At 60.4% G+C, this 57,671-nt stretch carries 55 protein-coding genes and 2 tRNA genes (2 of these 57 cut by a window edge); 11 read left to right on the top strand and 46 right to left on the bottom strand.

The genetic code is table 11. The features are described from left to right. The 21 genes from DW732_RS03355 to rpsP form a co-directional block, all read right to left on the bottom strand. A protein-coding gene (locus tag DW732_RS03355; protein ID WP_117803152.1) for an isoprenyl transferase crosses the window boundary here: on the bottom strand, window positions 1-729 show its 5' portion. Its footprint begins 66 nt before the window's first position; the window shows 729 of its 795 coding nt (coding positions 1-729); it begins with the start codon at window positions 727-729; its stop codon lies off the left edge, out of view. Between the two features lies 1 nt (window position 730). Then, window positions 731-1,267, bottom strand: coding sequence for a ribosome recycling factor (gene frr, locus DW732_RS03350; protein ID WP_006236112.1), 537 nt, complete (start codon window positions 1,265-1,267; stop codon window positions 731-733). Between the two features lie 2 nt (window positions 1,268-1,269). Further along, entirely contained in the window at window positions 1,270-1,992 is a 723-nt protein-coding gene (pyrH, locus tag DW732_RS03345) for a UMP kinase (protein WP_117742728.1), read from the bottom strand. Between the two features lie 117 nt (window positions 1,993-2,109). Continuing rightward, a complete protein-coding gene (gene tsf, locus DW732_RS03340) occupies window positions 2,110-2,979 on the bottom strand; it encodes a translation elongation factor Ts (protein ID WP_022094736.1) in 870 nt (289 codons plus the stop codon). Between the two features lie 45 nt (window positions 2,980-3,024). Continuing rightward, window positions 3,025-3,753 (bottom strand): 30S ribosomal protein S2, encoded by a 729-nt coding sequence (rpsB, locus tag DW732_RS03335; protein ID WP_117735161.1) that lies wholly within the window; start codon window positions 3,751-3,753, stop codon window positions 3,025-3,027. A 219-nt stretch (window positions 3,754-3,972) separates the two neighbouring features. After that, a complete protein-coding gene (locus DW732_RS03330) occupies window positions 3,973-4,869 on the bottom strand; it encodes a tyrosine recombinase (protein WP_118098750.1) in 897 nt (298 codons plus the stop codon). 20 nt (window positions 4,870-4,889) lie between these two features. Next, complete coding sequence (trmFO, locus tag DW732_RS03325; protein WP_118098748.1) at window positions 4,890-6,227, bottom strand: methylenetetrahydrofolate--tRNA-(uracil(54)-C(5))-methyltransferase (FADH(2)-oxidizing) TrmFO; 1,338 nt, start codon at window positions 6,225-6,227, stop codon at window positions 4,890-4,892. Window positions 6,228-6,241: 14 nt separating this feature from the next. Next, window positions 6,242-7,174 (bottom strand): DNA-processing protein DprA, encoded by a 933-nt coding sequence (locus tag DW732_RS03320; protein WP_117742785.1) that lies wholly within the window; start codon window positions 7,172-7,174, stop codon window positions 6,242-6,244. Next, complete coding sequence (locus DW732_RS03315) at window positions 7,174-8,697, bottom strand: YifB family Mg chelatase-like AAA ATPase (RefSeq protein ID WP_118098746.1); 1,524 nt, start codon at window positions 8,695-8,697, stop codon at window positions 7,174-7,176. Before DW732_RS03315 ends, DW732_RS03320 begins: the two co-directional genes overlap by 1 nt. Next, window positions 8,697-9,182 (bottom strand): YraN family protein, encoded by a 486-nt coding sequence (locus DW732_RS03310; RefSeq protein ID WP_117794427.1) that lies wholly within the window; start codon window positions 9,180-9,182, stop codon window positions 8,697-8,699. The genes DW732_RS03315 and DW732_RS03310 overlap by 1 nt, the downstream gene beginning before the upstream one ends. A 189-nt stretch (window positions 9,183-9,371) precedes the next feature. Next, window positions 9,372-10,160, bottom strand: a complete 789-nt coding sequence (locus tag DW732_RS03305; RefSeq protein ID WP_117742722.1) for a ribonuclease HII — start codon at window positions 10,158-10,160, stop codon at window positions 9,372-9,374. Between the two features lie 93 nt (window positions 10,161-10,253). Further along, complete coding sequence (gene rplS, locus DW732_RS03300) at window positions 10,254-10,595, bottom strand: 50S ribosomal protein L19 (RefSeq protein WP_006236098.1); 342 nt, start codon at window positions 10,593-10,595, stop codon at window positions 10,254-10,256. Window positions 10,596-10,806: 211 nt separating this feature from the next. Next, complete coding sequence (gene ppdK / locus DW732_RS03295; protein ID WP_118098744.1) at window positions 10,807-13,557, bottom strand: pyruvate, phosphate dikinase; 2,751 nt, start codon at window positions 13,555-13,557, stop codon at window positions 10,807-10,809. A 403-nt stretch (window positions 13,558-13,960) separates the two neighbouring features. Continuing rightward, window positions 13,961-14,836: a pyruvate, water dikinase regulatory protein gene (locus tag DW732_RS03290; RefSeq protein ID WP_118098742.1), complete on the bottom strand. Its 876-nt coding sequence runs from the start codon at window positions 14,834-14,836 to the stop codon at window positions 13,961-13,963. Window positions 14,837-14,870: 34 nt separating this feature from the next. After that, window positions 14,871-16,967: a glycine--tRNA ligase subunit beta gene (glyS, locus tag DW732_RS03285; protein ID WP_118098740.1), complete on the bottom strand. Its 2,097-nt coding sequence runs from the start codon at window positions 16,965-16,967 to the stop codon at window positions 14,871-14,873. A gap of 3 nt (window positions 16,968-16,970) precedes the next feature. After that, complete coding sequence (locus tag DW732_RS03280) at window positions 16,971-17,882, bottom strand: glycine--tRNA ligase subunit alpha (protein ID WP_006236091.1); 912 nt, start codon at window positions 17,880-17,882, stop codon at window positions 16,971-16,973. A gap of 59 nt (window positions 17,883-17,941) precedes the next feature. After that, complete coding sequence (lepB, locus tag DW732_RS03275; RefSeq protein ID WP_118098738.1) at window positions 17,942-18,505, bottom strand: signal peptidase I; 564 nt, start codon at window positions 18,503-18,505, stop codon at window positions 17,942-17,944. A gap of 2 nt (window positions 18,506-18,507) precedes the next feature. Further along, the gene (gene trmD / locus DW732_RS03270; protein WP_118098736.1) at window positions 18,508-19,266 is read right to left on the bottom strand and encodes a tRNA (guanosine(37)-N1)-methyltransferase TrmD; all 759 of its coding nucleotides are present in this window, start codon (window positions 19,264-19,266) and stop codon (window positions 18,508-18,510) included. Window positions 19,267-19,276: 10 nt separating this feature from the next. Continuing rightward, window positions 19,277-19,768, bottom strand: coding sequence for a ribosome maturation factor RimM (gene rimM, locus DW732_RS03265; protein ID WP_233539345.1), 492 nt, complete (start codon window positions 19,766-19,768; stop codon window positions 19,277-19,279). A 34-nt stretch (window positions 19,769-19,802) separates the two neighbouring features. Continuing rightward, a complete protein-coding gene (locus DW732_RS03260; RefSeq protein WP_229042092.1) occupies window positions 19,803-20,048 on the bottom strand; it encodes a KH domain-containing protein in 246 nt (81 codons plus the stop codon). 42 nt (window positions 20,049-20,090) lie between these two features. Further along, on the bottom strand, window positions 20,091-20,432 hold the full coding sequence (gene rpsP, locus DW732_RS03255) for a 30S ribosomal protein S16 (protein WP_117735148.1): 342 nt from the start codon (window positions 20,430-20,432) through the stop codon (window positions 20,091-20,093). Between the two features lie 201 nt (window positions 20,433-20,633). Between rpsP and dinB the strand changes: the two genes are divergently transcribed. Further along, window positions 20,634-21,887 (top strand): DNA polymerase IV, encoded by a 1,254-nt coding sequence (gene dinB / locus DW732_RS03250; RefSeq protein ID WP_118098732.1) that lies wholly within the window; start codon window positions 20,634-20,636, stop codon window positions 21,885-21,887. A 221-nt stretch (window positions 21,888-22,108) separates the two neighbouring features. On the opposite strand, the gene DW732_RS03245 is transcribed toward dinB, so the two are convergent. The 20 genes from DW732_RS03245 to DW732_RS03150 form a co-directional block, all read right to left on the bottom strand. Continuing rightward, the gene (locus tag DW732_RS03245) at window positions 22,109-22,858 is read right to left on the bottom strand and encodes a transposase (protein WP_158567338.1); all 750 of its coding nucleotides are present in this window, start codon (window positions 22,856-22,858) and stop codon (window positions 22,109-22,111) included. A gap of 225 nt (window positions 22,859-23,083) precedes the next feature. Further along, window positions 23,084-23,539 carry a ribosome silencing factor gene (gene rsfS, locus DW732_RS03240; protein ID WP_118098728.1) on the bottom strand — a complete coding sequence of 152 codons (456 nt, stop codon included), beginning with the start codon at window positions 23,537-23,539 and terminating at the stop codon, window positions 23,084-23,086. Window positions 23,540-23,567: 28 nt separating this feature from the next. Continuing rightward, entirely contained in the window at window positions 23,568-24,101 is a 534-nt protein-coding gene (gene yqeK, locus DW732_RS03235) for a bis(5'-nucleosyl)-tetraphosphatase (symmetrical) YqeK (protein WP_199412313.1), read from the bottom strand. 87 nt (window positions 24,102-24,188) lie between these two features. Continuing rightward, entirely contained in the window at window positions 24,189-24,866 is a 678-nt protein-coding gene (gene nadD, locus DW732_RS03230; RefSeq protein ID WP_117735145.1) for a nicotinate-nucleotide adenylyltransferase, read from the bottom strand. Between the two features lie 3 nt (window positions 24,867-24,869). Beyond that, on the bottom strand, window positions 24,870-26,336 hold the full coding sequence (gene obgE / locus DW732_RS03225) for a GTPase ObgE (RefSeq protein WP_199406634.1): 1,467 nt from the start codon (window positions 26,334-26,336) through the stop codon (window positions 24,870-24,872). Between the two features lie 85 nt (window positions 26,337-26,421). Further along, complete coding sequence (gene rpmA / locus DW732_RS03220) at window positions 26,422-26,679, bottom strand: 50S ribosomal protein L27 (RefSeq protein ID WP_089573443.1); 258 nt, start codon at window positions 26,677-26,679, stop codon at window positions 26,422-26,424. A 33-nt stretch (window positions 26,680-26,712) separates the two neighbouring features. Beyond that, the gene (rplU, locus tag DW732_RS03215) at window positions 26,713-27,087 is read right to left on the bottom strand and encodes a 50S ribosomal protein L21 (RefSeq protein ID WP_035138585.1); all 375 of its coding nucleotides are present in this window, start codon (window positions 27,085-27,087) and stop codon (window positions 26,713-26,715) included. Window positions 27,088-27,154: 67 nt separating this feature from the next. Further along, window positions 27,155-27,967, bottom strand: a complete 813-nt coding sequence (locus DW732_RS03210) for a TIGR03936 family radical SAM-associated protein (protein ID WP_117735143.1) — start codon at window positions 27,965-27,967, stop codon at window positions 27,155-27,157. Further along, window positions 27,964-29,841, bottom strand: a complete 1,878-nt coding sequence (locus DW732_RS03205) for a TIGR03960 family B12-binding radical SAM protein (RefSeq protein ID WP_118098726.1) — start codon at window positions 29,839-29,841, stop codon at window positions 27,964-27,966. The genes DW732_RS03210 and DW732_RS03205 overlap by 4 nt, the downstream gene beginning before the upstream one ends. Before the next feature lie 10 nt (window positions 29,842-29,851). After that, window positions 29,852-30,781 carry a YcjF family protein gene (locus DW732_RS03200; RefSeq protein ID WP_117794416.1) on the bottom strand — a complete coding sequence of 310 codons (930 nt, stop codon included), beginning with the start codon at window positions 30,779-30,781 and terminating at the stop codon, window positions 29,852-29,854. Window positions 30,782-30,799: 18 nt separating this feature from the next. Then, on the bottom strand, window positions 30,800-32,026 hold the full coding sequence (locus DW732_RS03195) for an FtsW/RodA/SpoVE family cell cycle protein (RefSeq protein WP_117799077.1): 1,227 nt from the start codon (window positions 32,024-32,026) through the stop codon (window positions 30,800-30,802). 9 nt (window positions 32,027-32,035) lie between these two features. Continuing rightward, window positions 32,036-34,105: a penicillin-binding protein 2 gene (gene mrdA, locus DW732_RS03190; protein ID WP_117763032.1), complete on the bottom strand. Its 2,070-nt coding sequence runs from the start codon at window positions 34,103-34,105 to the stop codon at window positions 32,036-32,038. Between the two features lie 13 nt (window positions 34,106-34,118). After that, window positions 34,119-34,685 (bottom strand): hypothetical protein, encoded by a 567-nt coding sequence (locus tag DW732_RS03185; RefSeq protein ID WP_118098724.1) that lies wholly within the window; start codon window positions 34,683-34,685, stop codon window positions 34,119-34,121. 11 nt (window positions 34,686-34,696) lie between these two features. Continuing rightward, window positions 34,697-35,638: a rod shape-determining protein MreC gene (gene mreC, locus DW732_RS03180; protein ID WP_118098723.1), complete on the bottom strand. Its 942-nt coding sequence runs from the start codon at window positions 35,636-35,638 to the stop codon at window positions 34,697-34,699. Between the two features lie 78 nt (window positions 35,639-35,716). Then, entirely contained in the window at window positions 35,717-36,748 is a 1,032-nt protein-coding gene (locus tag DW732_RS03175) for a rod shape-determining protein (protein ID WP_006236061.1), read from the bottom strand. 127 nt (window positions 36,749-36,875) lie between these two features. Then, window positions 36,876-38,180, bottom strand: coding sequence for a tetratricopeptide repeat protein (locus tag DW732_RS03170; RefSeq protein ID WP_233539344.1), 1,305 nt, complete (start codon window positions 38,178-38,180; stop codon window positions 36,876-36,878). Between the two features lie 11 nt (window positions 38,181-38,191). Continuing rightward, window positions 38,192-38,734 carry a peptidylprolyl isomerase gene (locus DW732_RS03165; protein WP_118098721.1) on the bottom strand — a complete coding sequence of 181 codons (543 nt, stop codon included), beginning with the start codon at window positions 38,732-38,734 and terminating at the stop codon, window positions 38,192-38,194. Window positions 38,735-38,841: 107 nt separating this feature from the next. After that, window positions 38,842-39,984: a zinc ribbon domain-containing protein gene (locus DW732_RS03160; RefSeq protein WP_158550231.1), complete on the bottom strand. Its 1,143-nt coding sequence runs from the start codon at window positions 39,982-39,984 to the stop codon at window positions 38,842-38,844. Window positions 39,985-40,215: 231 nt separating this feature from the next. Continuing rightward, window positions 40,216-42,939, bottom strand: coding sequence for an HAD-IC family P-type ATPase (locus DW732_RS03155; RefSeq protein WP_118098719.1), 2,724 nt, complete (start codon window positions 42,937-42,939; stop codon window positions 40,216-40,218). 76 nt (window positions 42,940-43,015) lie between these two features. After that, window positions 43,016-43,092 (bottom strand) — tRNA-Arg (locus DW732_RS03150). Window positions 43,093-43,295: 203 nt separating this feature from the next. Here DW732_RS03150 and aroF point away from each other — a divergent pair. The 9 genes from aroF to glf all read left to right on the top strand — a co-directional run bounded on the left by aroF (window position 43,296) and on the right by glf (window position 53,062). After that, window positions 43,296-44,318 (top strand): 3-deoxy-7-phosphoheptulonate synthase, encoded by a 1,023-nt coding sequence (gene aroF, locus DW732_RS03145; protein WP_118098717.1) that lies wholly within the window; start codon window positions 43,296-43,298, stop codon window positions 44,316-44,318. 3 nt (window positions 44,319-44,321) lie between these two features. After that, complete coding sequence (locus DW732_RS03140) at window positions 44,322-45,236, top strand: prephenate dehydrogenase/arogenate dehydrogenase family protein (RefSeq protein ID WP_118098715.1); 915 nt, start codon at window positions 44,322-44,324, stop codon at window positions 45,234-45,236. A gap of 36 nt (window positions 45,237-45,272) precedes the next feature. Next, complete coding sequence (aroB, locus tag DW732_RS03135) at window positions 45,273-46,379, top strand: 3-dehydroquinate synthase (RefSeq protein ID WP_118098713.1); 1,107 nt, start codon at window positions 45,273-45,275, stop codon at window positions 46,377-46,379. Continuing rightward, a complete protein-coding gene (aroA, locus tag DW732_RS03130) occupies window positions 46,373-47,692 on the top strand; it encodes a 3-phosphoshikimate 1-carboxyvinyltransferase (RefSeq protein WP_118098711.1) in 1,320 nt (439 codons plus the stop codon). The genes aroB and aroA overlap by 7 nt, the downstream gene beginning before the upstream one ends. 1 nt (window position 47,693) lies before the next feature. Then, complete coding sequence (gene aroC, locus DW732_RS03125) at window positions 47,694-48,791, top strand: chorismate synthase (RefSeq protein ID WP_118098709.1); 1,098 nt, start codon at window positions 47,694-47,696, stop codon at window positions 48,789-48,791. A gap of 148 nt (window positions 48,792-48,939) precedes the next feature. Next, the gene (gene pheA / locus DW732_RS03120; RefSeq protein ID WP_118098707.1) at window positions 48,940-50,085 is read left to right on the top strand and encodes a prephenate dehydratase; all 1,146 of its coding nucleotides are present in this window, start codon (window positions 48,940-48,942) and stop codon (window positions 50,083-50,085) included. Continuing rightward, entirely contained in the window at window positions 50,086-51,336 is a 1,251-nt protein-coding gene (locus DW732_RS03115) for a shikimate kinase (protein WP_118098705.1), read from the top strand. It begins immediately after the preceding gene. A gap of 85 nt (window positions 51,337-51,421) precedes the next feature. Then, window positions 51,422-51,859, top strand: coding sequence for a type II 3-dehydroquinate dehydratase (aroQ, locus tag DW732_RS03110; protein WP_118098703.1), 438 nt, complete (start codon window positions 51,422-51,424; stop codon window positions 51,857-51,859). A 78-nt stretch (window positions 51,860-51,937) separates the two neighbouring features. Then, the gene (gene glf, locus DW732_RS03105) at window positions 51,938-53,062 is read left to right on the top strand and encodes a UDP-galactopyranose mutase (RefSeq protein ID WP_118098702.1); all 1,125 of its coding nucleotides are present in this window, start codon (window positions 51,938-51,940) and stop codon (window positions 53,060-53,062) included. An 88-nt stretch (window positions 53,063-53,150) separates the two neighbouring features. Here the strand turns inward: glf and DW732_RS03100 are convergent, their stop codons facing one another. From DW732_RS03100 to DW732_RS03085, 4 genes are all read right to left on the bottom strand, one after another. Continuing rightward, complete coding sequence (locus tag DW732_RS03100) at window positions 53,151-54,332, bottom strand: AAA family ATPase (RefSeq protein WP_118098700.1); 1,182 nt, start codon at window positions 54,330-54,332, stop codon at window positions 53,151-53,153. A gap of 265 nt (window positions 54,333-54,597) precedes the next feature. Continuing rightward, window positions 54,598-54,674: transfer RNA gene (locus DW732_RS03095), tRNA-Arg, on the bottom strand. 54 nt (window positions 54,675-54,728) lie between these two features. Beyond that, window positions 54,729-55,496 (bottom strand): ABC transporter ATP-binding protein, encoded by a 768-nt coding sequence (locus DW732_RS03090; protein ID WP_117776189.1) that lies wholly within the window; start codon window positions 55,494-55,496, stop codon window positions 54,729-54,731. Between the two features lie 12 nt (window positions 55,497-55,508). Further along, entirely contained in the window at window positions 55,509-56,354 is an 846-nt protein-coding gene (locus DW732_RS03085; RefSeq protein WP_233539343.1) for an ABC transporter permease, read from the bottom strand. A 161-nt stretch (window positions 56,355-56,515) separates the two neighbouring features. On the opposite strand from DW732_RS03085, the gene DW732_RS03080 reads away from it, so the two are divergent. Then, complete coding sequence (locus DW732_RS03080) at window positions 56,516-57,445, top strand: glycosyltransferase family 2 protein (protein ID WP_118098696.1); 930 nt, start codon at window positions 56,516-56,518, stop codon at window positions 57,443-57,445. A 31-nt stretch (window positions 57,446-57,476) separates the two neighbouring features. On the opposite strand, the gene DW732_RS03075 is transcribed toward DW732_RS03080, so the two are convergent. Continuing rightward, window positions 57,477-57,671, bottom strand: the end of a protein-coding gene (locus DW732_RS03075; protein ID WP_118098694.1) for a glycosyltransferase. 1,647 nt of this gene lie beyond the right edge of the window; the window shows 195 of its 1,842 coding nt (coding positions 1,648-1,842); the start codon falls outside the window, past its right edge; the stop codon is at window positions 57,477-57,479.

Here is a 57,671-nt window from a genome sequence, read left to right as displayed (position 1 = left end):
GTCGACAAGGCCCCAGCGATCAAAGTCGGGCCAATAGGTATCGGTGACGTAGAACTCGGAATAAGCCACCTGCCACAGCAGATAGTTCGAAAGGCGCAGCTCACCAGAGGTGCGAATCACAAGCTCAGGATCGGGAAGACCGGCGGTATAGAGGTGGGAAGCAACCATGTCATCATCAATTGCGGCAGGATCGATCTTACCGGCGGCAGCGTCGAGCGCAATCTGACGGACAGCGCGGGTAATCTCGGCACGCGCGCCGTAGTTGACGGCAAGCGCCAGCGTCATACCGGTGTGATCGGCGCACTCGGCAAGACCGCGTTCAAAAACGTCGCGGGTCTTCTTGGGCAGCGCGGAAATGTCACCCAAAAAGACGACGCGCACGTTTTCGCGCTTCAGAAGCGGCAGCTCGTCGATAAACGTCTTGGCAAACAGGTGCATCAAGACGTTGACCTCATGCTGCGGGCGGTTCCAGTTTTCGGTAGAAAACGCATAGGCCGAAAGCACGTCGACGCCCAGACGCACGCAGGCGGTAATAATCTCGCGAAGGGAGACGATACCCGCCTTGTGGCCCTCGGTGCGTGCAAGACCGCGCGATGTGGCCCAACGACCGTTGCCGTCCATGATGCACGAGATATGGTGCGGAATGTTATTGAGGTCAAGGTCGGAAAAACCGACGCCCACAGGGGCGTCGGCAAAGTACTCGACCAGTTTATGCTCGTCGTATTGCACCTTAGATCTCCATGACCTCGGCTTCTTTTTCCTTCAGAAGCTCCTCGACCTTGGCGACATACTCATCGGTGTGCTTCTGGACCTTGGCCTGCTCGCGACGGACATCGTCCTCGGTGAGCTCCTCATCGCGCTCGAGCTTGTTGTTGAAGTCGCGACGGATGTTACGGATAGACACCTTGGCCTGCTCAGCGTACTCGCGGCACTCCTTGACGAGCTCGCGACGGCGCTCCTCGGTGGGAGCCGGGAACGGCAGACGAACGACGGTGCCATCGGAGTTGGGGGTAATACCCAGATCGGAAGCGCCGATGGCCTTGACGATAGCGTTGATGAGCGCCTTGTCCCACGGCTCGATGAGCAGCATGTGGGCCTCGGGGGTCTTTACAGCGGCAACCTGCGTGACCGGCGTGGGAACACCGTAATAATCGACGGTGATGTCGGACAGAATGTTAGCGTTGGCGCGACCGGTACGGACCTTGGAGAAGTTATGCTTGAGGGACTCGAGCGACTTGTCCATGTGGGCGGTGATGTTCTCTGCCATGCTTAATCCTCCTGATAGACGAGCGTGCCGACGGGCTCACCCGAAAGCGCGCGCTTGACGGTGTCCTCGCCATCGATGTTGAGGACCAAAAGCGGCATACGGTTATCCTGGCAAAGTGCCGTAGCCGTGGAATCCATGACCTGCAGACCGCGGACGAGAACCTCGTGATAGGTAATCTTGTCAAACCGGACGGCGTCGGCACACTTGACGGGATCCTTGTCGTAGATGCCGTCAACCTTGGTGGCTTTAATCAGAATCTCGGCGCCGATCTCGCACGCACGAAGAGCCGCGGCGGTGTCGGTCGTAAAGTACGGATTGCCCGAACCGGCGGCAAAAATAACGACGTTGCCCTTGGAAAGGTGATTGATGGCGCGACGGCGAATATAGGGCTCGCAGATCTCGTTCATCTGGATAGCGCTCATCACGCGGCAGGGAACATCGTTATGCTCGAAGGCATCCTGCAGGGCAAGCGCGTTCATAACGGTTGCCAGCATGCCCATGTAGTCGGCCTGAGCACGCTCCATGCCACCGGCAGCGCCGGCCATGCCGCGGAAAATATTGCCACCGCCGACAACGACGCCGACCTCATGACCAACGGCGAGCAGCTCCTTGACCTGCTTGGCAAGATGGTCGGTAACCTTGGGGTCAATGCCATATTGGCCGTCGCCCATCAGTGCTTCGCCGGAAAGCTTCAGAAGCACGCGTTTATATCGGATGTCGGACAAAGCGATCCTCCTTTAATTAGACTTTTAATATGATAACAAAGGCTTAACGGGGAGCCATGAAAAAGCAGGCTGTGAGTAAAACCCACAGCCTGCTCATTACCAGCTACAAGAGCTTATTTACTCGCCACGGACCAGACGGTCAAAGGCAACGACGGTAATGGTGTCGCCGAGCTCCTTGGAGACCTGCTCAGCGTACTTCTTGATGGTGAGGGAGCTGTCCTTGATGAACTCCTGCTCGGTGAGCACGGACTGCTTGTAGAACTTCTCCAGACGGCCGACAGCCATCTTCTCCTGAATGGCCTCGGGCTTGCCGGACTCGGCAGCCTGAGCCATGTAAATCTGCTTCTCGTGCTCGACGGTCTCGGCCGGAACCTGATCGCGGGTAGCGCAGATCGGGGCGACGGCGGCAACCTGAAGGGCAACGTCGTGAGCGAAGGTCTTGAAGGACTCAGCCTGAGCGGTCTCGGCCTTCTCGAAAGCGAACTCGACGAGGACGCCAATCTTACCACCCATGTGGATGTAAGAAGCGAGCGCGCCGTTCTCGGCCTTGCGGGCGGCGAAACGGGAGATCTTCATGTTCTCGCCCATGATGTGAATCATCTCGGTGAGCTCGGAGGAAACGGTCTCCTCGCCCATCGGCTTCTCGAGCAGAGCGTCGACGTCAGCAGGCTCGGTGGTAGCGACAACCTCAGCGACCTTGGAAGCAAAGCCGGTGAACTTGGCGTTGGAGCCAACGAAGTCGGTCTCGCAGGAGAGCTCGAGCAGAGCGCCGGTCTTGCCATCCTCGGAGACGAACGCGGCGACAGCGCCCTCGTTGGTCTCACGGCCAGCCTTCTTGGCGGCCTTGGCAAGGCCGTTCTTACGCAGAACGTCGACAGCGGCGTCCATGTCGCCGTCAGCCTCGACGAGAGCCTTCTTGCACTCCATCATCGGGGAGTCGGTCATCTCGCGGAGCTGCTTGACCATAGCGGCGGTAATCTGGGCCATTGTGGTTCCTTTCAAAGAGATGAAAAAGAATTAACTAAGACTGATTTACTCGGCCTTGGGTTCAGCGGCCATCTCGGCCTCGGAGACCTGCTCCTTGCCGGAGCCAGCGAGGCAGGCGTCAGCCATGAGCTCGCACATAAGGGTGACAGCGGAGATAGCGTCATCGTTGCAGGGGATGCCGTACTCGACCTCGTCGGGATCGGAGTTGGTGTCGATCAGAGCGACGACGGGGATGTTCAGGCGCTGGGCCTCCTTGATGGCGTTCTCCTCGCGCTTGGTGTCGATGACGAAGAGAGCCTGGGGCAGACCCTTCATGTCGCGGGCGCCACCGAGGTTGGTCTGGAGCTTGGTGAGCTCCTTGCCGAGCACAGCCTGCTCCTTCTTGGGGAGCACTGCCATGCGGCCGTCATCGACCATGGCCTCGAGCTCCTCCATGCGGTTGATGCGGGAGCGGATGGTGACGAAGTTGGTCAGCATGCCGCCGAGCCAACGCTGGTTGATGTAGGGCATGTTGGCGCGCTCAGCAGCGTTCTTGACGGCCTCCTGAGCCTGCTTCTTGGTGCCGACGAACAGCACGTTGCCACCCTTGGCGACGTTCTTGACGAAGGTGTAGGCCTGGTCCGCGTCGAGGATGGTCTGCTTGAGGTCGAGGATGTAGATGCCGTTGCGCTCACCGAAGATGAACGGCTTCATCTTGGGGTTCCAGCGACGGGTCTGGTGACCGAAGTGGCAGCCGGCCTCGAGCAGGGTGCGGATATTAATCTTGGTAGCCATGTTAAACCTCCTGTGGTTTGCCTCCGCGCGGGGTCATCCTCCAAAACCAACCCGGACATGTGCTACCAAAGCCCGGGCACCACGGTATGAAGTAGCCGCGCGTGTGTGATAAAAACCTGTTGCCGTGAAGCAACCCGATGAATGATAGCAGGAATGCATCTTCCTGCCAACCCGCAATCAAAACCACACACCTGAGTGCGGCGCAGGACGTCCCAGCCACTATTCGCCGCGGGGATGGGCTTGAGCCACGGCCCGCTTAAGCCGATCGGGCGTGAGATGCGTGTAGATCTGCGTCGTGGACAGGCTCGCATGACCCAGCAGCTCTTGAACCGAGCGCAGGTCCGCACCGCCCTCGAGCAAGTCGGTCGCAAAGGTATGGCGCATCGCATGCGGGGCGATGTCGGCCGGAATGCCGGCGAGCGTCGCCAGCGTATGGAACCGCCGCCTGAGCATGGCGGCGCTCATGCGATTGCCGCGCGCCGATATAAGCAGCGGATGCACGCCGTTTGCGCCGTCGCTTCGCCTTGCCTGCGCAAGGAGCTCCGGCCTCCCCTCCTCTATATAGAGACGGGCCGCCTCGAGAGCACGCCGATAGAGCGGCACAATACGCTCCTTGCTCCCCTTACCCCAAAGTCGCAACGTTCGCTCGGACCAAGCGATGGACTCCACATTGAGCGCCGCGAGTTCAGAGATGCGGGCGCCGGAGGCATAGAGCAGCTCGAGCATCGCCGCATCGCGCAATCCCGCGGGAGTTGAGGTATCGGGGGCTTTGAGGAGCGCCTCCACCTGTTGGTTCGTCAGCACACCGGGCAGATCACGCGGGAGCTTGGGCGAGGATATCGCCGAGACCGCATCGCCCTCAACGATCCCCTCGGCAGCCATCCATCGATTAAGTGAGCGAATGGCAGACAAGTGCGCCGCAAGGGTCCGAGCCGCCACCTGGTCACGCGACAGCTCGGCCAAATAGGAGCGAACCGTCCGTACGTCGGCGGCACGCGCATCGACGCCTTCGCGCTCGCACCATGAAGCGAAACGCTCCAGCCGCGAAGCGTAGGCGGTCACCGTGTTGGGAGCGAGCCCTTCGACGCGAGCAATATAGGCGATGAACGAGTCGATGGTGTCGTACAGGTCAAAGGCTATGACCGGTCGCCTCCAAACAGATCGGGGCGAGTGGCCAGATAGGCATCAAGAGCTTCGAGCGCACGGTCCGCATAGGCCTGGTAGCGGTCGCGCTTACTGCGGCGCTTGCCGTCCTCGAGCGGTGGCACGAGGCCAAAGTTGACGTGCATGGGCTGATAGCCCACGGTGGCAGGATCGGTCGCATAGCCCACGAGCGCACCCAGGGCGCCCACGCGCGGCAGCTCAACAGGCTCCGCCTCGATTGCCTCGGCATAGGTGTTGAGCGCGGCGAGCAGACCGGTCGCCACGGCCTCCATATAGCCTTCGGTGCCGGTGATCTGGCCGGCAAGGCGCACGCTCGTACCGGGCACGGCAAAGGTGCCATCGAGCACGTGCGGGGCGTCGACAAAGGTATTGCGGTGCATGACACCGTAGCGGAAGAACTCGGCGTTCTCCAGGCCCGGCACCATATGGAAGACGCGCTTCTGCTCGCCAAAGGTCAGGTTGGTCTGGAAGCCCACCAGGTTATAGGCAGTCTTCTCCTTGTTCTCGGCACGCAGCTGAATCGCTGCCCAGGGGCGACGTCCGGTACGCGGGTCGGTGAGGCCGACGGGCTTCATGGCGCCAAAGCGAATGGCGTCCTTGCCGGTGCGCGCAACCTCCTCGGCAGGCTGGCATGCCTGGAACAGATCGCCGCCCTCAAAGTCCTTGAGCACCACGCGGTCGGCCGTGGTGAGCGCCTCGATAAAGGCCTCGTACTCTTCCTTGTTGAGCGGGGCATTGAGGTAGTCGCCACTCCCCTGTTCCTCGTAGCGCGACTGCGAGAACAGCACGTCCATATCAAGCGTGGAGGCATCGACGATCGGTGCCGCGGCATCGAAGAACGCAAGGGCGTCGCCACCGACGAGCTTCATGACCTCTTCGCTCAGCGCCGGCGAGCACAAGGGGCCGGCGGCAATGACCACATGGCCCTCGGGAATCTCCGTGACCTCGCCGTGAATGATCTCGATATTAGGACGGGCGGCAACCTCGGCCTCGACAAGCTCGGAAAACTTGACACGGTCGACCGCCAGGGCACCACCGGCGGGAACAGCCGCGCGACGGGCGCAATCGAGCAGGACCGAGCCCATGCGCTCAAGCTCGGCCTTCAGCAAACCAGCCGCAGAGTCCGGACGGGTCGACTTAAACGAATTGGAGCAGACGAGCTCTGCCAGGTGATCGGTATGGTGGGCCGGGGAGCTCACCTGGGGGCGCATCTCGCACAGCTTTACGGCGAACCCGCGGTCTGCCAGCTGGATCGCGCATTCCGAACCCGCCAAACCGCCACCGATAACCGTCACCTGATCGAACCGCATCTGCAAACACCTTTCTAATTGACACGTTTTCCATTGTGACCGAAGGGGGTCTGGGCGTGAAGGGCAAACTTGGAGGGCGCATACCTTCCATCCATCATGCGCTCGATAAGACCCTCGAGCTCAAGCGAACCCAGGAGTTTGAGTACGCCGACGGCATCGAGCGAGACGAGCGCCGCGATGTCATCGACCTTGAGCGGAGAGGCGATGAGCGCATGCATCACGGTCTGCTGTGTTGGATCCAAGTCGGCAATACCGGGAGCATCGGGGCGCGAGTAGCGCAGGGTGCCGTAGATGCGTGAAATAGCCATCTCGATAGATTCCTCGTCGATGATGCAGCAGGCACCGTTCGCAATGAGGTAATTCGTGCCACGCGACTCGGGCGATAAGATCGACCCCGGCACGGCAAGAAGTTCGCGCCCCAAATCCATAGCAGCCTCGGCTGTAGAAAACGTCCCGGAAGGCATACCCGCCTCGGATACAAAGAGGGCTTGCGACAGGGCCGCGATCACGCGATTGCGGCGCGGAAAGGCAAACTTGCGCGGACCCATGCCCCACGGAGAGATCGACACGATCGCGCCACCCGTATCAAGCGTGCGAGTAATAAGCCCCGCGCTCGAACGCGGGTAAACCACGTCGGCGCCCGTCCCCAGCACCACGACGTGTTTGCCGCCGGCGTTGACCGCAGCCCAACCCGAGGCCTGGTCACAACCGACCGCGCCGCCCGAAACAACCGTCACTCCCGCCTCGACCGCCACCTTTGCCGCAAGCTCTGCCACGGCAAGACCATACGGAGAAGCCTTGCGCGCGCCGATAATGGAGAGCGCAGGCGTCGAAAGCACCTCGGGATTGCCGCGCACAAAGAGCGTCTGGGGTACATCAGAAAGCTCCAAAACGGTCTCGGGATACAACGCGTCACCTGGATGCAGCTCGAAGGTCCCCTCAGCCATCATTGGTCCCTCCTTCCCTGGTACATCGCCGCCTCGAGCACGTGATCCTGCGTCACCTGCTCGCTCTCGGCGACGTCGGCGATGGTACGCGCGATACGCACCAGGCGCACGATGCCGCGGCCCGTGAGATGCGTGCGCTTTGACAGGCCGAGCACACACTTCTCCGCCGCATCATCGAGCTCAAAGGTCGAAACGACGCCGTCAATGGACCGCGTCTCATCATCCTCGGCCTCGGCGTCCGCATCGTCCATACGGGATTCGCGCCAAGCGCGAAAAGCACGACCGCGCAAAACGTAGTCACGCAACTCGGCCGACGACATACCCTCCGCACCCTCGATAATCACTTGGGGGTCGGGACGGGTCACATCGATCATCATGTCGATACGGTCGGCCAAAGGACCGCGCAGCTTTGCCCGATAGCGCTCCACCATCGATGCCGAGCAGCGGCATGGCACCTCGCGATCGCCCAAAAAGCCGCAGGGGCAGGGATTGCTCGCGGCCAGCAGCTGAAAGCGCGACGGGAAGGTAAAGGCCCCGTCGACGCGTACGATCCTCACATAGCCGCGTTCGATGGGCTGACGCAGCGTCTGCAGCACACCCGTGGGAAACTCGGCAAGCTCGTCCAAAAAGAGCACCCCGCCATGAGCCAGGCTGATCTCACCCGGATGCACCGGGCGTCCCCCGCCGATAAGGCCTGCGGTCGAAATACTGTGGTGGGGACTGCGGAAGGGCCGGTGCCCCGCCAACAAGCCATCAATGTTCTCACCCAAAACCGAATGGATGCACAGCGCCTCCTGTTGATCCTCAATGGAAAGCTCGGGCAGGATGCCGGTCATACGGCGCGCAAGCATCGTCTTGCCCGATCCCGGGGACCCAATCATGAGCAGTCCGAGTTCTCCTGCCGCCGCAAGCGCCATGCCGCGTTTAGCGACTTCCTGCCCCAGTACGTCGGCATAGTCGAGCTCGGGCTCAAAGGTCGCCTCGAGCACTTCAGAATCCAAGTAGTGCCGCGCGGCATCGCCCATACCATGAGCAAGCTGAGACAAATGATCGATGAATCCGCACTCCACGCCTGCAAGCGGCACATGCTGATCGGACCTGCCGGCGATAAAGGACAGCCCCATATCACGCGCCAATAGCTGAAACGCCACCTCGCCCTTGACAGGAAGCACCGTACCGTCCAAGCCAAGCTCACCTGCGATAAGACAACGATCGAGGTTGTCGCGGGGAATCTGACCATCGGCCGCCAATACCGCAATGGCGATGGGCAAATCAAAGCCGCTACCGGTCTTGCGAATATCGCCGGGCGCCAGATTGACCGTAATGCCCGAGCGCGGAATCTCGAACCCGGCGGAGCGCATCGCGCAGCGAATACGACCGCGTGACTCCATCACCTCCATACTCGGAATGCCGAGCATCTGAATGCCCGGAACGCCGCCGGCAAGCGAGACCTCGACCGTGACGTGAATCGCCTCGACGCCGCGGATGCAGGCCGCGTGTACGGCAAACGTCTCGAACGCCATCACGACACCTGCCAATCGAACGCATTGTACTGATGCTCGATCTCGGCGATATGCCCGCCGCGGATGGTGACGCCCACGGCATCGAAGCGAATCGCCTTGAGCGGATAATGCTCCATGAGATAGCAACTTGCGATGCGGCGATAGCGGCGTTGCTTTTGGGCGTCCACTGCCTCCTCGGGAAAGACCCGCGTGTTGCAATCCAGTGCAACGCGTCTGGTCTTGACCTCGGCCATCACCACGACATCGTCGAGCTCATCGAGCAGCACCAGATCGGCCTCACCCTCGGTGCAACGATAACCCTGCTCCAGCAAGGTGTAGCCGCGCTCGTTAAAGTAGTCGATGGTGATCAGCTCGCCCAGCATGCCCAGCTCGCGGGGGCTGAGTCCCTTGATAAGCTCGGGCGTCATCGCCCCGCAATCGAGCTCGCCGTTTTCCCAACGCTCCTTGAGCTGCTGCGTCTTGCTCTTTTTGCTTGCGGCACTCATGGGGTCTCCTTTCCCGCACACTGCATTGCCCCGATGATGAGGGCACCTTTCATGCGGGTAAGTACCGGATGCAAACCAAAAGCTGACCAAATACCGACAAAAAATGGGCCGTACGCAACAATCACGTTGAACACGGCCCGCTACCAGCAGGTTTATAAAACGCTAGGGGTCCCTTTCTCCACAATTGATCTAGAAAAGGCGCTCAGTCTGCAAAAAGTTTCCGCAAAAGCTCACGCGGTGCAGTGGACAAAGTCCATGTTTGCGAATGGCCTCGATATGCTCGGGGCTTGCATAGCCCTTCGACTCTGCCAGATGGTACTCGGGGTACTCGGCGTCGTACTCGACCATCATCTCGTCACGCGTGACCTTGGCCATGATGGACGCCGCAGCGATGCAGGCGATTTTGGCATCGCCCTTCACCACATCGCGCTCGTTAGGAACGGCGCCCAAGGGGTTACCATCCATGAGGACGCAGTCGGGCTCGAGCCCCGTATCGGCCACAGCGCCCGCGACGGCAGCGCGGATGGCGCGGGCCATGCCCATATCATCGATATCCTTCGGCGCGATATGGCAAAAACCGATCGCCGTCGCCACCTCGGCAATCTTCACCGAGAGCAGCTCGCGGCGCGCCGGCGTGAGCTTTTTGGAATCGTTGATACCCCAGACGCGCGGCTCCATAGGAAGACAGACGGCGCACACCGTCAGAGGACCGGCCACCGATCCGCGACCCACCTCATCGACACCAACGACCACCCCATCGCCGCCAAGCTCATGCATAAGCTCGTACATGTCATTGACGCGCTCACGCTCGGCAAGCTCTTTGGCATGGCGTTTGAGGGCGCGTTCACAAGCCTTGATCACCTGCTGGCGCGGGTCCTCGCGATAATGCTCCACGAGGGCGGGAATCTCCTCAAACGTAGCGCTCGCCAGCTCACCGGCAACCTGCGATGCCGAAACCGAGCTCGTCATGTTGGCCATACCAGGCCCTCCTTGCATGCAAATCAGATAAAAAGAAGGGCCACCCGAAGGTGACCCTTGTGTCCAAACGAGTGGACAGACGCTGTGATCTTCTTAGCGCTTCTCGGGGATGCGAGCAGCCTTGCCCACCTTGTCGCGGAGGTAGTACAGCTTGGCGCGACGGACGCGACCATGACGAACGACCTCGAGCTTGGCGATCTTGGGGCTGTGAAGCGGGAAGGTACGCTCAACACCGACACCGAAGGACATCTTGCGGACGGTGAAGGTCTCGCGGGCACCGGCGCCGGCCATACGGATGACGTCGCCCTGGAAGACCTGGATGCGCTCGCGGTCGCCTTCCTTAATGCGGTAGTGAACCTTGACGTTGTCGGCGACGCGAACCTGAGGAATGTCCTCGCGGATCTGCTGACGCTCGATTGCGCGGATGTAATCCATGTGCAATTCCTTACTCTTCTAGAGGTGCCGTACCACCTTGGCCGGCACGTAGTTGAACAAACGTATTCGAGTATACACGCGCGGGTTTCTGCTGCAAGAACAATTTTTTACGCAGACAAAAAGACAAAACCCGCACATGATAACCGCCCGCCTCACGAATGAGACGGGCGGCATGAAGGGGGGGCTACACTAGGCGTCTACACCCAAAACGTTAGGCGGAACGCTTGGCCTCGAGCTTGGCCTGAGCGGCGGCCAGGCGCGCCAGGGGCACGCGGTAAGGCGAGCAGGACACATAGTCCACATCGGCCACGTTGAACAGGCCCTTGATAGACTTAGGGTCGCCGCCGTGCTCACCGCACACGCCAAAGTGCATGCCGGGGTTGGTGGCGCGGCCCTTCTCGACAGCCATGCGCACCAGCTCCAGCACCGCCGTGTCGATGGTCTCGAAGGGGTTATCCTTCAAGATCTTCTTGTGCATGTACAGCGGGATGAACTTGGCCTCGGCGTCGTCGCGCGAGAAACCAAAGGTCGTCTGGGTGAGGTCATTGGTGCCAAAGCAGAAGAAGTCGGCGTGCTGGGCGATCTCGTCGGCGACCATGCAGGCGCGCGGCAGCTCGAGCATCGTGCCCACGGGAATGTTGAGCTCGACGCCCTCCTCGGAGGATACCTCGGCGATGACACGCTCGATGACCTCGCGGGTCTGGACATGTTCGGCCGTGATGGAGACGAGCGGAACCATGATCTCGGGGCGTGGGTCGACGCCTTCCTTGATAAGGCGGGCGGCAGCCGTGGCCACAGCGCGGACCTGCATGAGCGGCAGATTGCCAAAGACAACGGACAGGCGCACGCCGCGTAGGCCGAGCATGGGGTTCGACTCGACCATGCCGTCGATACGACGCAGGCGGGTGCGCAGGACGGCAAGCTCTTCCTCGCTGGCGCCAGCGGCCTCCTTCTTGGTGATGGCGACCTCGAGCTCGCGAGGATTATCCAGGAACTCATGAAGCGGCGGATCGAGCAGGCGGACGACCACATCGCGACCAGACATGGTCTTGAACATCGCCAGGAAGTCCTCGGTCTGGACCTTAAGCAGGTCGGACAGGGCCTGCTGCTTCACGGCCTCAACGTCAGACAGGATAAAGCTCTGGATGATGTTCTTACGGTCGCCCAGGAACATGTGCTCGGTGCGGCACAGGCCTATGGCCTCGGCACCAAACTCGAGCGCGAGCGCGGCATCCTCGGGGTTGTCGGCGTTGACGCGCACGTGGTTGGCGTGACCGTCGGTCTCGTCCAGGCGGATCTCGTCGGCCCAAGACAGGATGGTGTCCAGATCGCCGGTGAGCTCAGCGGAGACCAAATCGACAGCGCCATCGACGACGATGCCCTGAGTGCCGTCGATGGAGATGATATCGCCCTCATGCAGCACGCGGTCGCTGCCCTCGATGCGCACGACCTTCTCGGCCGCGTCGATATGGAAGCGCTCGACACCGCAGACGCAGGGGGTACCCATGCCACGGGCGATAACGGCGGCGTGGCTCGTCTTGCCACCATGGCTCGTCAAGATGCCCTCGGCGGCGACCATACCCTTCAGGTCATCGGGGTTGGTCTCCCAGCGGACCAAAATGACCTTATGGCCCTCGGCAGAACGCGCGACGGCGTCATCGCTCGAGAACACGACCTCACCCACGGCGGCACCGGGGCTGGCGTTAAGGCCGTGTGCGAGCGCCTCGTACTTCTTAGAGGAGTCGAACTGCGGGTGAAGGAGCTGGTCGAGCTGCGCGGGGTCGATGCGGCTCACGGCCTCCTCACGGGTGATGAGGCCTTCCTCGACCATCTCGATAGCGATGCGCAGAGCGGCGGTGGCGGTACGCTTGCCCACGCGGGTTTGGAGCATCCAGAGCTTGCCCTGCTCGATGGTAAACTCAATGTCGCACATGTCACGGTAGTGATCCTCAAGCGTCAGGAAGACACACTCAAGCTCCTCACCTGCGGACTCGAGGCCCGGGGTGGTCTTGAGGTCGGCAATGGGCTCGGTGTTGCGGATGCCGGCGACGACGTCCTCGCCCTGGGCGTTGACCAGAAAGTCACCGTAGAACTCCTTGGTGCCGTCGGCCGGGTTGCGCGTAAAGGCGACACCGGTCGCCGAGGTCTCGCCCTTATTGCCAAATGCCATAGCCTGAACGTTGACGGCGGTGCCAAGGTCGTAGGAAATGCCGTGCTGCTTGCGGTAGATGCAGGCGCGCTCGTTCATCCAGCTGCCGAAGACGGCCTGGATAGCAAGGCGCAGCTGGAGCTCCGGATCGTGCGGGAAGACGGGCTTGCCGTCGGCGACCTCGAGCTCGGGATACAGGGCGGCCTCGACGTTGTCGGAGAAGATGCCCTTGAACGTCTCGACGAGCTCCTGCAAATCCTCGGCCGAAAGCTCGGAGTCGACGCGAACGCCGGCGACCAGGCGGGCCTGGGTCAGGGCATTCTCGAACAAGTCGGCATCGACACCCATGACGACGTTGGAGAACATCTGGATAAAGCGACGATAGCTGTCCCAGGCAAAACGCGGGTTTTGCGTCTGGGCGATGAGACCCTGAACGGAATCGTCGTTGAGGCCCAGATTGAGGACCGTATCCATCATGCCGGGCATGGAGAACGGAGCGCCCGAGCGCACCGAGACGAGCAGCGGGTCACGGGCGTCACCGAGCTTCTTGCCGCAGCGGTCCTCGAGGTCTGCCTCGGCGGCAACGATCTCATCGAGTGCGCCTTCGGGCCAGACGTTGCCGGCACCGGAGTACTCGACGCAAGTCTGGCAGGTAATGGTAAAGCCACCGGGAACCGGCAGACCGATGCGGCTCATCTCGGCAAGGTTTGCGCCCTTGCCGCCAAGCACGAAGTTCATGGACTTGTCGCCCTCAGTGACACAGGTGCCCTGGGCGTCGGTTCCAAAACGGTAAACCCTCTTGCAATCGCTCACGATACTTCCCCTTCCATGCGCTCTCGCGCACGACCGTGGTAACGAATCGACCCGCCGGATGCGGGCCGTGAGGGAACTATACGGCGGGTTTTGAGCGGGCTTGAGCAGAGGATGCGCGGTTTGGTAAACGTGCTAAAACTGGCGGTAAACGGTAGGTAAAGGTGGTTACCTTATGAAGATACCAATGCAAGTAACTTGCAGGTCAAAAGCGGTAATAACTGCTAAATCGCTTTACCATAATCATGCATTATTTTGAGGTAGTCTCTTTGGGTGGCTAATTTGGGACGGGGCTATTTTAGCTACCCCACACGAGCGTTCGGCCCCAAGCCGTATCCGGATTATGGGTAGCTAAAATAGCCCCGTCCCAAATTAGCTACCCAAACACAACCTTGTCCCAAATGGGCTACGTTTGTTGGGCCCGACGGGCGGCGCGGCGTGCGCGGGCTTCTTTGATTTCCTCCAGATGGCTAATGATCTCGGAGGCGCTCTCCTCGATCGCCTTGCCGTCGGTGCGCACCACAAAGCAGCCCAGACGCTTCATGAGGGCACGAGCTTCCTCGAGCTCGCTGCGCACGCTCTCGGGCTCGGCATAGGAGCCGGCAACGGCACGGGCGTAGTCATCGCCCAAGCGGCTATCGCGAATCTCAGAAATAACGTCGACGGTCGAAATCAGACCAAATAACCGCATCGGGTCGACCTCGTAAATCGACTTGGGCGGCTCCATGCCATGGGCCAAAGGAACATTGGCAACCTTGTAGCCCTGATAGGCCAAATACATCGACAGCGGCGTCTTGGACGTACGCGATACGCCCAGCAGCACGATATCGGCACCCGACAGATCGTCGCAGCCGCGCCCGTCATCGTGCTCAACGAAATACTCCATAGCCTCAATGCGATGAAAATAGCGGTCATCGGTCTTGTGAATCACGCCCGCAACGCCCTTGGGCGGCACACCGATGAGCGACGACAGCACGGCGAGCGTCGGACCGATCAGGTCGACCGAGCGAATGTGCAGCATGCCCAAGTAGTCGAGCACACGAGCACGAAGGGCCGGGTCGACAATGGTGTGGAACACGGCGATATCGCGATGGTCGGCATCGACGCGCGGCCCCACAAATGACTTGACCTGCTCCACGGAGGTCACCTTGGGCAGGCGCAAAACGTGAAAAGCCCCTTCATCAAATTGCCCGGACGCCGCAAGCACCACCTCACAAGCGGTATCACCGAGCGAGTCGGAGATAACGATAACGGTGGGACGAGCGGTGACCGGGCAATCCATGCGGGGCTCCTTTTGCGCTTACGCGCAGGCTAGCTTACTTTTTGCGGGCAAGCTCACCAATGTTGGCGATGCCGGAGAAAACGGCCTCGAAGCGGTTGAGCAGCTTAAGGCGATTATCGCGGAGCTGCTCGTCCTTGTCCATGACCATAACCTCGTCGAAGAAACGGTCGATGGGCGTGCGCAGGGCGGCAAGGGCGGCAAATGCGGCCGGGTAGTCCTCGGCAGCGAGGGCGGCATCGACAGCAGTCTGAGCAGCCTCGGAGGCGTCGGCAAGCGCGAGCTCGGCCTCACCCATCAGGCTGCGGTCATACTCCGCACCCAGCTCGGGCTTGGAGATGTGCGCGGCGCGGGCATAGGCGGTAGCCAGGTTGTCGAAGGTCTCGGCATCGTTCTTGCGGGCCTCGTCGAGCGCGGCGCAGCGGGCGAAGAAGACGGACGGGGCGATGATGTGCACCGCGGAGACGGCGGCGACGGTATCGGCAGGAATCTTCTCGTCGCGGGCCATGCTCACCAAGCGGCCATGGAAGAAGTCACGGACCTGCTGGGCGACCTCGGCGGCATTGAACTCAATGCCCTGCTCGCTATAGAGCTCGAGAGCGAAGTCGATGAGCGACGTGGGGTCGATCGGCAGACGGTCGCGCAGGATATTGATGATGCCGATAGCGGCACGACGCAGCGCGTAGGGGTCGGAGGAGCCGGTCGGGGGCTCGCCGATTGCAAAGATACCAGCGATGGTATCGAGCTTGTCGGCGCAGGCGACGATGCAGCCAGCGGTGCCCTCGGGCAGCTCGTCACCGGCAAAGCGGGGACGATAATGATCACGAATGGCACGGGCGACCTCGTCGTTCTCCCCCATCGCGGTGGCGTAGTAACCGCCCATCACGCCCTGCTGGCTCGTGAACTCGACAACGGCGTTGGACACCAGGTCAGCCTTGCACAGGTGCGCGGCGCGAGCAGCGTCGGCGGCAAGATGGGCACCCAGGTGAGCCTCGCGGGCGATAGCGAGCGCGAGCTGCTCGATGCGCTCGGACTTGGCGAGCACGCTACCGAGCTTCTCCTGGAAGGCAACCTTGGCCAGACGCTCACGGAACTCGTCGAGGGAGATCTTCAGGTCCTCCTCGTAGAAGAACTTTGCGTCGTCCAGACGGGCGCGCACGACGCGCTCGTTGCCGTCGATCACGCGCTCGGCGTTCTCGGGCTTGCTGTTGGAGACGACCACAAACTCACGCGTGAGCTTGCCCTCGCCGTCATAGATCGGGAAGTAGCGCTGGTTGGTGAGCATGGACTCGCAGATAATCTCGTGCGGGACCTTGAGGAACTCCTCGTCGAAGGTACCGACGAGCACCGTCGGCCACTCGCAAAGGTTGATGACCTCTTCAAAGACCTTCTTGGGCGTATCGACATGGCAGCCGGGACGGGCAGCCTCGACCTCGGCGATACCGGCGAGGATGGCCTCACGACGACGCTCGGCAGAAAGCACGCCGGCATCCTCGAGCACCTGCTCGTAGACGGCGAGGCTGGCAACCACATGGTCACCAGGGCCAAGTACGCGATGACCACGCGTGGTGTTGCCACTCGTCACGTCGGCAAACGACACGGGCACAACATCCTCGCCCAAAAGACAGCAGATCCAGCGGACCGGACGCACGAACGTCGCGTGCTCGTGGCCCCAGCGCTGGCTGCGGTAGTTGGGCCACTGCAGGCCGGCGATGGTCTTCTCGCACAGAGCGGTCAGAATCGGCGTAGCCGGTGCGGAGGGAATGTTCTTCTCGGCGAACACATACTCGCGACCGTCGGTGTCCTCGCGACGGACCAGGTCCTCGGCAGACACACCGCACTTGCGGGCGAAGCCCTGGGCGGCCTTAGTGGCGTTACCGTCAGCGTCGAAGGCAATGTTGGCCGCGGGGCCACGCTTGACCTCATGAACCTCATCGGTCGCGGTGGCGACGTTAGCCACGAGTGCAGCCAGACGACGCGGACTCGAGATCACGCGGACCTCGCCGTGGGCCAGACCGGCCTCGTCGAGGCCCTTGGCGATCATGGTGCCGAGCTGCTTGACGGCATTGTTCAGCGGTGCGGAGGGCATTTCCTCCGTACCGATCTCAAACAGGAAATCCTTAGCGTCTGCCATGGCTTACGCCACCTCGCCTTCCTGATCGGCATTCTCGTTGACTCCGGCGACCTCGGCCATGTAGGCCTCGCAGCACGCCTTGGCGACGGCGCGGACGCGCAGGATGTAGTTGGCACGCTCGACCGCGGACAGCGCGCCACGGGCATCGAGCAGATTGAAAGCGTGGCTGCACTTCATGACGCAGTCGTACGCCGGCAGCGGCAGCTTGCGCTCCAGGCAGGAATGGCACTCGGCCTCGTAGTCGTCAAACTTCTGACGCATCATCTCGACGTTGGCGACCTCAAAGTTATAGGCACTGAACTCGCGCTCGTTCTCGAGGAACACGTCGCCGTAGGTCATGGGCGTGCCGTCGGGCAGGTAGCTCCACACCAGGTCGTAGACCGAGTTGACGCCCTGAGCGTACATGGCGATACGCTCCAGGCCATAGGTGATCTCGACGGGCACGGGGTCGACCTCGATACCGCCCACCTGCTGGAAGTACGTAAACTGCGTGACCTCCATGCCGTTGAGCCAGACCTCCCAGCCAAGGCCCCAGGCGCCGAGCGTCGGGCTCTCCCAGTCGTCCTCGACAAAGCGGACGTCATGGTCGTTGGGATCCAGGCCAATGGCGGCCAGCGAACCCAGGTAGAGCTCCTGGGCGTTGACCGGCGAGGGCTTGATGAGCACCTGGAACTGATAGTAGTGCTGCATGCGGTTGGGGTTCTCGCCGTAGCGGCCGTCGGCGGGACGGCGGCAGGGCTGCGCATAGCACGTGCGCCACTCGGCGGGACCGAGCGAGCGCAGCGTGGTCGCGGTGTGGAAGGTACCGGCACCGACCTCGGAGTCATAGGGCTGCATAATGACGCAGCCCTGCTCGCCCCAGTACTGCTGGAGGCGCAGGATGATGTCTTGGAAGGAAAGCGATGAAGCGTTCATGCCTCTAATATCCCCTCGTCGAAACGATTACACGGTTAGGTACTGTACTATAGCGGTTTTTAGTCGATAGCGCCGATACGGTTGAGCGGCCAGTAGCGAACAAGCGCCACGGCGATCAGGTCCGAACGGTCAACCGGGCCAAAGTAGCGGGAGTCGGCAGAGTTCTCGCGGTTGTCGCCCATCACCCACACGCACCCGTCAGGGACGGTGTAAGGATAGCTCACCTGGGCAGCGGGCGCCTGGACCGAAAGCGGCCAGCTCATGCCGGTCGTATAGTCTTCATCGAGCACCTGGCCGTCGACGACGACCTTGCCGTCCTGAAGGTCGACCATCTGGCCGGCCGTGGCAATAACTCGCTTGACGAGAACATCATGCTCGGAGGTGCCATCGGGGTTGTGGAATACCACAATATCGCCCTGTTTGACAGGCTGACCGAGCTCGAGGCTCACCTTTTGCGCCAGGATCTGATCGCCAATCTCGATCGTAGACTCCATGGAGCCGGTAGGCACCACAAAGGGTTCAACCACAAACGAGCGAATCAAAAAGGTGGCGACGAGCGCAATCGCGACGACCACGATCCACTCAAAGGCACCCTTTAGCACAGAATGCTGCGATGGAACCATTCTCACTCCTCGCTTAGCGAATACGACGCGTCCAAAATCTCTTGCGCGTACGCGCGCTCCTCAGGCGTAAGCCGTGCCGTCTCGATCAGATCGGGTCGCCAGCGGCAGGTACGCTCAATGGCATTCTTACGGCGCCAGGCGTCAACCTTGGCATGATCGCCACTCACGAGCACCGGGGGCACACCCTCGCCGTTGAACTCGGCGGGGCGGGTGTACTGCGCATATTCGAGCAGGCCACCGTCCTCGGCAGTCGAGAAGGACTCATCCACGTTGCTCATCTCATCGCCCAGGGCGCCGGGGATGAGGCGAACGACAGCATCGGCCACGACCATGGCGGGGAGCTCGCCGCCCGTGAGCACATAGTCACCGATCGACAGGCGCTCGTCGGCATACGCATACGCGCGCTCATCGACGCCCTCGTAGCGACTGCACACAAACAGCAGGCGCTCACTTTTGAGTAGGCGCTCGGCCACATGCTGCGTAAAAGGCTCGCCACAGGGGGTAAAAAACACCACAGTGGGCTTGGGACCCTCTGCGCTAATGGCCTCGACGGCCTCGGCAATAGGCTCGACCTTCATGAGCATGCCCTGCCCGCCACCGTACGGCTCGTCATCGACGGTACGATGGCGGTCGTGCGTCCAGTCGCGCAGGTTATACGCCTTAAAATCAAAAAGGCCGGCCTTGCGGGCGCGGCCCAAAATCGACGTGGACATGACGGGCTCAAACATCTCGGGAAAGACCGAAAGGGTCTCGATCAGCATGTTGTCCTCCCTACTTGTCCATATCGATCAAACCATCCATAACGTGGACGGAAATTGCCCCCTGATCGGGAAGATCGAGCACAACCTGCTCGATCACGGGAATCAGTACCTCGCCGTACCGATCGCCCTCGACAACCCAAACATCGTTGGCGGGCGTCGACATAATCTCGACAATCGTGCCGAGCGAGCCAAAGCGCTCATCGACCACCTCGCGACCCATCAGGTCGGTATAGGCGGCGTCGAGTGAATCGAGCTCAAAATCGTCACGATTTGCCAGCACATAGCATCCCGTGATGCCCTCAGCAGCCGTCAAGTCGTCAATGCCTTCAAACGAGACCAGATCGCCATCGCCCGTATCGTTAACGGATGCGACCGTGCAAAAGCGGTCGCGCTTGAGTGCCGGCGGCGTCAAGGCGACGCGCATACCCGGCTCCAATACAGAAGGAAGCCCCCGCAGCGGCTGCGCGAGGACCTCCCCCTTCCTTCCGTGCGGTTTGACCACACGGGCGATGTTTTTATACTGGGACCTCAAGGTCCTAGCCCAGAACCTCTACCTCGACTGCAGTGTCGAGGCGAGCGGCCAGTGCACGGGCGAGCGTGCGAATGGCCTTGATGGTACGGCCACGACGGCCGATGACCTTAGCGACGTCATCCTCGGCAACCGAAACCTCAATAGTAGAGGCGTCTTCGCCATCGATGACCTCAAGGCTCACGGAATCCGGGTCGTCGACGATCTGAACAACGAGATATTCGACGAGATCGGCGATGCGATCTGAGAGCATTGCCTCACCCTCGAGCTGTGCAGCGTCAACCTCAGGCACGATTTACTCCTCGGCGCCCTCAGCGGCCTCAGCGGCAGCCTTAGCGGCCTCGGCCTCTTTGGCGAGCTGCTTCTTGGACTTCTTGACGACGGTCTCGGTCTTCTCGCCCTCGTTGGCGGCCTTGACCAGAGCGACGACAGCGTCGGTGAGCTGAGCGCCCTTGGCCTGCCAGTCGGCGATCTTCTCGAGATCGAGGTTGATGGTCTTGGGGGCGGTCATCGGGTTGTAGCGGCCAACCTCCTCGATGATACGACCGTCACGCGGGGCGCGGGAATCGGCGACGACGACACGGTAGTACGGACGCTTCTTAGCGCCGTGACGAGCAAGGCGAATCTTGACTGCCAAAGGAAACTCCTCCAACCAAGCAGCTTTAGGCTGCAACTACAAACAAACAGTTGAACATAATACGCCATCGACGCGGGCAGGTGAAGTCCGTGAGACCAACTTCTTCGGTGTAGTCGAAGGCAAATCCATATCTTAGACAAGAATTCGCGATTTGCAAGCACATCCACGCACCCCACATGAGCTGCGCGGTATACTCATGCCATGAAAAGACGCGAACATACATACGGTTATGAGGATGCTGCGGGCGTCACGCCGCCGCCCTGGACGGGACCGGCGGTGGGCCTCATGGACCTCGACGCGTTTTTTGCGAGCGTGGAGATGCTCGACCACCCCGAGTGGCGCGGCAAGCCGCTCATCGTGGGCGGTGACGCCGATTCTCGCGGTGTTGTATCGACCTGCTCCTACGAGGCACGTCGCTTTGGCGTGCATTCCGCCATGCCCTCGGCCGAGGCACGGCGCCTGTGTCCGCAGGCCATTTGGACGCATGGGCATTTTGATCGCTACCGCGAGGTCAGCGCGCAGGTAATGGCGATACTCGCCGACGAGACCCCGCGCGTTGAGCGCGTATCCATCGACGAGGCTTTTATCGATATCACACCGGGTCGCTTTGCGCCCGAAGACCCGTTGCAGGTTGCACGACGCATAAGCGACCGCGTGGCAGCGCTCGGCGTGACCTGCTCCATCGGTGTCGGCTGCAACAAAACGGTCGCAAAGATCGCAAGTGAGCAGGACAAGCCGTTTGGGTTGACCATCGTGCGTCCCGGAACCGAACAGCGCTTTTTGGCCGCGCTGCCGGTATCTGCCATGAGCGGCATCGGGCGCTCGGCCGAGGAGCGACTGCGCCGCATGCGCATCTACACGCTCGGCGAGCTGTCACGTGCACCGGAATCCACCTTGGCCTCTATTTTTGGTGTCAACGGCGTACGCATGCGCCAGCGTGCTCTGGGACTCGAGGTTTCCGAAGTCACGAGTCTGGACGAGGAACGCGAGGTTAAATCGGTGAGCAATGAGCGCACCTTTGCGAAAGATTTGACTGAGCGTGGGGACATCGAAGCGGCGATTGCACTGTTGGGAGAGTCAGTGGGACGCCGCCTGCGCCGTCAGGGACTAACGGGCGCCACGGTGACGCTCAAGCTCAAGTATTCGTATGGAAGCGGGCGAACGGCGCAGCGGCGGCTTCCCCACCCCACCGACGACGAGAATATCTTTGTTGCCGTGGCGCTCAAGCTGCTCGATAATATCTGGCAAGAAGGCATGCACGTGCGTCTGGCAGGTATCGGTATGAGCGACTTCAACCACCAAGGCGGTATCCAAACCGACCTGTTCTGCGAAGTCGATGGCCGCGGGGCCCAATCCAGCGACCGTCGCGACCTCTCAGTCGCCATCGACGCCGTCCGAGACAAATTCGGCGACACCGCCCTATCCTTCGGCCGCCAATCCCGCTTCAAAAACTAATCTATTTGGGACGGTGCTTTTTGCTGCCTTCCGCCCGACACGGCATGGGTAGTCAATTTGGGACGGGGCTATTTTAGCTACCCCTATATATCGGTTGAGCTTCATCCCGGCCCACAATCATTCACCGTCAGCCAAAGGGTAGCTAAAATAGCCCGTCCCAAATTGACTACCCCGGATGCCAGGTTTGGCGGCCGCAGCATAATTATCCCGCCTGAAATGAGCTACTTTTCAACTTTGACTTTTTGAATCGTGCAATGGCCGATACCCGTGAGGCGTACGATCTGCTTGATCGAAAAGCCCTCGCTTTTGAGCTTACGGATACAGTCATCACGCACGCCCTTGGGCAGAGCTTTGAGATGGTGAGGCTCGTATGGTTTGAGCAACGCCTGCGCAAACTCAAGCGCGTCAGTATCACTCACATGAGTGCCATAACGGAAGCAATAGCCATTGGGCTCGCCCGAGGTGCTAAATGCAAAAAACCTCTGGGAATTCCCGAGCAACCCGAGCACGCAATCAGTCTTACAAATACCCGGATAGCCCATATACTCGCTAAAGCTGCTCCAGCGATAGAGCGAAGCAGTGCCAATTCTGGCTTTCGCAGGGTTATCGTGAATGTAACGAACGCAGTTGAGCAGCTGATCATCATCGAGAATCGGCACACTCTTAAATCGATCCTGGAAAACAGGACCTCTCCTGCCTGTCTTAGAATTGAAATACATGGCATACGCCGTCGTAATCGAATGCATGCAATCGCTCAGGTGAGCATACCCGTCATCTAGCAACAAGTGAATGTGGTTATCCATAAGGCACCATGCGATGACATCCACTTTGAACTTCTGGCATTTCGAAGCTATCAGTCGAATCAGATAGAGTCGATCGTCAGTATCCTCAAATATCAGCTGATCACCACAGCCCTTTTGGACGACATGGTAATAGCCGTAAACAGAGATTTCCCGCGCGGTCCGAGTCATACGCATCTCCTCCTCTACAGATAACAAATACGTTACCCGAGTCGGAAAGCTAAATATCACGCAATGAACTGCAACTCGCTTCTATCGGCGAACGGTAGGTAGTAGCTAAAAAAGCCCCGTCCCAAATTAGCTACTTTGGGCAAAAAGAAAGCCGGGCAGGTGCGGAAAACCGCAACTGACCGGCGATATGCGTGAGGGTAGCTAAACCCCGTCTCAAATGAGCTACTAGAGGAGGTTGAGGGGGAGCTGGGGGGCGTCGCCCCAGAGCTTTTCTAGGCGGTAGAAGTCGCGGGATTCGGGAGTGAAGACGTGGACGACAACCGAACCGTAGTCCATGAGCATCCAGGTCTTCTGCTCACGGCCCTCGATGGAGAACGGATGCTCGCCGCAAGCCTCGGCGACCTTCTCCTCGATCTCGTCGACGATCGAATCGACTTGGCGGTTGTTGGTACCGGTGGCGAGCACAAAGTAGTCGCACACATCGGAAAGCTCGGTCAGGTCGAGCACCTGCACGTCCTCGCCCTTCTTGTCGTAGGCGGCCTGCGCGGCGGCGCGGGCGACATCCTCGGCGGCGACACCGCTCGCGGACAGCGAGGCGGCGGTGCGGTCGGACGTGGCGGCGAAGCTCTTGTGCTCCACACCCTCAAGAATCTGCTCGTCGGTCATGGTCTCGTCGGCCATGGAATACCTCTTTCTAGACGCACCCGAGCTAGCGCAGCTGGGCGTAATGGTTGTAAATCGTAATAGCCGTGGGATAAAGATAACGCCCGGTCTGAATCACATAGACCAGACCCTGCGCAAAACAGGAGAAGAACAACTCGTCGAGCGAGGACTTCCCCACCATCTTGCGCAGCGCATGGGCATAATCGCCGTGGCGGTTGGGTTCGATGGCATCGGCAACAAAGACCACCATATCGAGCGGCATCATGTCGCAAGCGCCCACGGTGTGACGGTCGACAGCCTGAAAGACCGCCGGCGACAGCTCGGGAAAAAGCTGCGGAAGCTCACAGGCGGCAACAGGGCCATGCAAAAGCGGCGTCGCAGCGGAAGGAGAGCCGGCAATCTTAATGCCATAATGCAGAGCGCGCGTGACCAGCTCGTCGTCGGAGAGCACCTTGTCCCAGTCATGGATCAGGCCGGCGGCGGCGGCATCAAAGCGGTCGACACCGTACACCTCGGCTAGGTGCAATGCAGTCTCGGCAACACCAAGCGAATGGACATAGCGCTTGCGCTTATCCTTCATGCGAACATCGAGCAGCCCATGAATACGCGCCAGCAGCGCGCGCTCATCGCCCTCAAACTGATCCTCTACCGGCAACGTAGACCCCCATCACTCAAAATCTTTTTGACCCAGATCGGCATACAGCCCGCGTTTACGAATATAGCCGAGCACGGACTCGCTCGTAAGATAGCGCACACTCATACCGCGGGCAACTCGCTTACGAATGTTGGTCGAGCTGATCGCCAGCGCCGGAATCTGGATATAGCGCACGTCGAACGGCAGACCCGACTCTTTGATTCGGGCACGCGCCGTATCGATATCAAAGCCCGGTCGCGTCGCCGCAATAAAGGTAGCAAGCTCAGCGATTCGTTCGGCATCATGCCAGGTCACAATATCGATAATTGCGTCGGCGCCCGTAATAAAGTAGAGCTTTACCTGCGGCGGGTAAAAGTCGCGAAGGGCATGAAGCGTATCGGCCGTATAGGTTACGCCCGGACGGTCGATCTCGAACCGGCTCGCCAAAAAGGCCGGGTTCGCGGCGGTGGCGAGAACCGTCATGGCATAACGGTCCTCGGCAGGCGTCACCGGCTTGTCAAGCTTAAAGGCAGGCGTGCCCGCCGGCATAAAGAGCACGGCATCCAAGTCGAGGGACTCGCGCGCCTGCTCAGCGGTCACCAGGTGTCCGTAATGGATGGGATCAAAGGTGCCACCCATAATGCCAAGCCTAAACTCCTGCCCAACCTCTAGAGGAAGCTCGGGCAGACCGATTCCACCGCGCAGCGACATGGCTTACTCGCCCTCCGGAGTCTCGACATCGTCCGCGGCATCCGCCACATCGACAACCTCGACGCCCTCATCCGCAGCATCGGCCACGTCAATGGCCTCAACGGCAACGTCCTCGCCAGCATCCTCGAGCTCCTCGTACTCCGAGAAGTCCTCGGCGCCCTCAAAGTCAAAGGCGCGCTGGCAAATGCGGACCTCGTCGCCCGCACGGCAGCCGGCCTTCTCGAGCGCATCGTCGACACCCATGCGCGCAAACTTATGCTGCAGGTAGATGATGGCTTCCTCGTTTTCCCAGTCGGTCTGGATGACCATGCGCTCAATCGCGCGACCAACCACACGGAACGCACCGGGCTCTTCCTGGACAATGCGGAACCGCTTCTCACGCTGCAGGCGGCGGCGCTCCCACTCATCGTCGCGCAGAACGACCGGCTCATCAGAGACCGCCAGCTCGGCGCGAAGCTTAGCCACCTGCTCGCCCACGGCAAGCATCAGCGTGTTGAGGCCGGCGCCAGTCACGGCGGACACGGCAAAGAACATATGGCCATCGTCGAGCGCCGCACGCTTAAGGTCGGCAATCTTGTCGGCCGTGCCCGGCGCATCGCACTTGTTGGCGACAACGATCTGCGGACGCTCCGAAAGCTCGGCGCCATACTGCTCGAGCTCGCGGTTAATAATGCGATAATCCTCGACCGGATCGCGATCCTCAAACCCGCCCGTCATGTCGACGACGTGCATGATCAAAGCCGTGCGCTCAATGTGGCGCAGGAACTGATGGCCCAGCCCCTTGCCCTCGCTCGCGCCCTCAATAAGGCCGGGGACGTCGGCAACGACGTAAGAATATTCGCCGGCACGCACCATGCCGAGGTTTGGCACGAGCGTGGTAAACGGGTAGTCAGCGATCTTGGGACGGGCGGCACTCATGCGCGCAATGAGCGAAGACTTACCCACCGAGGGAAAGCCCACGAGCGCGGCATCGGCCATAAGCTTCATCTCGAGCTCAATCCAGTGCTCCTCGGCCGGTTCGCCCAGCTGAGCGAACGCGGGCGCGCGGCGCACCGACGTCACAAAGTGGGTATTGCCCAGGCCACCGGCACCGCCGGGCGCCACGACGACGCGCTCGCCATCGTGCACCAGGTCGGCAATCTCGAACATCGGGGTCTGCGTCTCGGGGTCGAGCTCGCGCACCACGGTACCCATAGGGACTTTAAGAATCAGGTCCTCGCCGCTCTTGCCATTGCGACGAGCGCCCTGGCCGTGCGTGCCGCGCTCGGCGCGGAAGTGATGCTTAAAACGGTAATCGATCAGCGAAGACAGCTGAGCATCGGCCTGGATGACGACATTGCCGCCACGACCGCCGTCGCCGCCATCGGGGCCGCCCTTGGGAACAAATGCCTCGCGCCTAAACGACATGCATCCGGCTCCGCCGTCGCCGCCGCAAACGTTAATGCGGCTGATATCGGTGAACTGTGACAACAGAATCGCCTCCTACAAAAAAGAGGGAGACCCTTGAATCCTAAAACTCAAGTGCCTCCCACATATGTGCTCTATGAAGGGTGAATTACGCGTTCGCGAGCGGGCGTACGCTGACCCTGTGCTTGATACCCTTGTGGAACTCAACGGTACCGTCGACCAGCGCGAACAGCGTGTCGTCCTTGCCACGGCCAACGTTCTCACCCGGGTGGATGTGCGTGCCGTGCTGACGGACGAGAATCGTGCCCGTGGTTACCGTCTGGCCGGCGAAGCGCTTCGTGCCAAGGCGCTGACCGCGGGAGTCACGGCCATTACGGGAGGAACCGAGTCCTTTTTTGTGTGCCATTGTGTATACCTACTCTTTCGTTACGAGTGTAATCTACTCGGCGACGGGAGCCTCGGCAACAGCCTCGGCCTCTGCCTTGACAGCCTTCTTGGCGCGGGACGTAGCCTGGACCTTCACGATCTTCAGCTTGGTGAGCTGCTGACGATGACCCTTCAGACGACGATAGCGCTTACGCTTGTGGAACTTGAAGACCAGCTGCTTCTCGCCCTTGAACTGCTCAACGATCTGAGCGGTAACCTTGGCCTTGGCCAGCTTGTCGGGATCGGTGACGATCTTCTTACCATCGTTGAGGAAGATGACCGGCAGGGTGACCTTGTCGCCCTCATTGCCCTCGATCTTCTCGACGGTGATGACATCGTCGGTGGCGACCTTGTACTGCTTGCCGCCCGTGTTAACGATTGCGTACATGTTTACTTGCCCTTCATGCATCAGTTAGTGCAACAGCCGAATATAGTAGCAGGCGATAATACCCCCGTCAACGAGTATGTGGAGCAAATCCACAAGTTCGCACAGGTATGGGGCTGACGAGTCGGCCCTCGTCGTCCTCGCATGCTTGATTCTGACGCTCGACATCGTAGGAGCAGATGGTCACGAGGTCTTGCATACCGGTGGAAACAATAGGTGCATCCACGCCCGGGGTCAAGCCCTGCAACAAAACATCAGCAGCGGAAAGCAAAATTTCCGGACGCATGGAGCCCTCGTTGTCGGCATGGGTGTCGAGCATGAGTACCAAATGGTCCGGGCGATCCCCCGCCGTGAGCTCATAGCCCACGAGCGTGTGATCCAAATCCAAGCGCTTGCTTTTTTTGCCGCGCGCGTAGTCGATGCCATGGTCCGCGCGCAGTGCGTCGATCGCGCGACGCACCTCGTCGGCGCTTACGGGCGCCTCGGGATCCAAGTGCAGGTCAATGCGATACGACAGGCGCGTGAGCTGCGCCGTCAACGCCGGCGTGCGCACGTCGATGTACGCCGCCTCGATGGGTGCCAGATCGGCCGGAGACGCCGCAGCCAGGCGCCCAAACGCCTCGTCGAGCGCCACGAACTCGGTCATAAACAGGTCATACCACTCGCAGGTCGACGACGTACCCACCGGTAGCGCCGAAGAGAAGCCCACGCGCATGTGCGGAGAGAAGCCCTGCGTGACGGCATAGGGAAGTCCCGCACGGCGCACGATGCGCTCAATGGTATGGATTACTTCGAGATGGCCCAGGTACTTAAGGCGATCGCGCTTGCCATAGCGAACACGAAGTCTAAAGAGCGTGGGGTTGTCGGTCAGGCGCTCACTCATGCGCGATCACCCATCAATACATTCTTGGCGTGGAGCGTGGGGCAGATTCCGCAGCCGGTGCACGACGTGCGGGTGCAGTCGGGAGTCGTGACACCCTCGAGCGAGCGTCGGTACTCGCGCTCGAGGAAGCCGCGCGTGCAACCGGGGCTCACGTGCTCCCACGGCAGGCGCCAGTCCAACTCGTAGGGCAGGTGCACGAGCTCATTGAGGTCGATGCCGTTTTTGGCAGCAGCCCCCTTCCAGTTATCGAGCGAGAAATGCTCTACCCAGGCGTCAAAGCGAGAGCCCGCACGCCAAGCATCGATGATGACGGGCGTCATGTCACGACCGGCGCGGGACAGCGCGGCCTCGATGAGCGAGGTCTCGGCATCGTGGTAATGCACGCGGACGGCACGGTTGCGAACGCTCGTGATAAGCAGCTTCTGGCGACGCTTGACGTCGTCGTAATCGAGCTGCGGGCACCACTGGAACGGCGTGGCAGCCTTGGGGATAAAGACCGAAACCGAGATGGATACCGAAATCGAGCCGCGACGAGCCTTGGGCACCACGGAACGACCGAGCTCCAGCACGTGATCGGCCAGATTGGCGATGGCCACGATGTCCTCGTCGCGCTCGCCGGGAAGGCCCATCATAAAGTAGAGCTTCATGCGGTTCCAGCCGGCCTCGAAGGCCGCCTTGGCCGCACGGTCCAGGTCCTCCTCGGTCACGTTCTTGTTAATGATGTCGCGCATGCGCTGACTGCCGGCCTCGGGCGCGAACGTCAGGCCTCCCTTCTTTTCGCCGGCGACCGACTCGGCCATATCCACGCCAAACGAATCCAGGCGCTGCGACGGAATGGACACGCGAATACCCGTATCCTCCAGGCGACGGTTGAGCCTGCCGAGCACGTCGCGGATGCAGGAGTGGTCAGTCGTGGAGAGCGAGGTCAGCGACACCTCGTCATAGCCGGTCTTTTCCAGACCCTGAATCACCGACGAGACGATCTGGTCGGCCGAGCGCTCGCGCACCGGGCGATACGTCATGCCGGCCTGGCAAAAACGACACCCGCGGGCGCAGCCGCGCAGGATCTCGATAGACAGGCGGTCGTGGACCAGCTGCGCATAGGGTACGCACGACTGCGACAGCGGATTGGTGGCACCAAAGTCCTCGACGACGCGCTTGTAGACAACGGTCGGCGCATCCTTGCCCTCACGCGGCACGGTGTAGCCATGCGGCGAGCAGGGCTCGTCGTGACGAATCTCATAGAGCGACGGCACGTAGTTGCCGGCAATGGATGCAAGCTGCTCAACAATCTGCGCGCGCGGGACCCCTTCGTCACGCAGGCGTCGATGCAGCTGGCAGGTCTCGAGCAGCGATTCCTCGCCCTCGCCAATGAGGATAGCATCGAAGAAGGCCGCGTACGGCTCGGGGTTGTACACCGAAGGACCACCGGCGATGACAATGGGGTCGTCCTCGGTGCGGTCGGCCGCCAACAGCGGAATGCCAGCGAGGTCGAGAGCCTCGAGGAAGTTCGTCACCGCCATCTCATGCGGCACATGCAGGCCGACGATATCAAACGAAGCGACGGGGGCAGCACCTTCGAGCGACAGCAGCGGAATACCCGCCTCGCGCATGGCGTCACCCATATCGGGCCACGGCACATAGCCGCGCTCGCAGGAGATGCCCTCGGCCTGGTTAAGAATGTTGTAGAGGATGGCGATACCTTGGTTGGGCAGACCGACCTCGTATACGTCCGGATAGATCAGGCAACAACGGTAATCGGCATCGGCCTTGGAAAGCGTGCCCCACTCGTGATCGATATAGCGGCTCGGTTTCTCGACCTTGGCGAGCAGCGGCTCAATTAAATGAAAACAATCTTGGTATGCAACGCGCAACGGAAAACCCCTAAGCAGCGAGATCGGATGCGTCCTGGTAGGACGCCATAGGACGGGTAGCGCCCGCGACCGTGGTCACCAGATCGCGAACGCGGGAGAACGTGGCAGTGACCACCTCGTTGGCACGGCTGTAGTCGACATCGCGCTCGTAGAGCGAAACGAGCGCACGGCCCATGCCATAGGTGCCCGCGGCAGCAGTGAGCGCCTTGACGGCAAACCCAATATGCGGCGTCTGCTTGACGAGCACGCGGGTGACCGCGCGGATCACAAGACCGCCGGCAAGCACGCCCGCGACCTCGTAGCCGCGCTCGGGCTTAATGCCGCGCCCAAAGACGGCAGCGAGCTCAAAGAGCATACCCACCTGCGCCAGCGCCATAACGGGATAATCGGCGCCCGGCAAAAACACCAACGCACCGGTCGCCATATTGGTAAGCGCGCACGAGGTGATAATACGATTGGCCGCCGCGATGCGCATGAAGGCAAAGTTCGCCGCAAAAGCCGTTTCCTTGTCGGTGCGATCGAGAATCCAGCGGGCAAGCGTCTCGAGCAGATACGTCTTATCGGTTGCCGCTACCACGCCGAGCATGGGCGTGGACTCCTCGATAAACGGCGCCTCCACAGCAGACTCGGCAAGCACGCATACGGGCGCGCCGGCGATCACGAGCTCCTGCACGGCACTCTCCAAGCGGTCAGAACCACACGAGAGCACCAGTGCCACATCAGTATCGGTCTTTGGAGCAATTCGCTCCTCCCCCAGACGCTCGACGCGCACAATGCCCGAGGTCGTCTGCGGCACAAAGGCGTCACGCACCGTCTCGGCCAGAAAGCGCGAGGCGGACGAATCCAGATAGACCGAGACGCGCACCGGCGTATCGGAATCCTTCTTAACGGACGCGCCCATCTTAAAAGCGCGGGTCAGCTTATCTACGGGAATTTTCATAGCAAACCCCTCCAGCGGTTACGCGGCGCCCGAACGATGCCGCCATATGGATTGTACGATACCCACCGTCAGCAGCTGAATCATCATCGAAGACGAACCAAAGCTAATAAACGGTAGCGGAATACCGGTAATCGGCATCATGCCGATGCACATGCCGATGTTTTCGAAGGTCTGGAACGCCCACATGCCAACGATGCCCACACACGAAAGACGCAAAAACAGCGACTCACACTTAAAGGCGACGCGAATCGTCGAAAAGATCAACAGCACGTAGAGGCACAGGAGCAAAAAGGAACCGCAAAAGCCAAAGGTCTCGGACAGGAAGGCGAAGACGAAGTCGGTGTGGAACTCAGGCAGAAAGCCGCCGGCCGACTGCGTCGCATGGCCCAAGCCCTTACCAAAGAAGCCGCCCGAGCCAACGGCGATAAGCGACTGCTGCAGGTTGTAGGCATCGTCCGAATCGGCATTATCGGGGTCGATAAAGACCGTCAGACGGTTCATCTGATACTGCTTGATGAGCACATCGTGGCCGAGCAACGAATCAAAGACCGAATCGAGCGCCAAGACGAGGGCCACCAGGCCCACGAGCAGGGCTAGGGTCGACAGCACCCATTCGCGGCGCGCACCGCTCATACAAATGACGATGGCGCCCGAAACCAGCACGACTAGGCCCGAGCCCAGGTCGCCCATGGCAACGACGGCCAAAAACGGAATGGACAGCATGCCGCAGAGCTTGACGTAGTCGCGAGCGGTATCGATACGACCGTTATACTGCGAGCCAAGCGTAGCAATAAAGAAGATGGTGATGAGCTTGGCAAGCTCAACCGGCTGGAATGTCAAGCCGATACCGGGAATCTTGATCCAGCCCGTCATGCCCAGACCGCCCGTATAGGACAGACCCGGAATCTTGGGCGAAAAGATCACGATCAGGTCGATGACGAGCAACGCCGTCGAGAAATTGGAAATACCGCGCAGGTCGATACGCCAGACCAGCACCGCCAGCACCGCACCGATGCCAATTCCCAGCAGATGGCGTGAGAACGAGGCATCGGCCTTAAACTGCGAAGCCGACCAGATAATGATGGCACCGTAGGCGACAAGCGCCACAGTAGCCACGAGCACACCGATATGCACCTTTTGGCGAAACGTGCCGCGCGAGGCCGAAAGTTGCTTGTTGACGCGGTCCAGGCTGCTGCGAGAGCCGGTCTTGGTTGAACGGAACAGATCCGCCGGAGAAAAATCCATCGCAACCTCCTATCGAACCGAAGAATCGCCCGAGGCCGAAGAGGTATCGGGCTCGTCATAAATCACGCCGAGCACGTCGCGCACGACATGCATCGCGGTATCTGAGCCACCGCCGCCCTGCTCCAGGACAGTAGCGATGACATACTTGGGATCATCGGCCGGTGCATAGGCGCAGAACCACGCGTATTCGTCCTCGCCGCTTTTCTCGCCCGTGCCCGACTTGCCGTATACCTGCGGCGTCAGGGTGCCAAAGTGAGCCGCCAGGGACGTCGATGCCGTGTAAATCACGTCGTGCATGCCGTTGCGAACAAGAGCCAAATCCGAATCGCTGTTGATCTTGGCCTCCAGGCGCTTCTTCTTGCCCTTGCCGTTGTACTTATAGGCATCGCCGTCGCCATCGCGCGACACGGCAGACAAAAACACGTGAGGCACGTACTGTTTGCCGCCGTTGGCAAGACCCATATAGGCGCACGCCATCTGCAGGGGCGTCACCAGGATGTCGCCCTGGCCGATGGCAATGTTGGTCATATCGCCGGCATTCCACTTACGATCCTCGGCAGAGGCATCGGTGAAGTACGACTCTTTCCACTCGGCATCGGGAATACGGCCCGCGCCCTCACTCGGCAGATCGATACCACAGGTCTTGCCTAGGCCCCAGCGACGAAAGACCTCCTGCAGGCCCTCGGGATGTTGCTCGTCATAGAAGAACGCCTTGCCCATGTCGTAGAAGACGGGGTCGCACGAGTTGGCGATACCCGACTGCAGCGTCATGGTGCCGTGGCCGGAATGCAGCCAGCAGCGCTTGCCCCAAGCCTTACCCAGGCCCGTCCAATAGCCCGTGCAGTTGGTTGTCTGCGTTGAGGTGTAGGTTCCAAACTCAAGACCGGCCAGTGCCGAGAGTGGCTTGATGGTCGAGGCCGACATGTACTGTCCGCTAATGGCGCGGTTGAGCAGCGGGTGTGAACCCTCGTCATCATTGAGCTCGGTCCACACGTCATTTGAGACGCCGCCGATAAAGACGGAGGGATCGAACTTGGGCTCGCTGGCCATGCCCAGGATCTCGCCATTGTTGGGATCGAGACACACCACGGCGCCGTTGCCGGCATTGCTGTAGCCAGTGGTCTTGGCAAGCTCGATAGCGCTCGCCAGCGCCGTCTCACAGGCCTGTTGGATCTTAAGGTCGAGCGTGAGCTTAATGTCGGAGCCGGCCTTCGCGGGCACGGCGCCGGCCTGACCGGTCACATTGCCCGAGGCATCGACCTTGACGGTCTGCTCGCCACGAATACCCTGCAGCAGGTTTTCGTAGTAGCTCTCAACGCCCGCTTGGCCCACGATATCGCCCGACTGGTACGTAATCCGGCCAGCAGAAGCATCATCAACGCCAGAGGTTTTCTTATTCTGGGCCTCGAGCTGCTCTGAGGTAATGGTGCCGGTATAGCCCAAAATGTGACAGGCCGTCTCGCCGTACGGGTACTGGCGCTCGGTACGCTCGGCAATCTTGACGCCCGGGAACTCGCCGGCATGCTCCTGAATATAGGCAACCGTGGAGCGACGGACATCCGTCGCGATGGTATGCAGGCTCTGGGCGCCCTCGGAATTGTCCTGGATATTGCGCAGAACCGCCACGTAGGGCATACCGAGCACGTTGGCAAGATGGCGAACCAGAACCTCATCCTCGGCAAGATCGCGGTAGGCCACGACAGCAAGTGAGGGACGGTTCTGGACAAGCGCCACGCCATTGCGGTCGAGAATGCGGCCGCGCACAGCGGGTGTGGTAACGGTGCGAGTCTGATTGCTATTAGCCTGCTTCTCGTAATAGTCCGACGAGACCATCTGCATGCCCCACAGCTTGACGGCAAGCGCCGCAAACATCGCGCCCACACCCGCGGTGAGGATGGAAAAACGGCCCTTAAAGGCGGTCGCCGCGGTATTGCCCTCGCCCTCGGTGGCGCGCGGGGCCGTTCCATGCTGCGTATCGTAGGTAAAACGGGAATCGCCGCGACGCATGATGACCAGCGCGACCACGATGGCCACAACCAGCACGATACCGGCGATAATAACCGTCAACTGGGAAGACATCTACGGGCCCTCCCTATTTGAGCTTGCGGGTCTTGGGCTTAAAGCGCATACCCGCCTGGCGTCCGCCACGTGCGGAGAATCCATAGCCGGACTGCGGCACGACGCCGGACATCAAAAACGGAATGGCAACCAGACCCGTCAGGATCGAGGACGGCAGCGCATGGCCGAAGATCGCCACGACAAAGCTCGTCTCCAAACCCATAAACAGCAAGATGATGCTGTAGATCACATTAATGACGAGCGCAAAGGCGCCCACAGTGACGCCGCGCGCACTCGGGGTACCGCCCGTCTGACCGACGGCGCTGTGCACCAGGGCAAAAGAACCCACGGTCAGCAGGAGCGACATAACGCCCACCGGCACGGCAGCGGACAGGTCATAAAACAATCCGCTGCAAAAACCGCACACGACGGCACGGGTCGGGTCGCCCGAGAACACGCTTAGGCACACCAGGATAATCATGAAGTTGACGCGACCGCCCGCAATGGAGATCTGCGGTGCCAGGCCTGCCTGCAGCAGCACGCACACAATGGCGGCGATCACAAACGTGCGGGAGCTCATCCCCTGCTCGTGTAGATCCATGGACATGCCCCCTATTCGCTCGAGCCGGAATCGGCCGTCTCGGACGTGTCGGAACTGTCATCCGAGCTCTCGTCCTTCGTCTTGGTCGCAGCATCGCGCGACGTTCCCTGCGGCGTGCTGTTGGCCGTGCTCACATCCTCATCCGAGGCCGACTGTTCGTCGGTCAGCGAGGTGATGACCAGCACTTCCTCGTTGTTCTCGGCCGTGGTCTGAGCGCGCACCACAATGGTGTAGTACACATCGTTTGCCGATTTCTCAACCGACGAGACGGTGCCAAGCGGTAGACCCTTGGGGAACACGCCACCGATGCCCGAGGTCACGATGATGTCGCCAACCTTAACATCGGAGTCGACGCTCACGTACTCAAGACGCAGCGTGCCGTCAGCCTGACCCTGCAGCATGCCCTGGGCGCGCGTGTCCTGCACCATGGCGGACACACCCGAGTTCTCGTCGCCAATCAGGCGCACGGTAGAGGTCTTGGCCGATACCTCGATAATCTGGCCGATAACACCGGCAGAACTCGTCACGGGCATGTTGATGGTAAGGCCGTCGGCAGAGCCCTTGTCGATGGTAACGGTCGAAGTCCAGGCATCGCCGGAGGCACCGACAATACGAGCAGCGGTCGATTTGAGGTTATAGGTCGACTGCAGGCCGACCAGCCCTTCCAGACGCTCAGCAGTCTTTTGAGCCTCGGAGAGCTCGGCAACCTTAGAGGTCAGCTCCTCGTTTTGCTTCTTGAGCTCGTCGAGCGTGTCCTGCGACGCCGTAAGGTTAGAGAACACGTTGCCGATCGCATTGAAGGGAGCCGCCACAGCCGAACCCACAAAGCGCACCGGCGAGGTAATCGTCGTTACGCCCGAACGCACGGCATGAATCGGTCCTGCCTCGCCCTCGCGGATGTAAAACGTGAGCAGCAACACCGAAATCAGGCTGAAAACAATCAACGGGCGCATACCCGTTGATTGTCGCTTGGTATTCAGATTTGTGGAGAAACCCGAAGATCGTGCCAAATGGAATCCACCTTTTGGAAATTAAGCATTGGTCTGGACGAAGCCGCCATCAAACGCATTGGCCTCGAGCACGCGGGCACAGCCGTTAACGACGTTATCGAGCGCCGTGGGGCTGACGTTGACCGAAACACCGGTCTCATCGCGCAGGCGCACGTCGAGACCGCGCAGCAGCGCGCCGCCACCAGTCAGCAAAATGCCGTAGTACATAAGGTCCGAGGCAAGATCGGGCGGCGTAGCGTCGAGTGCGTCCTTGACGGCCTTGGCCATCTCGTCGAGTGGCTTGTTGAGTGCGCGACGAATCTCCTCGCTCTCGATGCGCACGGTCTTGGGCAGACCGGTGATCACGTCGCGGCCGTTGACCTCGACATCGAGCTCGTCCTTGAGCGGCACGGCGGAGCCGACCTTGATCTTGATGTCCTCGGCCGTACGCTCGCCGATGGCAAGGTTGTAGGCATCACGAACGTGCGTGAGGATGGCCTGATCGAACTCGTCGCCGGCAATACGGATGGACTGCGAGACGACGATGCCGCCCATAGCGATAACGGCGACCTCGGTGGTACCGCCACCGATGTCGATGACCATGGAGCCGGTGGGCTCCTCGACGGGCAGGTCGGCGCCGATAGCGGCAGCCATGGGCTCCTCGATCAGGTAGGCCTGGCGAGCACCGGCCTGGATCGTGGCCTCAAAGACAGCACGCTTCTCGACCGACGTGACACCGGAGGGAACGCAGACGACAACGCGCGGACGCGGGGTCCACGGATAGCGCTTCTCGGAAGCCTTGTCGATAAAGTAGCGAAGCATGGCTTCGGTAACATCGAAGTCGGCGATGACGCCGTCCTTCAGGGGACGAACGGCCACGATGTTGCCGGGCGTACGGCCGAGCATGCGCTTTGCCTCGATACCGACCGCCAGGATGCGCTCGTCGTTCTTGTCGATGGCGACAACAGAGGGCTCGCGAATGACGATGCCCTTGCCGCGCACGGAGACAAGCGTATTTGCGGTACCGAGGTCGATGGCAAGATCGCCCGCATAGCTACCGAAGAACATATCCATCAAAGAAAACAACGCAACTCCTGATGTGTTGGATGATTGCTGGAAAACTACTAGCTCATCATACTAGCGCAAGCCCGGCACCTCACTTGCGGTGAAGCGCCGGGCAAAGCTAAATCCCATAAGGTCACTACTGGTTGTCAGCAGCCGAGAAATCCATATCGAGCGAGGAAACGGCCCAGCCGATATGGTTGTCGGAGCGCACGAATTTAACGGTGTACTCCTGCTCGCCTCCCTTGGACAGCGATGCCTTCACCTTGGCGGTCGTCTCGGTCATGGACTGATCCATGCCCTCGACGGACACGGTGGCACCCTGCGGAATCGAGGAGATGATCATCGACTTGGCGTCCTCGGACAGGCCCGAGGCCAGGCAAGACTCGGCCTTTGCGGTGTCACCGTCGCCGGCAGCCTGGAACAGATCGGTAACGACCGACTCCTGAGACGGGAAGCCAAAGCCGCGCGTGTAGGCAAAGCCCAGACCGCCCGCGGCGATCAAAATGAGCAGAAGCAGCACGATGAAGACTTTGAGACCCGTGTGGCGATGGCGACGACGGACCTTGGCCTGCTTACGATCCTGACGGTCCTGCTGGACCATCTCGGACTCGGACAGCGTAAAGAAGCCGGTGTCCGAGGGATCGGGCATAAACTGACCGGTCGCGCCCGTAGGATCGAGCGGATCGACGGCAGGAGCGTCCATCGCGGGCGCCGGAGCCGTGGCCATAGCCGTCTGGGCAGACAGCGCGGCAAGCGAATCGTGCACGCGGGCAAGCTCGTCGGCCTGCTCGGAGGTGAGCTGGTAGATGCCATCGGCAGTAGCGGCGTTAAAGGCGTCGAGTGCGTCGGAGGGACGGCCGGCGGCAGAAAGCGCCTGACCCATGCCGGCGTTGAGCGCACGTGTGTCGTCGCGAGGGCCGGCAAAGTCGATAGCCGTGCGGTAGGTCTCCACGGCATCCGCCGGACGGTCGAGTTTAATGAAGCAACGACCGAGCTCGCCGAGTGCGGCGGCAGGAGCCGGATTGGCGCCGTCGATGGCGGCCTGACGGAAGGCAGTACCCGCGTTGGCATAGTCGCCCGACTGGAACAGCGCATTGCCCAGGCCCAGATAGGCCTTGAACGGCGTGGCATAGGAAGCATCCTGCGTAGCGGCAGAGAACGCCTGAGCGGCCGTCGTGTAGTCGCCCACGGCGGCGAGCGCCTTGCCGCGGTTGGTGAGCAGCGCACCGCGCTTGCCGTAGGTGCCGTCGTTGAGGGCGGCGGCATAGGCCTCGGCGGCCTCGGCATACATGCCCAGGTGCATCAGGGCGTTGCCACGAAGGTGATCGGCCTCGCCCATAATCTCATCGGGAGTCTTTGCCGCCCCAAGCATCTGGGCTGCAGCGGAAAAATCACCCGCGCGGTAAGCGGCGCGGCCCTGTTGGATCAGCTGGCTATTCAAGGAAGTCCCCTTTACTCGTGAACGATCTCGACATGGACGATCTCGTCGCCGGCACGCAGCTGCGAAATCACGTCGAGACCCTCGACCGTGGCACCAAAGACGGTGTAACCGGAATCGAGGTTATGCTGGGCACCCAGGCAGAAGTAGAACTGCGAACCCGCGGAATCGGGATCCATGGAGCGCGCCATGGCAAGGGCACCATCGACATGGCTGTTGCGCGGATTGGTGGCAAACTCGCCCTTGATGCAGTAGCCGGGGCCACCGGTACCGGGCATGCCGTCGGGGCCCTCAAGGCCGGCAGCGACGTCGGCGCCGGACATGTCGCGGGTATTGGGGTCGCCGCCCTGGATGACAAAACCGGGAACATAGCGATGGAACTTAAGGCCATCATAGAAGCCCATCGTGGAAAGCTCGCAGAAGTTCGCGACATGAATGGGAGCGCCCTCGCCGTCAAACTTGACCTTGATGGTACCCTTCGACGTCTCGATTACGGCGCACTCGTCGCCGGCAAGCTGATACTCGGGCGTGTAGAGCTCTTTCTTAAAACCAAACATGTGGTTCCTTCCTCGTGCGTTTAAAGCATATTTGTACGAATTGTAGCAATAAGCACGGGCTTACATCAATTGCGCACGTAGGTTATGCCGACTATGGCGAACTAATTTTAGGAACGCTGCTGCGGCTTCCAGGAGCCCACGTTGGCGTCGTACTGGTTCAGCGCGCTGTTGCCGCCCTGCGCGATGGGCGCCAGGATCTCGCTTTGGTGGGAGCTCATCGACTCGCCATCGGGAATGGCCAGCGAAATGTCCCAGCTCTGGCAGATCACGTCGACACGCTCGTACATCCACTCGGCAAGCTGCTTTAGGTGGGCGATGTCGTCCGCATAGACCGTATCGTCCTGTACTTTCAGGTTGTTGAGCTCATCTTGCGTCTTTTTGATCTGGTCGCGCAGGGCGTAGGCACTCTGCGACAGCTCCTGACGGGTGGACAGCGGCGTTCGGAGATAGCCGTTGTTGAAGGAATCGATGACCTCGCCGATCTGATCCTCGTCACCGTAGGACACGATGGTCTGATACAGACCGTCGAGCCTGGTATAGAGCTGATCGTCGGTCAGCACGGTTTCTTCCTGGACCACCTCGGCAGAATCGTCCTGCTTGGTATCGTCCTCAGTCGCCTCGCCCTTTTGGCGCGTAGGGAAGGTCGTCTGCGCGGCCTGGCCAAACTGGTCATAGAAGCCAGGCATAACACCCATGGGATCGGCCGTCACGAACCAATAGGCCCCACCGCACACGACGGCAAGAACCGCGATGACGATAAGCGGCTTGGGAATATGACGCTTGTGCTTGTGATAAGCGTCCTCGTCGGGATGCACCTTACGCTTGGGTTTTTGAGGATCGTCGTGCAGGGAAACCGGCGTGGGAATAACGACCTTGGGGATACCGAAATCCTTATCGAAAGCCGGCAGCACGCAGGTCTCATTGGGGTCGGCGGCGTCCGAAAGCACCGCAGCGGCAGAGGCTGGCGCATGCGGCACCTCGGTATCGATCTGCTCTTGCGTTAGGCGCGGAAAGCCCGCCGTGCGGCCCGCTGCCAGGTCGGATGCGGCCGCGTCCTCGGAGAGGATACCCGGAGCGGGGCGTCCGCATTTGGGGCACGTACGATCATGCGGAGAAAGACGGGCACCGCAGCCCTCACAGAACACGAACTCGGTATGCTCGGGACCATCGCCCGGACCCACATAGGCGTTGCAGTAGGGGCAGAACGAGGCGCCGTCCTCGATAGTCTTAAGGCAATGCGGGCAAATCACGGCATCCTCTTTTCGAAGCAATTCAAACAATCGAGGTTAGAGCATAACATCGCCACGGCCCGACAGGAGCAAGGCACCAATTCAACATCGGAGGGTAGCTAATTTGGGACGGGGCTTTTTTAGCTGCCCTGGCCGCCAATTGGCCAAATCGATCGCGCCATCAGCCTGGGGGCCATCAGCCGGGGTGGCTAAAAAAGCCCCGTCCCAAATTAGCTACCCTGTAAGGTGCGGTTACAACTTCTTTTTCTTGGGCATCGAGACTTTGATGCCTTGGGCGGACTTGGTCACGCGAGAGCGCTTGGTTCCGGAACTCTTCTTTTTCTTGGGCTGGGCCTGGGCCACGCCCTCGAGTGCGCGGGCCTCGGCCTCACGAACGGTGCGAGCTTCGCGGCGCTGCGCCATGTCGGCGGCGACGCGCTTGGCAAAACGCTCCGCCGTCGAACCCGTCGAGCTCACCTTGCCGCCACCGCGACCCAGGCGGACGCGCACACCGCGGCCAAAACCAGTTGCGGCATGACGACGACGCGGCTTGAGCGAATCCATCATCGTGGCGAGCTTAAAGAACACCGAGCAGGTAAAGACCACGATGACAGCCAAGATAACCATCTGGCCCATCGACAGGTTGGCAATAGACAGCAGCTCCGGGAATCCGATAACGCCCACCAGGATGCCGGCGACTACAAACACAAAGAGCACCACACGTAAGGGCGTGAGAGGCTGCGAGATGCGCCAGATCAGGCTTACGCTCGCCGCGCACGACGTAAGCAGGCACATCGTAGACAGCGTGAGCTGGCTAAAGCCAAACACGCGCGCCACAAAGATATCGAGCGCCGCAGCCAAAATGACCGCAATCGACGCCGGCAGTGCCCGCTTGAGCACGTTCGTCAGGAACGACCCCTTCACGCGAGCATTGTTGGGCTCCAGGCCCAACACAAAGCCCGGCGCGCCAATACAGAAGAAGTTAATGAGCGTCATCTGGATGGGCTCGAAGGGGTACGGCGGCAGCGCGATGCACAGCGCCGCCAAGCCCATCGAGAACAGCGTTTTGGTCAGGAACAGCGCCGCGGAGCGCTGCAGGTTGTTGATGGAACGACGGCCCTCGGCCACCACGGCAGGCATCGAGGCAAAGTCGTTGTCGACGAGTACGATCTCGGCCACGTTACGCGCGGCGTCGGAGCCAGCCGCCATGGCGACGGAGCAGTCGGCCTCCTTGAGCGCCAGCACGTCGTTAACGCCGTCGCCCGTCATGGCCACGGTGTGCTCGCGGCGCTTGAGCGCCTGCACGAGCTCGCGCTTCTGCTGCGGGGTCACACGACCAAAGACATGGTAGCGGTCCACTGCGGCATCGAGCTTGGCCGGCGTATCGAGCGTCGTGGCGTCCACATAAGCGTCCGCCCCCGGCACGCCCACCACGCGCGCGATCGACGACACCGTTCGCGGGTCGTCGCCACTGATCACGTTGAGGGTCACGCCCTGCTCGTTAAAGTACCCGATGGTCTCGGCGGCCGAGGTGCGGATCTCGTCGCGAATGGTCACAAAGCCCACGGGCTCTGCCTCGCCCACCATATCGCCATCGGGCGTAAAGCCGTCCACGCGCGCCACCACGAGCACGCGGCAGGTATCGGCAAGCTCGGCGACACGATTCTCGACCTGCGAAAACACACGCTCCGAAAGCACAAACTGCGCGGCGCCCATTACATAGGAGCCCTGCGCAAAAGAAGCGCCACTCCATTTTTTAGACGACGAGAATGGAATGACCGACAGCGGCTCAGACACCTCGACCGGCCGATCGGCGTAATAGTTGAGCAGCGCCTGGCAGGTCTCGTTGGCATCGGCCGAAGTCGCACGTGCCACGTTAGCCAGCGCAAAATCGAGCACCGTGGTATCGACGGGAACAGCCGCCTCGCCCGAGTCCGCACCAAAGCCAACACCCTCAACAGGCAGCGGGTAGGTGCCCTCGACCTCCATGCGGCCCGAGGTAATGGTGCCCGTTTTGTCCAGGCACAAAACGTCGACGCGCGCAAGCGTCTCGATGCAATAGAGCTGCTGTGCCAGCACCTTGCGACGCGCCAGGCGCACCGTGGCGATCGCGAGCACCGACGAGGTCAGCAGCACCAGGCCCTGCGGAATCATGCCCAGCAGGGCGCCCACCGTGGACAGCAGCGCCGAAGAAGGCACACGACCGGCCAGCAGCTCGGAGAAGCACCACGAAAGCGCGCTATCGCCCGGGGTTCCCGCGGCATCCCACAGCTCGCTCACACTCGAGGCAAACAACGCCAAACCGAGCGGGATCATGATGATGCTCGCAAAGCGCACGATGGCGTTCAGCGCGTTCATGATCTCGGAATTGACCTTTTTGACGTACTTGGCCTCGTTATTAATTTTGGCCACGTAGTTGTCGGCGCCAACATGGATCACGCGGGCGCGCAGCAGGCCCGAGTCGATAAAGCTGCCGCTCATGAGCTCGGAACCGGGCTGTTTCTTAATAAGGTCGCTCTCGCCCGTAAGCAGGCTCTCGTTGACGAGCGCCTCGCCCGAAACCACCACGGCGTCAGCGGGAATCTGGTCGCCGCGCCCCAGGCGGATGATGTCGTCGAGCACGATCTGGTCCAGGTCGAGCTCCACCTCGGCACCGTCGCGCACCGCGATGGCCTTCTTGGAGGTCAGCAGTGTGAGCTTATCGACCATCTTCTTGGAACGCATGGACTGAATGACGCCAATAGCGGTATTGAGGAACACCACGAACAGAAACGTCAGGTTCTTAAACGAACCGGTCAAAATGACCAGGAACGCCAAGATCACGTTGATCAAATTGAACAGCGTGCAGAGGTTCTCGATGATGAGCTCTTTGACCGACTTGGTCTTGAGCTCCATGTTGCGGTTGATCTTACCGGCGGCGATGCGCTCCTCGACCTCGGCGGTCGAGAGTCCGCGCTCGATATCCGTTGCTGCCATACCACGTCCCATCACGTCGCGTCGGTATAAGAAAAACCGCCCGGACCATGCGAGGTTCGGACGGTCTTACGTTCGATGGTGCCCCATGTTGGATTCGAACCAACGGCCTTCTGCTCCGGAGGCAGACGCTCTAATCCCCTGAGCTAATAGGGCCAACGTTTGGCATTATACCCAAGTGCACCACGGGCTATCAAATAAAAGAAAAAGCTTTGCAATTCCGAGGAAGACGCGGCGCAACGGCCCACTTTAGAAGGCAAAAGCGAGTCAGATAGTATAAACTCTCATGCACCATATATACACGGCTCGCGATGCGGGCCGTTTTTGCAAGGGTTATCCATCGAGGTGAGAGGCGCACCATGATTGCAATTTTAAAGCAGAGCGCCAGCGACGAGGCCGTCAGCCATATCGTCAGCTGGATTGAGAAAAAGGGCCTGAAGACCGATGTCTCGCGCGGCGAGAACGAGACGATCATCGGCCTGGTGGGCGATACGACCAAGATCGACCCGTTCCTGCTCGAGTCTATGGACGTCGTCGAGCGCGTACAGCGCGTCTCCGAGCCGTTCAAGCGCGCCAACCGCAAGTTCCACCCCGAGGACTCCGTCATCGACTGCGGCCACGGCGTCAAAATCGGCGGCGACCAGTTCCAGGTCATCGCCGGCCCCTGCTCCGTCGAGGGCGAGAACCTCATCCGCATCGCCCGCCGCGTGAAGGCCGCCGGCGCCACGATGCTGCGAGGCGGCGCCTACAAGCCCCGCACCTCCCCGTATGCCTACCAGGGCATGGGCCCCGCCGGCCTGGACCTGCTGTGCGAGGCATCCGCCGAGCTCGACATGCCGATCGTTACCGAGATCATGGACCCACGCGACGTGCAGGTCTTCCTGGACAAGAAGATCGACGTCATGCAGATCGGCGCCCGCAACGCCCAGAACTTCCCTCTACTCAAAGAGGTCGGCAAGACCAAGACTCCGGTCTTGCTTAAGCGCGGCATGTCCGGCACGATCGATGAACTGCTCATGGCCGCCGAGTACATCATGAGCGAGGGCAACGACAACGTCATCCTGTGCGAGCGCGGCATCCGCACCTTCGAGACCCGCACCCGCAACACCTTCGACCTCAACGCCGTGCCGGTGCTGCACCACCTGTCGCACCTGCCCGTCGTCGCCGACCCCAGCCACGCCACCGGTTACACCCGCTACGTTGAGCCCATGGCGCTCGCCGCGACCGCCTGCGGTGCCAACGGCCTGGAGATCGAGGTCCACGACGAGCCGAGCCACGCCTGGTCCGACGGCGCCCAGGCCCTCACCCCCGATAAGTTCGACGACACCATGCGCCGCATCCGAGCCATCCGCGAGGTCGTCTGCCAAGAGACCATGGAGTAGGCCATGGGTACGGTGAGAAACGCACGCGTCAACCAGGGCGGTCCCAAGTGTGCCGGCATCGTCGGCCTGGGCCTCATCGGCGGCAGCTTTGCCCGCGGCTACGCGCAGGCAGGCGTCCGCGTGCTTGCCTGGGACCCCGACGATGACGTGATGACGGCCGCCAGCATGGGCACCGTTGCCGGCGAGCTCAACGACGAGACGCTCGGCGAATGTGACATCATCGTCCTTGCCTGCTACCCCGAGGCCTGCATCGAGTGGCTCGAGGTGCACGCCCAGGCGCTCGCCGACGCCACCGACACCGATGCCATCATGGGCCCCGTGGTGATCGACACCGTGGGCGTCAAGGGCATTGTGTGCGAGCGGGCCTTTGAGCTTGCCCGCGAGCACGGTTTTTACTTTGTGGGCGCACACCCCATGGCGGGCACGCAGTTCTCGGGCTACGCGCATTCCCGCGCCGACCTGTTCCAGGGCGCACCGCTCGTGCTTGTACCGCCCGCGGTGGACGACGCCCTTAAGCTGGAGCTTTTGGGCCAGGTGCGCGAGATGGTGCGCCCCTTGAGCTTTGGCAAGTTCAGCGTAACGAGCGCCGCCGAGCACGACCGCGTCATCGCCTTTACGAGCCAGCTCGCGCACGTGGTATCCAACGCCTACGTCAAAAGCCCCACAGCTCAGGTCCACCACGGCTTTTCGGCCGGCAGCTACCGCGACCTCACCCGCGTAGCGCACCTCAACCCGCAAATGTGGTCAGAGCTCATGATCGACGACGCCGACGCGCTCGCCTTCGAGATCGACCATCTGATCGAGTCGCTTGGCGCCTACAGCCGTGCACTCAAGGACCGCGACCAGCGCTATCTGGAGAATCTCCTTGCCGAGGGCGACCGCATTAAGCGCGCACTCGACGACGAGGCCTCCCACTAGACCACCTATCACGCCAGGTCGAAAGGACCGAAGCTTATGGCGATTACCATCGATATCGACACCGCACGCCCCTACCAGGTGCATGTGGGCACGTTTTTGCTGGAGCAGGCGGGACCGATCGTGCGCGCCACTGCCGGCGGCACCAAAGCCGTCATCGTGACGGACACCAACGTCGGCCCGCTCTACCAGATGCCCGTTAAGCAGAGCCTGGAGGCGTCAGGCTACGAGGTGAGCATCTGCACCTTCGAAGCCGGCGAGGCCCATAAGCGCGCCGAAACCTATGTTGCCATTTTAGAGTTTGTGGCCGAGCACGAGCTTTCGCGCTCCGATGTGATCGTGGCGCTTGGCGGCGGCGTCGTGGGCGACGTTGCCGGCTTTGTGGCCGCCACCTACATGCGCGGCTGTAAGTTTGTGCAGATCCCCACAAGCCTGCTCGCCATGGTGGATTCGTCGGTCGGCGGCAAGACGGCAATCGACCTGGCTGCCGGCAAAAACCTCGCGGGCGCCTTCTGGCAGCCGAGTGTTGTTATCGCCGATGTTGGATGTCTGGCCACCCTCACGCCCGAACAGTTCGCCGACGGCTGCGGCGAGGTTGTGAAGCACGCCGTGATCGCCGACCCGGAGCTTTTCGCCGAGCTGGAGAAGACCCCGCTCACGCTGAAGCTGCTCAACCAAGATGTGGCCCGCGTGGCGCTTATCATCGCCCGCAACATCGACATCAAGCGCGCCGTGGTCGTCGCCGACGAGCGTGAGACCAACCAGCGCAAGCTGCTCAACTTTGGACACAGCGCCGGACACGCCGTCGAGGCCTGCGAGCACTTTGAGCTCGGACACGGCAACTGCGTGTCGATCGGCATGGGCATCATCACGCGCGCCGCAGCCCTGCACGGCGTTTGCGATGCTGCACTGCCCGGTCGTATTGAGGAGCTCTGCGCCCGCCATGGCCTCAAGACCCGCTGCGACCTAGATGCCAATGCCGTCTTTGCCGAAGCGCTCCACGACAAGAAGCGCGCGGGCGAAACCATCGACCTGGTGATTCCGCACGGCATTGGCCGCTGCAGCATCGACCGCACGCCGCTTTCCACTTTCCACGAACTCATTGCCGAGGGCCTCGGCCAGAATGGAGACGCATTCGCATGCTAGCCCGCATCACCCCGTCCCCGCTTAAGGGCACCGTTCCCGCCATCGCGTCCAAGTCGATGGCGCATCGTCTGATCATCTGCGCGGCGCTTGCCAACGGCGAGACACACGTCGCCTGCAACACCACCTGCGCCGACATCGAGGCTACGGTGCGTTGCCTTACGGCCCTAGGTGCTCGTATCGAGACCGTCGAGGACGGCTTCCAGGTTCACCCCACCATGAAGAGTATTGAGTTTGGCCTGCTCAAGGCCCTTGCCGGCGGCACGCTCGACTGCGGTGAAAGTGGCTCCACGCTGCGCTTTATGCTTCCTGTCGCCTGCGCGCTGGGTGCGGATGCCACCTTCGTAGGCCAGGGCCGCCTGGGCGCCCGCCCGCTCTCCCCGCTCTCGGACGAGATCATCGCCGCCGGCTGCGATCTACAGGGTCTGGGCGGTTTTCCGCTCAAGACGAGCGGACGCATGCGCCCGGGCACCTTTGTGCTGCCGGGCAACGTGAGCTCGCAGTACATCTCCGGCCTGCTGCTGGCAGCCCCGTTGCTCGCCCAGCCCTCCTGCGTGCAGGTATGCGGCCTTATCGAGAGCCGCCCCTACATCAACCTGACGATCCAGGCCATGAAGGCCTTCGGCGTCGAGGTCAACGTCGAGCGCATCCCCGCCAATGACGGCCAGCCCGAGATCACGAACTTCCGCGTGAGCAGCGGCTCGTACCGCACGCCCGGCAGCGTAGCCGTCGAGGGCGACTGGTCCAACGCCGCCTTTTGGCTGTGCGCCGGTGCCATCGGCACCGACCCCATCACCGTCGAGGGCGTGTCGCTGAGCTCCGCACAGGGCGACCGCAACGTACTTGCCGCGCTTTCGCGCTTTGGCGCCCGCATCGTGCGCTCCACCAACGCCGCCACAGTGCAGTCCGACAAACTCGCCGGCTTTGAGATGAGCGCCCACGACATTCCCGACCTGGTACCCGTTATCTCGGCCGTGGCCTCGCTGGCTCAGGGCCGCACGTTCATCCGTGACTGTGCGCGCCTGCGCATCAAGGAATCTGACCGTCTGGTCACCACCACCCGCGAGCTCATCGCATTGGGCGCACAGGTGCGCATTGCCGGCGACGACCTCATTATCAAGGGTGTCGATGCCTTTACCGGCGGCGAGGTCGATTCGCACAACGACCATCGCATCGCCATGATGGCCGCTATCGCCGCGAGCCGTGCCACCGGCGAAGTTGTGATCCACGGCGCCGAGGCTGTCAACAAGTCCTATCCCGATTTCTTTGACCACTACCGTCTGCTGGGCGGCAAGGTCACGCTCGAGGAGGAATAGCATGTCCTCGACCTTTGGCAACGTATTGCACCTGAGCATCTTTGGTCAGTCGCACTCCCCCGCCATCGGCTGCTCGCTCGATGGCATCCCCGCTGGTATTGCCGTTGACCAGGAGCAGCTGCAGGCCTTTTTGGACCGTCGCGCCCCCGGCCGCGACGAGACCGCGACAAAGCGCAACGAGGCCGACGCCGCGCATATCATAGCCGGTGTGGTCGATGGACACACCACGGGCGCGCCTATCGCAGCGATTATCGAGAACACCAACACGCGCTCCAAGGACTATTCCGAGCTGCGCCGCAAGCCCCGCCCCGGGCACGCAGACTTTCCTGCCCGCGTGAAGTACCACAACATGCACGACGTCGCCGGCGGTGGGCATTTCTCCGGCCGCCTAACGGCCCCTTTGTGCATCGCCGGCGGCATCGCGCTGCAGGCACTCGAAGCCCGTGGCATCAAGGTCATGGCGCACGTGGCGCAGATCGGCGGCATCTCCGACCTGCCCATGGACGACATGGTCTATCGCGAAGCCGACCGCAAGGCAATCCTTACGAACGATCTGCCGTGCATTGACGCCGCCGCAGCCGGCCGCATGCGCGAGGAGATCCTAGCCGCGCGCGACGAACTCGACAGCATCGGCGGCATCGTGGAGTGCGGCATCTACGGCCTACCTGCGGGCATCGGCGACCCCATGTTCGACGGCATCGAGAACCGCATCGCACAGATCGCGTTTGGCATTCCCGCCGTAAAGGGCGTGGAGTTTGGCATGGGCTTTGCCGTGGCCGCCTTGCGCGGCAGCGAGAACAACGATCCGTATCGCATCGATGCCGAGACCGGTGAGATCGAGGTCGAATCCAACAACGCCGGCGGCATTCTGGGCGGTATTTCGACCGGCGCGCCCGTCATGTGGCGCATGGCCGTAAAGCCGACGCCCTCCATTAGCCGCGAGCAGCAGACGGTCGACATGGACGCTATGGAAAATGTCGAACTCTCGGTCCACGGTCGTCACGATCCCTGCATCGTCCCCCGAGCCGTCCCCGTAGCCGAGGCAGCCGCCGCCCTCGCAATTTGGGATGCCCTCCTCGAGGACGCAGCCCAGCGCTAACCCACCCTGGGGTAGTTAATTTGGGACGGGGCTATTTTAGCTACCCCGGCAGTTAACGCGACGTTTTGGCCGATTTGCTGCCGGGGTAGCTAAAATAGCCCCGTCCCAAATTAACTACCCCAGGCAACGATTTACGAAAGGGGCCTCCATGGACCTTGCCGACATCCGCCAGGCAATCGATGGCATCGACACCACGCTTCTCAGCAGCTTTGTCGAACGCATGGACATTGCCACCGAAGTCGCCAAATCAAAAATCGAGATGGGCAAGGCCGTCTTCGACCCCGCCCGCGAGCGCTCCAAGCTCAACAACCTCGCCAGCCGCGCACCCGAGCGCTACGAGGCGCAGACCATCACGCTGTTCCGCCTCCTCATGAGCATGAGCAAGGCCGAGCAGCAGCGCTATATCAACGAGCTCAAGGGCATCACGGTCTCGCAAAAGGCCCACGCCACTGCCGAGGCCTTCGACACGCCCTTCCCCCAGACTGCCAGCGTCGCCTGCCAGGGCGTTGAGGGCGCCTACAGCCAGATCGCCGCGTGCAAGCTCTTCGACGTGCCCGATATCGCGTTCTTCGACACCTTCGAAGGTGTCATGCGCGCTGTACGCGACGGCTTCTGCGAGTTTGGCGTACTGCCCATCGAGAACTCCACCGCCGGCTCGGTCAACGCTGTCTACGACCTGCTCGCCCAGTTCGACTTCCATATCGTGCGCTCGCTGCGCCTCAAGATCGACCACAACCTGCTCGTCAAGCCCGGCACCAAGCTCCAGGACGTGCACGAGGTCTACAGCCATGGCCAAGCCATTGCCCAGTGCGCCGGCTTTATCGAGGCGCACGACCTGCACGCCACCAAGTATCCCAACACGGCCATGTCGGCCGAAATGGTTGCCAACTCCGAGCGCACCGACGTCGCCGCCATCGCCTCGCGCAGTTGCGCGGCGCTCTACGGTCTGGAGGTGCTGGAGCCCAACATTCAGGACTCGGACAACAACTACACGCGCTTTGTCGTCATCAGCCGCGAGCCGCGCGTCTACCCCGGCGCCAACCGCACCTCGCTCATGATCACCACGGCCAACGAGCCGGGCGCGCTCTATCGCGTACTCGAGCGCTTCTATGCGCTCAATATCAACCTCATCAAGCTCGAGAGCCGCCCCATCCCCGGCCGCGACTTTGAGTTTATGTTCTACTTTGATCTGGACTGCCCCTTTGGCAGCAAGGCCCTCGACGACCTGCTCGATTCCATCGACGACGTGTGCGAGAGCTTCACCTACTTTGGCAGCTACACGGAGGTGCTCTAGATGACCGATACCGCCGCAACCCGCCCCTACGGCGTGCTGGGCCGCGTGCTGGGCCACACCTACACCCCGACCATCTACAAGGAGCTGGCGGGGCTTGAGTACGTGCGTTTTGAGCGCGAGCCCGAAGACCTCGCGGCCTTTATGACCGGCGACGAGTGGGAGGGCACCAACGTGACCATTCCCTACAAGCGCGCCGTCATGGAATACCTGGACGAACTGAACCCGCTCGCCGAACGCATGGGCAACGTCAACACAATTACGCGTCTGCCCGATGGCCGTCTGCGAGGCGACAACACCGACTACTTCGGCTTCCAGTGCCTGGTCGAAGAGTTGGGCGTTGAGGTTACCGGCAAGAAGGTCCTCGTGCTCGGAGCCACCGGAGGCGCCGGCACCACAGCAAGTATGGTGCTGGACGACCTGGGCGCGATCGTGGTGCCCGTGGGACGCACGAGCGAGGTTAACTACGACAACATCGCACAGCAGTCCGACGCCGCGCTGCTCGTCAACTGCACGCCTGCCGGCATGTTCCCTCACTGCCCCGACGCACCTTGCACGCTCGAGGGCCTCGGCGCGCTCGAGGGCGCCATCGACATTGTCTACAACCCTGCCCGCACGGGCCTCATGCTCGAGGCGGAGCGCCGCGGCATCCCCTGCATCGGCGGCCTGCTCATGCTTGTGGCCCAAGCGGCGCAAGCTGTCGAGCGCTACACCGGCCAGGTCACCCCGCGCGAGCGCATCCTGGACGTGACGAAACGCCTGTCCCACCGCGAGCAGAATATCGCCCTGATCGGCATGCCGGGGTCGGGCAAAACCCGCGTGGGCGAGCAGATTGCCCTGCTCACGGGACGCGAGCACATCGATCTGGACCGCGCGCTTGAAGAGCGCCTAGGCATGCCCTGCGCCGACTTTATCGTCGAGCACGGCGAGCCGGCCTTCCGCGAGCAGGAGACGGCGGCCCTGGCCGATATCTCCAATCGCAGCGGCCTGGTGCTTTCCACCGGCGGCGGCGTCGTCACGCGAGACGAGAACTACCCGCTGCTGCACCAGAACAGCCAGATTGTGATGCTCAACCGCAAGCTCGACGAACTCGCCCACAAGGGTCGCCCCATCACCGCCCGCGACGGTATCGACAAACTGGCCGAGCAGCGCATGCCGCGCTACCGCGCTTGGGCCGACTACATCATCGACTCGCGCGACTGCGCCGCCAACACCGCGGTCGCCGTCCTCGACACCCTTCCACCAGCCCTCTAGCAAAAACCACCACAAAGGGGACAGGCACCTTTGTGGTGGTTTTCCGTTCCGCCGCACCGCCCGCCCAACCGCAAAGGAAGCAACCATGAAAGCACTCGTCATTAATGGCCCCAACCTCAACATGCTCGGCATTCGCGAGCCGGGCATCTACGGCAGCGACAACTACGACCGTCTGGTCCAGATCTGCCAGGAAGCGGGAGCCGCGCAGGGCTTTAACGAGGTCGAGGTTTTCCAGTCCAACCACGAGGGCAGCATCGTTGACAAAATCCAGGAGGCCTATAGCAAGGTCGACGGCATCGTCATCAACCCGGCGGCCTACACGCACACGAGCGTGGCGATCCTCGACGCCCTCAAGGCCGTCGCCATCCCCGCAGTGGAGGTCCACATCAGCGCCGTGGAGACCCGCGAGGACTTCCGCCAGGTAAGCTACGCCCGCCTGGCCTGCTTCGCCACCATCACCGGCGAAGGCCTCCAAGGTTACGCTCACGCGTTGGAGCTGCTGAAAGAGCATCTGCTACACTAATCCATGGGACAACATAATCAGGTTTGTTTGTCCCAAAACTTAAGTAACTGTTCGATTGACATACAAAGGAGCATATCCATGTCCCAATTCGATTACCTTGTCGTCGGTGCCGGTCTTTCGGGCGCCGTCTTTGCCAATGCCGCCAAGCGCGCCGGCAAGTCAGTCCTGGTCATCGATCGCCGCGACCACATCGCCGGCAACATCTACACCGAGGACGTCGAGGGCATCCAGGTCCACCGCTACGGCGCACATATCTTCCACACCTCCATGAAGGATGTCTGGGACTACGTCAACCGCTTCGCCGAGTTCAACAACTACGTCAACTCGCCGGTCGCCAACTTCCACGGCAACATGTACAACATGCCCTTCAACATGAACACCTTCGCCAAGATGTGGCCAGGCGTCGTCACGCCGGCCGATGCCAAGGCCAAGATCGCCGAGCAGGTGGCCGCCGAGAACATCGGCGAGCCGCAGAACCTTGAGGAGCAGGCGCTGTCGCTCGTCGGCCGCGACATCTTCGAGACGCTCGTGAAGGGTTACACCGAGAAGCAGTGGGGCCGCGACTGCAAGGATCTGCCCGCGAGCATCATCAAGCGCCTCCCCTGCCGCTTTACCTACGACAACAACTACTTCAACGACCGCTACCAGGGCATCCCCATGGGCGGCTACACCAAGATGGTCGCCAACATGCTCGAGGGCGTCGAGGTGCGCTGCGGCGTGGAGTACAAGGAGCTGATCGCCGCCGAGCCCGACATCGCCGCCAGGACGATCTACTGCGGCCCTATCGACGCGTTCTACGACTTCAAGCTGGGCACGCTCGAGTACCGCAGCTTGCGCTTCGAGACCGAGACGCTCGACGAGCAGGACCACCAGGGCGTTGCCGTGGTCAACTACACCGAGCGCGAGATCCCCTACACGCGCATCATCGAGCACAAGCATTTTGAGTTTGGCACGCAGGACAAGACCGTCATCACGCGCGAGTACCCGGCCGACTGGAAGCCCGGCGACGAGCCCTACTACCCCATCAACGACGCCAAGAACGAGACCCTGTACAAGCAGTACGAGGAGCTGGCTGCGCAGGAGGGCGACGTGATCTTTGCCGGTCGCCTGGGCGGCTACAAGTACTATGACATGGACAAGGCCATCGCCGCCGCCTTCGAGCTCGTCCGCAACGAACTGGGCGTGGAGCCGACTGAGGCGTAGGAGCGAGAACGCTCAGCCAACCACCCCGAGCAAACAGGAGGCCCGGCGCAGTTCATTCGCTACTGCCCCGGGCCTCCTTCTTAATCGACTAGTCAATTCTTTCTGTACGCCTCAAGTATCGATCAAACTGAGGAACGGTAAAATCAACCTCTCCCCTTGCAGCAGAGTAAATCATGCCCTTGCTAATTAATTGAGCTCGCAGGGGTCCAATAGATGAAACGTCTCTCCCCATATAGTGAGCTACATTCGCGAGCGTACAAGGAAGCTCGCCGCATCGCACCATGGCAATCAAAAACTCTTTTTGCCTTGGAGTGCATCGATCATATCGAACACTAAAGAAACCTTCGTCAAGACGTGCATCCGTTATAGAGGTGCAGTTGAGCACGGTTTCCAGAGAAACGAACTTACAATCAGATGAAGTCCAAATGGTCGAACAAAGCTCCTGGATGAAATACGGGTATCCCTCCGTATAGTCAATAATGGTACTGACCGCCTCGTCGGAATAGCGCACGTCAAGCTTTAACGCTGGCCTGACAATAGCCTCAACCGCCTTATCACGAGGAAGCGAGTCGACTTTTACAAAGCTGAATTGCCTCTCGGAATAAGTCTTAGCTTCGCCCAACATCTTTAGAAGCTTGGGCAGACCGGCGCAGCCAAACATAACAGGAAGACCAAGCTGGGTCGCACGATGAAGCGCGCATGCAAGGGCTTCAAGTTCTTCTTTGCTGGCATATTGCAACTCGTCAATTCCAATAAAAATCGAAGATCCTGCAGCTTGAGCATATTTTCCCAGAACGACGAGTACATCGGTAAAATCACCAGATAGATTATGAGACGAAGCGAGAGCCTCCCCCAGAGCCTCTTCATTAAAGCCCAAAGACAATGAGCCATCGCCCGCATCAACAGATAACGTTAACGATGCAAACAGGTTCTTAATCTGCTCCAATTTACTCTTAACGAGTTCAATTCTATTAAGCGAAGCCGATAGGGAGCAGCAAGCCGAAGCCAAAGGAGCGATCAGGCCCTTCTTCTCTTCGACCTCAATATGGCGGACAAGAATACCTTCGCCCTCGGCTATTGATTCAATCGAGTTAAGCAGCACCGTCTTGCCAACGCCCCTAAGGCCGTACAAAACGAGCGAACGGCTCTGATAGTTAGCAGCGAGCGCCTTGAGCTGGAGAGATGCCGATTCGAGGATATCGTCACGCCCGGCAAGATATTTGGGCATCGCGCCGGCACCGGGCGTATACGGATTGCGATAATCAATCATTGCAGGCTCCTAGGAAGAACGATCACCCGCTATCACTAGAAGGCGTACCGTAGCACCAGAAAGAAATCGGTGGACCGATAAACCACCACACACCATACTAATATATCGATAAAGCAATATGGACAACAAAGGATACACAGCAGGATGAGTCAAAAAAGGTCTGTAAGTCATCCCCATGTCTTGCAGCCCACGTTTAAACAATAGCACGCGCACGCGTCCCAAAAAGCAAAGACCCGGCATTAAACCGGGTCTTCAAAAACTCTATTGGTGCTCCATGGCGGATTCGAACCGTCGACCTTGGGATTAGAAGTCCCCTGCTCTATCCAACTGAGCTAATGGAGCATAAAAGCCGCGTGTCCAAGCGGTTACAAGTTCTCGCGGCTAAAAGATTATAACCTACTTGAACTGGTCGTGGTATGCCTTGCAGACCTCGTCCACGGGTCCGTCCATGCGCAGGTCGCCCTTCTCGATCCATACGGCACGCTGGCAAATGCGCTCAACCTGCTCCATAGAGTGAGAAACAAACAAGACCGTGACGTCGCCGCTCTCAATAAAGTGCTGAATGCGGCGTTCACACTTCTGCTGGAAAAAGACATCGCCAACAGAAAGCGTCTCATCGACGATTAGGATATCGGGCTCGGTAATCGTGGCGATAGCAAAGGCGATACGCGCGACCATACCCGAAGAGAAGTTCTTCAGCGGCATGTCAACAAAATCTTTGAGCTCGGCGAACTCGATGATTTCGTCAAAGCTAGCGTCGATAAACTCCTTGGTATAGCCAAGCAGCGCACCGTTCAGATAGATGTTTTCACGCGCCGTAAGCTCCGGGTCAAAGCCGGCGCCGAGCTCAATCAGCGGCGCGATATTGCCGTGGACCTTAACCTCGCCTTCGCTGGGCTCCAAAACGCCAGCGATGATCTTGAGCATCGTAGACTTGCCGGAACCGTTAGTACCAACAAGGCCAACGACCTCGCCGCGATGCACATCAAACGAAATGTGCTTAAGCGCACGGAACTCCTCAAAGAACAGCTCGTGCTTGGCGAGCTTAATAAAGTACTCCTTGAGGTTTGTAAGCGACTCAGACGCCATGTTAAAGATCATGGTGACGTCTTTAACCTCAACAGCAAGGGGCTGCTTGCTGTAATCAATAGCAGATTCAGTCATGAACAGCACTCCTTAGATGTAGAGAATAAACTTGTGCTCGGTCTTATGGAACACGGTATAGCCAATAGCAAGAGCAATAACAGCCCAAACAACACACAGTCCAAAGGTGAGTGCAGAGGGCACAGTATTAAACAGGAAGATATCACGCATAAACTGAAGGTAGTTGTACATGGGATTGACAACCACAAGCACCTGGATCCAATGTGCCATTTGGCTGATGTAATCGGTGGTCCAGAAAATAGGCGTCAGATACATCCAGGCCGTGATAACAACGGTCCACAGGTGCATAACGTCGCGGAAAAAGACCGCCAGCGCCGACAGCATCATGCCCAAGCCCATGCAGAAGCACATGAGCAATAGCAGGCAAACCGGCAGCAGAATTAAATGCCAGGTAGGGACAACACGGAAAAAGAGCATAACAAGGGCGACGGCAACCAAAGAGAAGGAAAAGTTGACAAGAGAGAACAGCACCTTCTGCACCGGAAATACCCATCGGTGGACCTTTACCTTTTTGAGCAGAGAAGAGGCCCAAATGATGGACATAAGCGCCTGGTTTGTCGACTCGGACATGACAGAGAACGTAATGTTGCCGACAATCAGATACAACGGATACATTTCGGGCGTAATTGACCCATTGCGGCTCTGGCCAAAAATCGTCGAAAACACGATAGACATAACAACCATCATCAGCAGCGGGTTAAGCACAGACCATGCCACGCCCAGAACGCTGCGACGATATTTGATTTTAAAATCTTTGGTGACAAGCTGCTTAAGAATGAACTTGTCCTTTTCAAAATCATTTTTAGCGTGAGAGGCCGGTTTAGCCACCGCTTTCTGACTCTCTACATTGTCAGCCACGGACCATCTCCTTGTCTCGCAAACCATAACAGTGGAAAGTATAGCCCTCCAGCGCAGGCGATAACCCACCGCAACAAATCTGGAGAACTAACCCATATCTAATCAAAGGGGCAGGCGATAGGTATACTTTCGACCAGATGAGTCATTAAAGGAGGTCCTATATGGACTATTCAAATACCGCAGTCATTATCCCCTGTTACAACGAGGCGTTGACGATTGGCAAAGTTGTCGACGATTTTCACCGAGAGCTGCCTGGTGCAATTGTCTACGTTTACGACAACAACTCGTCCGACGACACTTCGCAAATCGCCAAGCAGCACGGGGCTACGGTGCGCCACGAGCCCAGGCAGGGCAAAGGCAACGTGTGCCGCCAAATGTTCCGCGATATCGATGCCGAATGCTACTTGATGGTCGATGGCGACGATACCTACCCCGCTGAGGCCGCCAAGCCACTCTGTGAGCCCATCCTTAGTGGAGAAGCAGATATGACTGTTGGCGATCGCCTGTCAAACGGCACCTATGCCGAAGAGAACAAGCGCGCTTTTCACGGCTTTGGCAATAACCTTGTTCGCGCCATGATCAAGTGGATTTACGGTTACAGCTTTGACGACGTGATGACTGGCTATCGAGCCATGAGCAAGCCTTTCGTCAAGACCTTCCCCGTTTTGAGCGAGGGCTTCCAGATCGAAACCGAGCTCTCCATCCACGCCGTCGATCACCGCTGGCGCATTCAAGACGTGCCGGTAGATTATCGAGATCGGCCTGAGGGCTCTGAATCCAAGCTCAACACGGTCAGCGACGGCATCAAGGTCATCGCAATGATTGGAACGCTCTTTAAAGACTATCGCCCGCTCAAGTTCTTTAGTCTTATCGCGATAATCTTTGCCATCATAGGGCTCGCTCTCGGTATACCAATCGTCGCAGAGTACCTCCATACCGGATTAGTTCCTCGCTTCCCCACCGCAATGCTCGCCGTCTCGTTCATGTTCCTATGCGGGCTGAGCCTGGCAACGGGGCTTATCCTCGACTCGGTTGCAAAAGTGGAAAGAAAGCAATGGGAGCTACAAGCCTATAAAACCTATTCAAAATAAGAAGAGGTCCGGACTTAATCCGGACCTCTTCTTATTTCAGACCTAAATACTGTTTCCAAAACTCTCGTGAAGTCATGTACGGCATGGCATCTTTCCATGCCCCTCTAACGCTCTTGCCTTCTTTACGATAGCGCTTCATCAGCTCGTGCTCGCGACGGCGAATGGTCTTGAACCGTGCTCGATCCATCGTGCGGACCGACCCCTTCTCGCGGGTCGGATCAAGAAA

The sequence above is a fragment of the Collinsella sp. AM28-11LB genome, from assembly GCF_003469895.1.
In the GTDB taxonomy this organism is placed as follows: Bacteria; Actinomycetota; Coriobacteriia; order Coriobacteriales; family Coriobacteriaceae; genus Collinsella.
The sequence above is the reverse complement of the archived record's forward strand: the minus strand, read 5'-3'. Positions and strand labels throughout refer to the sequence as shown.

Bases quoted from the DNA above. Each gene is read 5' to 3' on its own strand.
- DW732_RS03175 (WP_006236061.1), bottom strand. From the start codon at position 36,748: ATGGATATGTTCTTCGGTAGCTATGCGGGCGATCTTGCCATCGACCTC.
- frr (WP_006236112.1), bottom strand. From the start codon at position 1,267: ATGGCAGAGAACATCACCGCCCACATGGACAAGTCGCTCGAGTCCCTC.
- DW732_RS03305 (WP_117742722.1), bottom strand. From the start codon at position 10,160: ATGGCCAACATGACGAGCTCGGTTTCGGCATCGCAGGTTGCCGGTGAG.
- aroB (WP_118098713.1), top strand. From the start codon at position 45,273: ATGGCGATTACCATCGATATCGACACCGCACGCCCCTACCAGGTGCAT.
- DW732_RS03210 (WP_117735143.1), bottom strand. From the start codon at position 27,967: ATGAGTGAGCGCCTGACCGACAACCCCACGCTCTTTAGACTTCGTGTT.
- rpsB (WP_117735161.1), bottom strand. From the start codon at position 3,753: ATGGCTACCAAGATTAATATCCGCACCCTGCTCGAGGCCGGCTGCCAC.
- glf (WP_118098702.1), top strand. From the start codon at position 51,938: ATGTCCCAATTCGATTACCTTGTCGTCGGTGCCGGTCTTTCGGGCGCC.
- DW732_RS03280 (WP_006236091.1), bottom strand. From the start codon at position 17,882: ATGAACGCTTCATCGCTTTCCTTCCAAGACATCATCCTGCGCCTCCAG.
- aroF (WP_118098717.1), top strand. From the start codon at position 43,296: ATGATTGCAATTTTAAAGCAGAGCGCCAGCGACGAGGCCGTCAGCCAT.
- DW732_RS03260 (WP_229042092.1), bottom strand. From the start codon at position 20,048: ATGCTCTCAGATCGCATCGCCGATCTCGTCGAATATCTCGTTGTTCAG.
- mrdA (WP_117763032.1), bottom strand. From the start codon at position 34,105: ATGTCTTCCCAGTTGACGGTTATTATCGCCGGTATCGTGCTGGTTGTG.
- aroC (WP_118098709.1), top strand. From the start codon at position 47,694: ATGTCCTCGACCTTTGGCAACGTATTGCACCTGAGCATCTTTGGTCAG.
- dinB (WP_118098732.1), top strand. From the start codon at position 20,634: ATGAAAAGACGCGAACATACATACGGTTATGAGGATGCTGCGGGCGTC.
- nadD (WP_117735145.1), bottom strand. From the start codon at position 24,866: ATGTCGCTGCGCGGTGGAATCGGTCTGCCCGAGCTTCCTCTAGAGGTT.
- DW732_RS03310 (WP_117794427.1), bottom strand. From the start codon at position 9,182: ATGAGTGCCGCAAGCAAAAAGAGCAAGACGCAGCAGCTCAAGGAGCGT.
- mreC (WP_118098723.1), bottom strand. From the start codon at position 35,638: ATGCGCCCGTTGATTGTTTTCAGCCTGATTTCGGTGTTGCTGCTCACG.
- DW732_RS03290 (WP_118098742.1), bottom strand. From the start codon at position 14,836: ATGGATTGCCCGGTCACCGCTCGTCCCACCGTTATCGTTATCTCCGAC.
- tsf (WP_022094736.1), bottom strand. From the start codon at position 2,979: ATGGCCCAGATTACCGCCGCTATGGTCAAGCAGCTCCGCGAGATGACC.
- glyS (WP_118098740.1), bottom strand. From the start codon at position 16,967: ATGGCAGACGCTAAGGATTTCCTGTTTGAGATCGGTACGGAGGAAATG.
- rplU (WP_035138585.1), bottom strand. From the start codon at position 27,087: ATGTACGCAATCGTTAACACGGGCGGCAAGCAGTACAAGGTCGCCACC.
- DW732_RS03100 (WP_118098700.1), bottom strand. From the start codon at position 54,332: ATGATTGATTATCGCAATCCGTATACGCCCGGTGCCGGCGCGATGCCC.
- rsfS (WP_118098728.1), bottom strand. From the start codon at position 23,539: ATGGCCGACGAGACCATGACCGACGAGCAGATTCTTGAGGGTGTGGAG.
- DW732_RS03200 (WP_117794416.1), bottom strand. From the start codon at position 30,781: ATGAAAATTCCCGTAGATAAGCTGACCCGCGCTTTTAAGATGGGCGCG.
- yqeK (WP_199412313.1), bottom strand. From the start codon at position 24,101: ATGAAGGATAAGCGCAAGCGCTATGTCCATTCGCTTGGTGTTGCCGAG.
- aroA (WP_118098711.1), top strand. From the start codon at position 46,373: ATGCTAGCCCGCATCACCCCGTCCCCGCTTAAGGGCACCGTTCCCGCC.
- DW732_RS03165 (WP_118098721.1), bottom strand. From the start codon at position 38,734: ATGTTTGGTTTTAAGAAAGAGCTCTACACGCCCGAGTATCAGCTTGCC.
- DW732_RS03185 (WP_118098724.1), bottom strand. From the start codon at position 34,685: ATGGATCTACACGAGCAGGGGATGAGCTCCCGCACGTTTGTGATCGCC.
- DW732_RS03115 (WP_118098705.1), top strand. From the start codon at position 50,086: ATGACCGATACCGCCGCAACCCGCCCCTACGGCGTGCTGGGCCGCGTG.
- DW732_RS03155 (WP_118098719.1), bottom strand. From the start codon at position 42,939: ATGGCAGCAACGGATATCGAGCGCGGACTCTCGACCGCCGAGGTCGAG.
- DW732_RS03140 (WP_118098715.1), top strand. From the start codon at position 44,322: ATGGGTACGGTGAGAAACGCACGCGTCAACCAGGGCGGTCCCAAGTGT.
- rpmA (WP_089573443.1), bottom strand. From the start codon at position 26,679: ATGGCACACAAAAAAGGACTCGGTTCCTCCCGTAATGGCCGTGACTCC.
- DW732_RS03195 (WP_117799077.1), bottom strand. From the start codon at position 32,026: ATGGATTTTTCTCCGGCGGATCTGTTCCGTTCAACCAAGACCGGCTCT.
- trmD (WP_118098736.1), bottom strand. From the start codon at position 19,266: ATGCTGATCGAGACCCTTTCGGTCTTTCCCGAGATGTTTGAGCCCGTC.
- DW732_RS03245 (WP_158567338.1), bottom strand. From the start codon at position 22,858: ATGACTCGGACCGCGCGGGAAATCTCTGTTTACGGCTATTACCATGTC.
- DW732_RS03315 (WP_118098746.1), bottom strand. From the start codon at position 8,697: ATGGCGTTCGAGACGTTTGCCGTACACGCGGCCTGCATCCGCGGCGTC.
- pheA (WP_118098707.1), top strand. From the start codon at position 48,940: ATGGACCTTGCCGACATCCGCCAGGCAATCGATGGCATCGACACCACG.
- DW732_RS03320 (WP_117742785.1), bottom strand. From the start codon at position 7,174: ATGGCTGAGGGGACCTTCGAGCTGCATCCAGGTGACGCGTTGTATCCC.
- rplS (WP_006236098.1), bottom strand. From the start codon at position 10,595: ATGGATTACATCCGCGCAATCGAGCGTCAGCAGATCCGCGAGGACATT.
- trmFO (WP_118098748.1), bottom strand. From the start codon at position 6,227: ATGCGGTTCGATCAGGTGACGGTTATCGGTGGCGGTTTGGCGGGTTCG.
- aroQ (WP_118098703.1), top strand. From the start codon at position 51,422: ATGAAAGCACTCGTCATTAATGGCCCCAACCTCAACATGCTCGGCATT.
- DW732_RS03090 (WP_117776189.1), bottom strand. From the start codon at position 55,496: ATGACTGAATCTGCTATTGATTACAGCAAGCAGCCCCTTGCTGTTGAG.
- lepB (WP_118098738.1), bottom strand. From the start codon at position 18,505: ATGGTTCCATCGCAGCATTCTGTGCTAAAGGGTGCCTTTGAGTGGATC.
- DW732_RS03080 (WP_118098696.1), top strand. From the start codon at position 56,516: ATGGACTATTCAAATACCGCAGTCATTATCCCCTGTTACAACGAGGCG.